The sequence below is a fragment of the Isoptericola sp. NPDC019571 genome, assembly GCF_044389385.1.
GTDB lineage: Bacteria > Actinomycetota > Actinomycetes > Actinomycetales > Cellulomonadaceae > Isoptericola > Isoptericola nanjingensis.
This window is the reverse complement of record NZ_JBIRXZ010000007.1, coordinates 171,235-228,905: the sequence shown is the minus strand read 5'-3', so window position 1 is coordinate 228,905 and position 57,671 is coordinate 171,235. Positions and strand designations below refer to the sequence as shown.

The window sequence follows — 57,671 nt, the reverse complement described above, 5'->3', positions numbered from 1 at the left end:
GTCCGCCGGGCTGAAGGCCCAGAGCGCCTGAGCACTCCCCCGGGGGCGCCACGGCGCCCCCGGGTCCGCACCACCTCCCGCCCGCACGACGAAGAACGGTGCCCACCTCGTGAGACCGGCCAAGATCACCGCCGAGCACAACCCCCTGCGCGACCCCCTCGACCTGCGGCTCCCCCGCATCGCCGGCCCCAGCGGCCTGGTGATCTTCGGGGTCACCGGCGACCTGTCCCGCAAGAAGCTCATGCCCGCCGTCTACGACCTGGCGAACCGCGGCCTGCTGCCGCCCGGCTTCGCGCTGACGGGCTTCGCCCGCCGCGACTGGGAGGACGAGGACTTCGCCCAGGTCGTGCACGACGCGGTCAAGGAGCACGCCCGCACGCCGTTCCGCGAGGCCACCTGGCGCCAGCTCGCCGAGGGCATCCGCTTCGTGCAGGGGTCGTTCGACGACGACGAGGCGTTCGAGCGTCTGCGCCAGACCGTCGAGCAGCTCGACGCCGAGCGCGGCACGGGCGGCAACCACGCGTTCTACCTGTCCGTGCCGCCCAGCGCGTTCCCGATCGTGTGCCGGCAGCTGTCCGAGTCGGGGCTCTCCAAGTCGTCCCCGGACGCGTGGCGCCGCGTCGTCATCGAGAAGCCGTTCGGTCACGACCTCGAGAGCGCGCGCGAGCTCGACGCCGTCGTCTCCCAGGTCTTCGACCCGGAGTCGGTCTTCCGCATCGACCACTACCTCGGCAAGGAGACGGTCCAGAACCTCCTCGCCCTGCGGTTCGCGAATCAGATGTTCGAGCCGCTGTGGAACAGCAACTACGTCGACCACGTCCAGATCACGATGGCCGAGGACATCGGCATCGGCGGGCGCGCGAGCTACTACGACGGCATCGGCGCCGCGCGCGACGTGATCCAGAACCACCTGCTGCAGCTCCTGGCGCTCGTCGCCATGGAGGAGCCGGTCAACTTCGACGCCGAGGCCCTCCGCGCCGAGAAGATCAAGGCGCTCTCCTCGGTGCGGCTCCCCCGCGACCTCGGGCGCCACACCGCCCGCGGCCAGTACGCCTCCGGGTGGCAGGGCGGCGAGAAGGTCGTCGGGTTTCTCGAGGAGGAGGGCTTCAACCCCGACTCCACGACCGAGACGTTCGCCGCGGTGAAGCTCGAGATCGACAACCGGCGCTGGGCGGGCGTGCCCTTCTACCTGCGCACGGGCAAGCGCCTGGGCCGCCGCGTCACCGAGGTGGCGGTCGTCTTCAAGAAGGCGCCGCACCTGCCGTTCGAGTCCTCCCTCACGTCCGACCTGGGCAACAACGCTCTGGTCATCCGCGTGCAGCCCGACGAGGGCGTCACCCTCCGGTTCGGCGCGAAGGTGCCCGGCACCGCGATGGAGGTCCGCGACGTCACGATGGACTTCGGCTACGGCCACTCGTTCACCGAGTCGTCCCCCGAGGCCTACGAGCGCCTCATCCTCGACGTCCTCCTCGGCGACCCGCCGCTCTTCCCGACGCGCGAGGAGGTCGAGCTCTCCTGGAAGATCCTCGACCCGGTGACCGCGTACTGGGCGGGCAAGGGCAAGCCGGAGCAGTACGCCTCGGGCACCTGGGGGCCGGAGTCCGCCGACAAGATGATGGCCCGCGACGGCCGCTCGTGGCGGCGCCCGTGACGAGCGCCCCCACCCCGGACGACGCCCCCCGCGCCGCGGCGAGCCGGACTCACCCGTGCCGCATCCAGCCGTGCCGCTTCCACAGAGGAGAGCCCCGATGATCATCGACATGCCGGACACGACCACGAACGCGGTCGGCAAGCGGCTCGCCCACCTGCGCGACGAGGGCGGCGCGGTGGCGCTCGGCCGGGTGCTCACCCTCGTCGTCGTCGCGGAGGAGGCCGACATCGAGGACTCGGTGCGGGCGGCCAACCAGGCCAGCCACGAGCACCCGTGCCGGGTCGTCGTCGTCGCCCCGCTGGCGCAGCGCGACCGCTCCGCCCCCCGGCTCGACGCCGAGATCCGCGTCGGCGGCGACGCCGGCGCCTCGGAGGTCGTGGTGCTGCGCGCCGGCGGGCCCATGCTCGACCACCCCGACACGCTCGTCATGCCCCTGCTGCTGCCGGACGCCCCGATCGTCGTCTGGTGGCCCACCGGCGGCCCGGACGCCCCGTCCGCGGACCCGATGGGCGCGATGGCGCAGCGCCGCATCACCGACACGACGACGGCGGCCGACCCGGTCGCGATGCTGCACCGCCTGTCGGGCGCGTTCAGCCCCGGGGACACCGACCTCGCGTGGGCGCGCGTCACCCTGTGGCGCGGGCTCATCGCGGCGGCGGTGGAGCAGCCCCCGTTCGAGCCCGTCACCGCGGTGACCGTCGAGGGCCAGGAGCAGCACACGTCGCTCGACCTGCTCGCCGCCTGGCTCGGCCAGCGCCTGCGCTGCCCTGCCACGGTCGTGCGCACGGACAGCGACGACGCGATCACCCGCGTGACCCTGGAGCGCAAGAGCGGGCCGATCGTGCTCGACCGCCCCGACGGCCGCGTCGTGTCGATCACGCAGCCCGAGAAGCCGGAGCGCCGCATGGCGCTCCCGATCCGCGCGCTGAGCGAGGCCCTCATCGAGGAGCTCCGGCGCCTCGACCCCGACGAGCTCTACGGCGAGGTGCTCACCAAGGGCCTCGAGCGTGTCGAGACCGTCCGGGCGTCGGCGAAGGTCACGGCGTGAGCGCGCCGCTCGTCGTCGTCCACCCCGACCCCGCCGTCCTCGCGGAGGCCGCCGCGGCCCGGCTGCTCACCCGCCTGCTCGACGTCCAGTCGGTCCGCACCCCCGTGCACGCGGTGCTGACGGGCGGCACCGTGGGCATCAAGACGCTCGAGGCCGTGGCCGCGAGCCCGCTGCGCACGGCCGTGGACTGGTCCGGGGTGCACCTGTGGTGGGGCGACGAGCGGTTCCTGCCCGACGGCGACCCGGACCGCAACGAGACCCAGGCCCGCGCCGCCCTCGTGGACGCGCTGGTCGCGGGTTCCGGCCTGCCCGCCGACCACGTGCACGCCATGCCGGCGCGCGGCTCGGTGGTCGACGGCGACCCCGTCGAGACGCCGGAGCAGGCGGCCGCGGCCTACGCGGCCGAGCTCGCGCCGTTCGCCCCGGCGCGCGCGTCCGACGCGGAGGAGGCGGCCGTCCCGGAGTTCGACGTGCTGCTGCTCGGCATGGGGCCGGACGGGCACGTCGCCTCGTTGTTCCCCGGGCACGACGGTCTCGAGGCACGCGGGGCGACGGTCGGGGTGCACGGCTCCCCCAAGCCGCCGCCGGAGCGCGTCTCGCTCACGTTCGACGCCCTGCGGCGGGCGCGCGAGGTGTGGGTGGTCGCGGCCGGAGCGGAGAAGGCGGCCCAGGCCGCCGCCGCCCTCGCGGGCGGAGCGGTGACCGACGTCCCGGCGGCCGGGGCCCGCGGCACCGAGCGCACGCTGTGGCTGCTCGACGCGGCCGCGGCTAGCCCGGCCGCCTGACCTGCTAGCTCGCCGACCGGTGCCGGTCGGCGAGCAGGCGGGCGGGCGTCTCGTCGTCGAACTCGGCGAAGAACTCCCCCACCCGCTCGGTGAGCTCGCTCATCCCGTCGCACGCGAACAGGGTGGGCTGGTAGTGCGAGATGTCGTACTCCACGGTGCCCATCGAGTAGAAGTCGAGCGGCAGGATCGTGGCGCCGCGGAACTCCTCGATCTCGCCGTACGACGACAGCAGGCCCGCGCCGTACGCCCGCAGCTCGCCGTCCTCGTACATCACCCCGAACTCGATGGTGAACCAGAAGACGTCCGCCACGAACTGCAGGCCCTCGGCCGTCTCGCAACGCCGCGCGGCCTCGCCCGCCCGTCGCTTCACGTCGGCGATCGCCGGGTTCGCGAGCAGGTTCCCGTGCCCGACGACCTCGTGGATGATGTCCGGCTCGGGGGTGTACAAGGGCTGCGACCCGTGTCGCAGGTACTGCGTGGAGTGGAAGACGCCGTCGGCGAGCGAGCCGTAGAACTGGTCCAGCGGCACCAGTCCTGCGGCCGGGTGCAGGCGGAAGCCGCTGAGCGGCTCCAGGCCGGCGCTCACCTCGTCGAGCTGCGGCACCCGGTCGGTCGGCAGGCCCAGGGATTCCTTGCCCTCGAGGTATCCGCGGATCGCCAGGCGCTCGTGCTTGGGGGCGAGCTCGGCGCACACGGTGCGCCAGATCTCGTTCTCCCCGTCCGTGTACTCGACGCGGGGCACGGGGTCGCCCGGCGACCAGCGCAGCGCGGGGCCGGCGATGACCTCCCGGCGGCGCCGGTACTCCGGGTCGTTCGCGCCGGGGTGGTCGTCCGTGAGGTGCACCGTGACGCCGTGCTCGTCCTCGGTGACGGGGGCGTAGAGCTGTCCTTCCTCGAACATGCGGCCAGACTACGCCACCGTCTCGACAGGTGGACACCCCTCGGGTCGGAGCCCGACCCTGCTCCGTCAGCTCGCCCGGCGCAGCCCCGTCCGACGCGCTCGCAGCGTCGCGAGCGCCTCCTCGAGGAGCGCGGCGCCGTCCTCCTCGGAGCGCCGTTCCTTCACGTACGCGAGGTGCGTCTTGTACGGCTCGTTCCGCACCGGCTCCGGCGGGTTGGCCGCGTCCAGCCCGGCGGGGAAGCCGCAGCGCGGGCAGTCCCAGAACTCCGGAGGCTCGACGTCCTCGTTCGCCGAGAAGCTCGGCGTCGTCTCGTGCCCGTTCGCGCACCAGTACGAGACCCGCATCCGGGGTGCCGCCTCGCCGCGCTCGGACTCTCCCAGCGGACCCGCGCCGACGCGCGAGCCCCTGATCGCATGACCGGCAGTAGCCACGTCCTGTCGTCCTCACCTTCGACTCAGTGGGCGTACGCCCACGGACGATCTTCGTGAAACCGTCGGACCGGGCTCGGGCCCGGTCCTGGTGCCCCCCTCACCGGCCCGGGGCCGGCGACGGTCGCGGTCGTGCCGGCTCAGCTCACCTTCGTGATGAGGCCCAGCAGCACGATCACGACGAACCAGACGAGCGCGAAGCTCACCGTGATCCGGTTGAGGTTGCGCTCCGCGACGCCGGAGCTCCCGGCGGCGCTCGAGATGCCCCCGCCGAACATGTCGGACAGACCGCCGCCCTTGCCCTTGTGCATCAGGATGAGCAGGGTCAGGAAGGCGCTGGTGATCACCAGGAGAACCTGAAGGATGATCTGCAAAACGTCCACGGTGTCCTCGGCAGTCCTCGTTCGTCGTCCGTCCCGCGGGGCGGGCTTCTGTTCGTCACCCGACCAGGACGTCGTCCCGGCCGGGTCAAGAGTAAGTGACGGACGCCTCTCGAGGCGAACACCGATGTTTCCATCGGGTGACGATCCCGGGAGGCGTCCGTCGGGCGGGTCCGGGCCCGCCGTAGAGGTGTCGCGTCAGGCGACGTGCGACTGGTAGCGCGCGATCTTCGCGAACTCGACCGGGTCGAGGCTCGCGCCACCGACCAGCGCGCCGTCGACGTCGGGCTGGGCCATGATCTGCGCGACGTTGCCCGACTTCACCGACCCGCCGTACAGCACGCGCACGCCCGCGGCGAGCTCCGCGTCGTACAGCTCCGCGAGACGGCCACGGATCGCGCCGCAGACCTCCTGCGCGTCCTCCGGGGTCGCGACCTCGCCGGTGCCGATCGCCCACACGGGCTCGTAGGCGATGACGACCTGCGCGGCCTGCTCCGCCGGCACGTCGGCCAGCGCAGCGTCGACCTGCGCGAGGGTGTACGAGACCTGCTCGCCGGCCTTGCGCACGTCCAGGCCCTCCCCGACGCACAGGATGGGCACGAGGCCGTGCTCGAAGGCGGCGCGCACCTTGGCGTTCACCAGCGCGTCGTCCTCGGCGTGGTACTCGCGACGCTCGGAGTGACCGACCGCCACGTAGGTGCAGCCCAGGCGTGCCAGCATCGGGCCCGAGACCTCGCCCGTGTAGGCGCCCGACGCGTGCGTCGACAGGTCCTGCGCGCCGTAGCGCACGTCGAGCTTGTCGGCGTCCACGAGGGTCTGCACCGAGCGCAGGTCCGTGAACGGCGCCAGGACGGCGACCTCGACGGCCTCGTAGTCGTGCTTCGCGTCCTTGAGCGTCCACGCGAGCTTCTGCACCGCGGCGATCGCCTCGGTGTGGTCCAGGTTCATCTTCCAGTTGCCCGCCATCAGGGGCGTGCGGGTGGTGGCCACGATGGGCTCCTCGTTCTCTCGTGCTGGGTGGGAAGGATCGGTCGGCGTCCGGCGCCGCCGGTGCGTCAGTCGGCGAGGACCGCGAGGCCCGGGAGCTCCTTGCCCTCGAGCAGCTCCAGGCTGGCGCCACCGCCGGTGGAGATGTGGCTGAAGCCGTCCTCGTCGAAGCCGAGCACGCGCACCGCCGCGGCCGAGTCGCCGCCGCCCACGATCGAGAACGCGCCCGCCGCGGTCGCGTCGACGATGCCCTGCGCGAGCGCGCGGGTGCCCGCGGCGAACGCGTCGAACTCGAACACGCCCATCGGGCCGTTCCACACGACCGTCTTCGCGTCCGCCAGCCGCGCCGCGAACAGCGCGCCGGAGTCCGGGCCGATGTCGAGGCCCATGGTGCCGTCGGGGATCTGGTCGGCAGGCACGGTGCGGTGCGGCGCGTCGGCGGCGAACGAGTCCGCTGCGACGATGTCGGTGGGCAGCACGATCTCCACGCCCGACTCGGCGGCCTGGGCGAGGTAGCCCTTGACGGTGTCCACCTGGTCGGCCTCGAGCAGCGACGAGCCCACGGAGTGGCCCTGCGCGGCGAGGAAGGTGAAGACCATGCCGCCGCCGATGAGCAGGCGGTCGGCCTTCGTCAGGAGGTTCTCGATGACGCCGAGCTTGTCGGAGACCTTCGAGCCGCCCAGGACGACGGCGTACGGGCGCTGCGGGTCCGTCGTGGCACGCGAGAGCGCCTCGACCTCCTTGAGGACGAGGTCGCCGGCCGCGGCCGGGAGCAGCTTCGCGACGTCGTAGACCGACGCCTGCTTGCGGTGCACGACGCCGAAGCCGTCGGAGACGAAGGCGTCGGCCAGCGCGGCGAGCTCGCCCGCCAGCTCCTCGCGCTCCGCGTCGACCTTGGAGGTCTCACGGGCGTCGAACCGGACGTTCTCCAGGAGGGCGACCTGGCCGTCGGTCAGGGCGGCGACGGTCTCCCGGGCCGACGGGCCGGTCAGGTCGCCCGCCAGGGCCACGTCCTGGCCCAGCAGCTCGCCGAGGCGCGCAGCCACGGGCGCCAGGGAGTAGGCGGGGTTCGGCTCGCCCTTGGGGCGGCCGAGGTGGGCGGTCACGACGACGCGCGCGCCGGCGTCCGTGAGGCGCTTCAGCGTGGGCAGCGCGGCCTTGATCCGGCCGTCGTCCGTGATGGTGGTGCCGTCGAGCGGCACGTTGAAGTCCGAGCGGACGAGGACGCGCTTGCCGCGCAGCTCGCCCAGGGTGTCGATGGTCTTCATGGGGCACACCTGTCCGTCAGGGCCCGGTGCGTGCGGCGCGACCCTCTGCGTCCGCACGTCCCGGACCGGGGTGATCTGGTCCGTACATGACGACGTCCGCGTGCGCGGCCGGGGATCGGCGCGCGCACGCGGACGTCGTGACTCACGCTCGAGCGATGTCGGGCGCCGGAGTCGTCAGAGCTTCTCGCCGACGTGGACGGTCAGCGCGACGAGCGAGTTGGAGTAGCCCCACTCGTTGTCGTACCACGAGACGACCTTGACCTGGTTGCCGATCACCTTGGTCAGCTTCGAGTCGAAGATGCTCGTGTGCGGGTTGGTGACGATGTCCGACGACACGATCTCGTCGTCCACGTACTCCAGCGTGCCCTTGAGCGGGCCCTCGGCGGCGGCCTTGACCGCGGCGTTGACCTCCTCGACCGTGACCTCCTTCGGAGCCTCGAAGGTGAGGTCGGTGGCCGAGCCGGTGATGACCGGGACGCGCAGGGCGTAGCCGTCCAGCTTGCCCTTCAGCTCCGGGAGCACCAGGGCGACGGCCTTGGCCGCACCCGTGGTGGTCGGCACGATGTTCTGCGCGGCGGCGCGGGCGCGGCGGAGGTCCTTGTGCGGGCCGTCCTGCAGGTTCTGGTCGCCGGTGTACGCGTGGATCGTCGTCATGAGGCCACGCTCGATGCCGATCGAGTCGTTGAGGGCCTTGGCGAGCGGCGCGAGGCAGTTCGTGGTGCACGACGCGTTCGAGATGATGTGGTGCGCGGCCGGGTCGTACTGGTCGTTGTTCACACCCATGACGAAGGTCGCGTCCTCGTTCTTCGCCGGGGCGGAGATGATGACCTTCTTGGCACCGGCGTCGATGTGCGCCTTGGCCTTGGTGGCGTCGGTGAAGAAGCCGGTGGACTCGATGACGATGTCCGCGCCCAGCTCGCCCCAGGGGAGGTTCGCGGGGTCGCGCTCGGCGAGCGCACGGATCTTCTGGCCGTCGACGATGATGTTCTCGTCGTCGAAGTCGACCGACTTCGGGAAGCGGCCCAGCACCGTGTCGTACTTGAGCAGGTGGGCCAGAGTCTTGTTGTCGGTCAGGTCGTTGACGCCGACGACCTCGATGTCCGCACCCGACTCCACGAGAGCGCGGTAGAAGTTCCGTCCGATCCGACCGAAGCCGTTGATCCCGACGCGGATGGTCACGATTGCCCTCCTCAGGGCGCGCCGGTGAGATCCCGACGCACACGGTTGATGCCGACTTCCGCACGCCGCGAGGGGCGTGCTGATGATTCACGTCGTGACCCCGGAACCACCCGACGTTCTTCCACCGGGCGGTCAGCCTCGGGTCACGTCGTCGTCACCTGACGGATTGAGCCTATACCCGAAACCGAGGTGCCGCTGACCCTCGACGGCCTCGTGAGACATGTGGTCTGACCATATGGACGCCGTGGCTCGAGCGCCCCGTCCGCCGCCCGTCGGACGGCGTCAGAGGTCGAGCAGCTCCGGGCTCAGGCCGGCCTCGGTGTCCGGGATCCCGACGTCGATGGCCCGCTTGTCCGCCGTCGACAGGAGGCGCCGGATCCGGCCCGCGACCGCGTCCTTGGACAGCGGCGGGTCGGCCAGCTGCCCGAGCTCCTCCAGCGACGCCTGCTTGTGCGCCAGGCGCAGCTCCCCCGCCTGCCGCAGGTGCTCGGGCACGTCCTCGCCCAGGATCTCGAAGGCGCGCTGCACCCGCGCGCCCGCCGCGACGGCGGCGCGCGCCGACCGGCGCAGGTTCGCGTCGTCGAAGTTCGCGAGCCGGTTGGCGGTGCCGCGCACCTCGCGGCGCGCGCGCCGCTCCTCCCAGATCTCGCGGGTGCGCACCGCGCCCATCCGGCGCAGGATCTCCCCGATCGCCTCGCCGTCGCGCACCACGACGCGGTCCACGCCCCGCACCTCTCGCGACTTCGCCTGCACGCCCAGGCGCCGCGCGGCGCCGACCAGCGCGAGCGCCGCCTCGGGCCCGGGGCACGTGACCTCCAGCGCCATGGAACGGCCCGGCTCCGTGAGCGACCCGTGCGCGAGGAACGCACCACGCCACACCGCCTCGGCCTCCGCGACGCCCGCCGACACAACCTCAGGGGCGAGACCGCGCACCGGCCGCCCCCGGGAGTCCAGCAGGCCCGTCTGGCGGGCGAGCGACTCGCCGTCGCGCACCACGCGGACCACGTACCGGTTGTTCTTGCGCAGCCCCCCGGCCTGCACCACGATCAGGTCGCTCGTGTGCCCGTAGAGCTCCGTGATCGACTGCCGCAGCCTCGCCGCGGCCGCCTCGTCGTCCAGCTCCGCCTCGATCACTACCCGGCCCGAGATGATGTGCAGCCCGCCGGAGAACCGCAGCGTCGCCGAGACCTCCGCCTTGCGGCACGACGTCCGGGTCACCTTGATCCGCGCGAGCTCGTCCTTCACCTCTGCCGTCAGCGCCATGGCGTCATCCTGCCACGCGAGGCAAGCACCCTGAGCCGTCGGCGGGGTGCCACCCGGGGCCGGTCACACGTCCCCGTAGACGCCCTCGAACACGTCGCGATAGGCCGCCGCCAGGCGCAGCGGGTCGTGGCGCGCCGTCCCGTCGCCGCGACGGACCTGCCGCATGAGCAGCCGCGCACCCATCGCCTGGGCAGCGTCGGCGAGCTCGTCGACGTCCTCGACGGCGGACGGGTCGGCCAGCACCGCGTCCACGCGCAGCCCGGGCGCGTGCCGGGACAACGCCTCGAGGTGGTCCGTCGCGGTGAGCCCCTGGGTCTCGCCACGCTCGGCGGCCAGGTTGAGCGTCACGCACACCCGCGCGTCGGTCTCGAGCAGAGCCCTCGCGAGCTCCGGCACCAGCAGGTGCACCAGCACCGACGAGTACCAGGATCCCGGGCCCAGCACGACCCAGTCCGCGGTGCGGACCGCCTCCACCGCCTCCGGGCACGCCGGCGGGTCCGCCGGCACCAGCCGCAGCTGCTCGATCCGCCCCTCGGACACGGCGACACGGCTCTGCCCGACGACGGTGTCGAGGGTCGCGACGCCGTCGCGACGCACGTCCGCCTCCACCACGAGAGGCACGGACGCCATGGGCAGCACGCGCCCCCGCGCGCCGAGCAGCCGGCCGACCCAGTCCAGCCCCGTCACCGTGTCGCCGAGCAGCTCCCACAGCGCGACGATCAGGAGGTTGCCCATGGCGTGCTTGTCCAGGCTGCCGCCCGAGACGAACCGGTGCTGCAGCAGGTCGCTCCAGGTGCGGCCCCACTCGGAGTCGTCGCACAGCGCCGCGAGCGCCATCCGGAGGTCGCCGGGCGGGAGCACGTCGAGCTCGTCACGCAGGCGCCCCGACGACCCCCCGTCGTCCGCGACCGTCACGACGGCGGTGAGCCGGTCGGACATCAGCCGCAGTGCGGACAGGCTCGCGAACAGGCCGTGCCCTCCCCCGAGCGCCGTCACCGCCGGCGCCCCAGGGCTCGCGACCGGCGTCGTCACTCCTTCCCCAGGTCGCGGGCCGTGAGGGAGACCCGCTGGCCCGCCTCCCGCAGCCGCTGGGCGATCTCGCCCGCGATCGCGACCGAGCGGTGCTTCCCCCCGGTGCACCCGACGGCGATCGTCACGTACCGCTTCTCCTCGGCCAGGTAGCCGGCGAGGACGGGTTCGAGCGCGGCCACGTACCGGTCCACGAAGTCCCGTGCGCCGGGCCGGGCGAGCACGTACTCCCGCACCGGGGCGTCGCGGCCCGTGAGGTGACGCAGCTCGGTGATCCAGTACGGGTTCGCCAGGAAGCGGACGTCCACGACGTGGTCGGCGTCGAGGGGGATGCCGTACTTGAAGCCGAACGCGAGCACGTTCACGCGCAACGCGTCGGGGGCGCCGTCCGCGATGGCGGCGCGCACCTCGCGCGCGAGGTCGTGCACCGACAGCTCCGACGTGTCGATGACCACGTCGGCGCGCTCCGCGATCGACGCGAGCGCGCGGCGCTCCTCGCCGATGCCGTCGAGGATCCGGCCCTCGCCCTGGAGGGGGTGCGGACGGCGGACGCTCTCGTAGCGCCGCACCAGGGTCTCGTCGCGCGCGTCGAGGAACAGGATCCGGTAGTTCACCCCGGCGTCGCGCAGGTGCTGCAGCACCCGGGTGAGCTCGGCGAAGTACTCCCGCCCGCGCACGTCGACCACGACCGCGAGCCGCTCCACGGACGAGCCCGCCCGGGTCATGAGGTCGACGAGCGGCACGATCATCATCGGCGGCAGGTTGTCGACCACGAACCAGTCGAGGTCCTCGAGAACGCCCGCGGCACGCGAGCGGCCGGCGCCCGACATGCCGGTGATGATCAGCACCTCCGGCTCGGACTGCTCCGGTGCGGGGGTCGCGGCCTCGATCTCGGGGATGCCCTGCGGGACGGTGATGGGGTCCGGCTCGCTCATGCGCCCAGCATGCCAGGAGCCGCACCGTCGTGGCTGGTCGGCGCGCTGCCCGCGTCCGGCGTCACGGCCGGGGAGGTCGCTCCGGAGGTCGTGTCCGGTGCGCCGCCGTCACCGCCGAGCGCGGCGACGACCGCCTCGGCGGTCCGCCGGCCCATGCCGCGCACACCGGCGATCTCCTCCACGCTGGCCGCGCGCAGGCGCTTGACCGAGCCGAAGGTGCTCAGCAGCGCCTTGCGGCGTGTCGGCCCGAGGCCCGGTACGTCGTCCAGGACGGACGCCGTCATGCCCTTGCTCCGGCGACGCCGGTGCTGCGTGATGGCGAACCGGTGGGCCTCGTCGCGCACGCGCTGCAGCAGGTAGAGGCCTTCCGAGGAGCGCTGCAGGATCACCGGGTAGTCCTCGCCGGGGACCCACACCTCCTCGAGCCGCTTCGCGAGCCCGCACAGCGCGACGTCGGTGACGCCCAGCTCGTCGAGCGCGCGCTGCGCCGCCGCCACCTGCGGCGGTCCGCCGTCGACGACCACGAGGTTCGGCGGGTACGCGAACCGCTTGCGCTCCCCCGGCTCCTCGGCGGGCACCTCGCCCGAGCGCGGACGGGCGCGCGCGCCGGCACCGTCGCGGCTGACGTCGCTGTCGTCGAGCTCCACGTCGCCCGACGCCAGCCGGTCGGCCAGGTAGCGCCGGAACCGGCGGGTGATCACCTCGTGCATCGCCGCCGTGTCGTCCCGCGCCCCGTCGCCCTCGGGCCCGCGCACCGAGAAGGTGCGGTACTCGCTCTTGCGCGGCAGCCCGTCCTCGAAGACCACCATCGACGCCGACTGGTACGTGCCCTGCGTGTGCGAGATGTCGTAGCACTCGATGCGCAGCGGGGCCGACTCCAGCCCCAGCGCCTCCTGGATCTCCCGGAGCGCCTGGCTCCGTGTGGTGAGGTCGCCCGCCCGGCGCGTCCGGTGCAGGGCGAGGGCGTGCTCCGCGTTCGCCTTCACGGTGGCGGCGAGCTCGCGCTTGTCCCCGCGCTGCGGCACCCGCAGCTCCACCCGGGCTCCGCGCAGACCGGTCAGCCAGGCCGACATCTGCCCGGGATCCGGGGGCAGCACGGGGACCAGCACCTCGCGCGGGACGGCGTCGCGCGTCTCGCGCCGGGACGCGGCCCGGCCGTCGGCGTCGAGGTCCGTCTCCTCCGCCGCCGCGCGCGCGTCCTCGACGGCGCCGTACACCTGCTGCAGCAGGTGCTCCACGAGTTCCGCGTCCGTGACGTCCTCGACCTTCTCCACGACCCAGCCGCGCTGCCCGCGGATGCGTCCGCCGCGCACGTGGAACACCTGGACGGCGGCCTCGAGCTCGTCGCCCGCGAGCGCGAAGACGTCGGCGTCGGTCGCGTCGGGGAGCACGACGGCGTTCTTCTCCGTGGCCCGGCGCAGCGCCTGGATGTCGTCGCGCAGCCGGGCGGCCTGCTCGTACTCCATGGACGCGGCGGCCTCGTTCATCCGCGCGGTGAGGCGCCGCTCGAACCGCTGCGTGTCGCCGGCCATGAAGTCGCAGAAGTCCTGCGCCAGCTGCTTGTGGTCGTCGACGGTGATCCGACCGACGCAGGGCGCCGAGCACTTGTCGATGTAGCCCAGCAGGCACGGTCGGCCGGTCTGGTGGGCGCGGCGGTACACGCCGGCCGAGCAGGTGCGGATCGGGAAGACCCGCAGCAGGAGGTCGAGGGTCTCGCGGATCGCCCAGGCGTGGCCGTACGGCCCGAAGTACCGGGTCCCGGGGCGCTTGGCCCCGCGCATCACCTGGGCGCGCGGCACCTCCTCGGCCATGGTCACCGCGAGGTACGGGTACGACTTGTCGTCGCGGTACTTCACGTTGAACCGCGGGTCGTACTCCTTGATCCACGAGTACTCGAGCGCCAGGGCCTCGACCTCGGTGCCCACCACCGTCCACTCCACCGACGCCGCCGTGGTCACCATGCTCTGCGTGCGGTGGTGCAGGTGCGCGACGTCCTGGAAGTAGTTCGACAGCCGCGCCCGGAGGTTCTTCGCCTTGCCCACGTAGATCACGCGGCCGTGCGCGTCGCGGAACCGGTAGACGCCGGGCGACGTGGGGATCTCCCCCGGCTTCGGGCGGTAGGTCGCTGGGTCGGCCATGCCGTCAGCCTAGGTCAGGCCACCGACGCCCCCGGCGCCGCGGTGGGCGGACCGGGGGCCGGCGGCCGCTACTTCATCGTCCCCGCCGTGACGGACCCCTGGAGCTGGCGCTGGAAGATCAGGTAGGCGATGAGCACCGGCACGATCGTCACGACCACCGCCGCGAACATCGCGCCGAAGTCCACGGCGTACCCCGCCGACGACACGAACGCGGCCAGCCGCTGCGACAGCACGTAGTTCTGCTGCTCGGGGTTCAGCGCGATCGGCAGGATGAACTGGTTCCACAGGCCCAGGAAGTTGAAGATCGCCACCGACGCCATGCCGGGCCTCGCCATGGGCAGCATCACCTGGAAGAAGGTCCGCCAGTTGCCCGCCCCGTCGATCGCCGCGGCCTCGGCGATGTCGTCCGGGAGCCCGCGGAAGAACGCGTAGAGGAAGAACACCGTGAACGGCAGCGCGAACGCCACGTACACCACGATCAGCCCCGGCAACGTGCCGAGCAGGGCGGCGTTCTGGAGCACGAAGAACAGCGGGACGATCGCGAGGAAGACCGGGAACGTCAGGCCCGCCAGCATGAGGTAGTAGATGGCCCGCCGCCCGGGGAACTCGAACCGGGCGAGCACGTAGGCGCACATCGCCCCCAGGAGCATCACGAGCACCAGCGCGGACCCCACCACGATGATCGTGTTCACGAAGGCCCGGCCGATCTGGGCGTCGACCCACGCGTTCTCGTAGTTCGTGAACGACCAGTGCTCCGGCAACGAGAACGGCGACGCGAAGATCTCCGCGCTCGTCTTGAAGGAGCCGATGAGCACCCAGATCATCGGAGCGATGACGAGGATGCACCAGATCACGAGGACGGTGTGCGAGACCCCGGCGGCGAGGCGGTCGCCGCCCGCCGCGCGGGCGGTGCGGGTCCGTGGGACGGCGCGTGCCGCGCGCGGCACCGCCTCGGCGTGGGCGGTCATCCCCGGCCCCTCTCGCTACGACCGCCGGCGAGGCGGTTCACGGTGAACACCAGCGCGGCGAACACCAGGGTCACGATCGCCATCGCCACGCCCATCGCGCTGGCGTAGCCGAACTTCCCCTCCGTGAACGCCGTGCGGAACAGCTGCTGGGACATCACGAGCGTCGAGTTGTCGGGGCCGCCCTGCGGGTTGAGCGCCTGCACGTACACGAACAGGTCGAGCGCGATGATCCCCAGGTAGATGTAGGCGGTCTGCACGTTGTCCCGGATGAGCGGCAGCGTGATGGACCACGAGGTCCGCCACCGCCCGGCGCCGTCGATCCGCGCCGCCTCGTAGATCTCCGACGGGACGCCCTTGATCGCCGCGATGAAGAGCAGCATGTAGAAGCCGACGAAGCCCCACACGACCACGAACATCGTCACCGGCATCGCCGTGCCCACGTTCCCCAGCCACGCGAACGACTGGAACCGGTCGAGCCCCAGCCCCGTGAGGATGCCGTTGACCAGACCGTTGCTCGGGTCGAGGATGAGGCGCCACATGATGCCGACGGCGATCGCCGGGATCACGTACGGGAAGAGGGACACGACCCGGTAGAAGCCCGACCCTCGGACGCCCCGGATCTGTCCCCTCCCCGCTCCGCCCACCGTGATGAGGATCGCGAACGTCAGCGCGATGACGATGGTGATGAGCGGGATGAACAGTCCGAACATCACGCTGTTCCCGACGGCGTTGACGAACCGCGGGTCCTGCAGCAGCGTCGTGAAGTTCGCCAGGCCCACGACGTCGAACTCGGTCGTGAAGCCCGACCAGTTGGTGAGGGCGTAGAACGCGGCCTGGACGAACGGCCAGATCACGAAGACCAGGAAGAGCGCGAGCGGGAGCCCGAGGAAGACGACGAAGAAGCTCACGGTGTCGAACGACCACCCGCCCAGCCGCCCCCTGCGGGGCCCGCGCCCGGGCCCCGCAGGAGCTCCCTCGCCGGCGGGCAGGACCTGCCCGGCGCCGGGGATGGCGGTCATGACACCTCGATCTTGTCGATCGTGTCGTCGTTCGCGATGCGGTCCGTGATCGCCTGCAGCTCCTTGGTGAGGTCCGCCACCGACTTCTTGCCGTCGAGGAAGGAGTTCCAGATCGGGAGCTGCTCCTGGTTCATGCCGTAGGTGTTGACGAAGTTGAACGTGAAGATGTCGGTCCCGGCCGCGCTGAGCATCTCGGTCTGCGACACCAGTGCCGTCGACCCGAACCCGTCGGCGGGGACGATGTCCTTCACGATCGTCGGGGCCAGCTTCGTCTTGGAGAAGTTCGTCGCGGCCTCCTTCGAGAGCATGACCCGCAGCAGCTCCTTGCCGCCGGCGACGCTCTTGGCCTGCGACGGCACGATGAACGGCTCACCGGCGGTCGAGTGCAGCGCCGTCGCCGGCATCGCCGGGCTCGCGGTGACCGAGAAGCTCGGGACGCCCTTCATCTGGAAGTCGGACGCCGTCTGGTCCTTCATCTCGTTCTCGATCCAGGAGCCCGACGGGTAGAGCAGGGCCTCCTGCTTGTTGCTCCACTGCGCCTGGGCCGCGGTGAACTGCGTGCCCGACCCGCCGGGCTTGAAGTACCCGGCGTCGATGATCTCCTTCATGATCGTGAAGGTCGCCTGGAGCGAGTCGTTGGACCAGCAGTCCGGCTTGAGGTTCTCGAGCGCCAGCCGGACCTCGTCGCCGCCCTCCTTGATGGCCGACTCGATCGCGAGGGTCTGGTAGTACGTCGCGGCCTCGGTGCCCCACAGGAAGAGGTACTTGCCGGCCTTCTTCGCCTCCGCGCCGAGGGCCTTGGCCTCCTCCCACGTGGCGGGCGGCGTCCAGCCGTTCTTGTCGAAGAGGCTGCCCGAGTACCAGACGCCGTAGACGGTGAGCACGTAGTTGAGCGCCGCGAACTTGTCCCCGTAGGTGCCCGGGGCGAGGACGCCCTCGTACAGGGTGTCGCGGATGGTCGTGCCCTCGACGTTGGGCGCGTCGATGATGTCGGTGAGGTCCTCGAGCTGGTCGAGGATCGTGTTGAACCCGATCGACTGGGCGCCCGAGTTGTCCACCAGGTCGGGCGGGTTGCCGCCGACGAAACGCGGCTGCAGCTCCGTGGCGATCTGCGTCGAGGGCGAGACCTTGACGGTCGATCCGGCGTGCAGGCCGGCGAGGACCGTGCCGGCGAACTCGACGTAGTCGACGCCGTAGCCGCCGTCGAAGATCACCGCGTCGACCGTGGTGTTCTCGGCCATGCCGAACGGGTTCTTCGCGTCCATCTCGCCACCGGGGGCGGCGCTGGTGGCCTCCTCGCCTCCTCCCCCGCCCGTGGCGCACGCCGCGAGCGGGAGGCCGAACGGGACGGCGGCGGCCGTGTACATCACGGCACGGAGCACCGACCGACGGGAGGGCTGGGGGGTGATGTTGCTCTGGTCAGTGGTGAAGTTGCTGGTCATCGTCGTTGATGCCCTTCGTGTCAGGGTGCGTCGCGGGACGCCCCGTCAGCCGTGCTGCTCTGCCCCGCCCGGGGCCCTGCGCCGACCTCCTCGTCTCGCGCCACGGTGAGCCGTTGCGGCGGGTTCCGCACCGCTCACGGAAATAACTCCCATCCACCACGGGGATGGAGTGGAAAATATTCACGCACGGCCGCCACGTCAACAGCCGACACGACAGTGTGACCGGACTGGTATAGATCACCCGCTCGGGTGCGGGTGGCCCCTTACGAGGCGGGCGCCGCGAGCCGCACGGGCGCAGGCTCGACGAGGACCGCGAAGTTGACCGACCGCGCGATGAAGCACAGGGCGTGCGCGCGGTGGTGGAGCTCCGCCACCGCCTCGTCCGTCGCCTGCGGGCCCGCGTCGACGGTCACCCTCGGTCGCAGCGTGACGTCCGTGAACTGCCCCTCGCCCCGAGACTCCACCCGCATCGTGCCGGTCGTGTCGTCCACGTACTCGCGGACCACCAGGCCGTGCTCGGCGGCCAGGTGGAGGAACCACAGCATGTGGCACTGCGCGAGGCTCGCGACGAACAGCTCCTCCGGGTTGTGGCGCGCCGGGTCACCGCGGAACGCCGGGTCGGCGCTCCCGAGCAGCGGCGGCTTGCCCGAGACCAGGACCGTGTGGTCCCGGGAGTACGACGTGTAGGACGTCGTGCCCGGCCCGCCACCGGGGTCGGAGGCCCCGGCCTCGGCAGCATCGGGCCAGGCGACGGTCACGGCGTAGTTGTGGTGCGCTCCCATGGCCACACGCTAGGACGTCAGGCCGCGCTGCGCTTACCGGGACGCTTCGACGCGGTCTTCCCCTTCGTCGTCGCCTTCCCCGAACCCTTCGTCGTGCCCGTCGCCGAGCCCTTCGCCGAGCTCCGCGCCCGCGGCGCCGACGACGCCGAGGTCGCGGCGGCCGACCTCGCCCGGCCTGCAGGGGTCGCCGTCGGCACGGGCGGGTGCTCCTGGAGGATCGGCGCGAGGAACTGGCCCGTGTGGCTCGCCTCGACCTGCGCCACGTCCTCAGGCGTGCCCTCCGCCACCACCGTCCCGCCGCCGGAGCCGCCCTCCGGCCCCATGTCGACGATCCAGTCGGCGCTCTTGATGACGTCGAGGTTGTGCTCGATGACGAGGACGGTGTTGCCCTTCTCCACCAGCGACTGCAGCACGCCGAGCAGCTTGCGGATGTCCTCGAAGTGCAGGCCCGTGGTCGGCTCGTCGAGGACGTAGATCGTGCGGCCCGTGGAGCGCTTCTGCAGCTCGCTCGCGAGCTTGACCCGCTGCGCCTCGCCACCCGAGAGCGTCGGCGCCGGCTGCCCGAGGCGGACATAGCCGAGACCCACCTCGACCAGCGTGGTGAGGTAGCGCGAGATCGCGGGGAACGCGGCGAAGAACTCCGCGGCCTCCTCGATCGGCATGTCCAGCACGTCCGCGACCGTCTTGCCCTTGAAGTGCACCTCGAGGGTCTCGCGGTTGTACCGCGCCCCGTGGCACACCTCGCACGGCACGTAGACGTCGGGCAGGAAGTTCATCTCGATCTTCAGCGTGCCGTCGCCCGCGCACGCCTCGCAGCGGCCGCCCTTGACGTTGAAGGAGAAGCGACCCGGGCCGTAGCCCCGGACCTTCGCCTCCTCCGTCTCCGCAAAGATCTTGCGGATCCGGTCCCACACGCCCGTGTAGGTGGCCGGGTTGGACCGCGGCGTGCGCCCGATCGGCCCCTGGTCGACGTGCACCACCTTGTCGAGCTGGTCCACGCCCGTGACCCGGGTGTGCCGGCCCGCCACCTGGCGCGCGCCGTTGAGCTCGTTCGCGAGCACGGTGTGCAGGATCGAGTTGACCAGCGTCGACTTGCCGGACCCCGAGACGCCCGTGACCGCCGTGAGCACGCCGAGCGGGAACGACACGTCGATCCCCCGCAGGTTGTTCTCCCGGGCGCCGACGACCGTGACCTTCCGGCCGGGGTCGGTCGCGCGACGCTCCGCGGGCAGCGCGATGCTGCGCCGGCCGGAGAGGTAGGCGCCGGTCATCGAGCCCTCGGCCTCGAGGAGCCCGGCGTAGTCGCCCGAGTGCACGACGCGGCCGCCGTGCTCGCCCGCGCCCGGGCCGACGTCGACGATCCAGTCCGCCGCGCGGATGGTGTCCTCGTCGTGCTCGACGACGATCAGCGTGTTGCCGAGGTCTCGCAGGCGGGTCAGCGTCTCGATGAGGCGGCGGTTGTCGCGCTGGTGCAGCCCGATCGACGGCTCGTCGAGCACGTACAGCACGCCGACGAGGCCCGAGCCGATCTGGGTCGCGAGCCGGATGCGCTGGGCCTCGCCACCCGACAGGGTGCCCGCCGGACGCTCGAGCGACAGGTAGTGCAGGCCCACGTCGACGAGGAAGCCGAGCCGGGCGTGGATCTCCTTGAGGACCTCGGCCGCGATGGCGCGCTCGCGCTCGCCCAGCTCGAGCCCGTCGAGGAAGGTCTTGGCCTGGTCGATCGGCAGCCGGCACACGTCCCAGATCGACTTGCCGCCGACGGTGACCGCGAGGACCTCGGGCTTGAGCCGTGCCCCCGAGCACACGGGACACGGGACCTCCCGCATGTAGGCCTCGTACTTCTCCTTCGACCAGTCGGACTCGGTCTCCCGGTGCCGGCGCTCCAGGAAGGTCACCGCGCCCTCGAAGCCGGTGGAGTACTGCCGCTCGCGGCCCCAGCGGTTCTTGTACCGCACGTGCACCTGGTGGTTGCGGCCGAACAGGATCGCGTCACGGGCGCGCTGCGGCAGCGCGCGCCACGGCACGTCCATGGAGAAGCTCATCTCCTCCGCCAGCGCGGTGAGCACCCGCTCGAAGTACTCCGACGACGTCTGCGCCCACGGCACCACGGCACCGTCGCGCAGGGTCCTCTCCTCGTCCGGCACGACGAGGTCGGCGTCGACCTCGAGGCGGAAGCCGATGCCGGTGCACTCCGGGCACGCGCCGTACGGGGCGTTGAAGGAGAACGTGCGGGGCTCGATCTCGTCGAGCGCGAGCGGGTGGTCGTTGGGGCACGCCCGCTTCTCCGAGAACTTGCGCACCCGGTCGAGGTCGTCGATGTCGGCGTCGACGAGCTCGACCATGACCAGGCCGCCCGCGAGCCGCAGCGCGGTCTCCACCGAGTCGGTGAGCCGGCGCTGGACGCCGTCGCGTGACACGAGACGGTCGACGACGACCTCGATGTCGTGCTTGAGCTTCTTCTCGAGCGTGGGCGGGCTGGTCAGCTGCACCACCTCGCCGTCGACCCGCGCGCGGGCGAAGCCCTGCGTCTGCAGCTCGGCGAACAGGTCGGCGTACTCGCCCTTGCGCCCGCGCACGACGGGTGCGAGCACCTGGTACCGGGTGCCCTCCGGCAGCTCGAGGAGCTTGTCGACGATCTGCTGCGGCGTCTGCGAGCGGACCGGCTCGCCGCACACGGGGCAGTGCTGCGTCCCCGCGCGGGCGAAGAGCAGGCGCAGGTAGTCGTAGACCTCGGTGATCGTGCCGACCGTCGACCGCGGGTTGCGGTTGGTCGACTTCTGGTCGATCGACACCGCGGGCGACAGGCCCTCGATGAAGTCGACGTCGGGCTTGTCCATCTGACCGAGGAACTGGCGGGCGTACGCGGAGAGCGACTCCACGTAGCGGCGCTGCCCCTCGGCGAAGATCGTGTCGAACGCCAGGGAGGACTTCCCCGAGCCCGACAGCCCGGTGAAGACGATCAGCCCGTCGCGCGGGAGATCGAGCTCGATGTTGCGCAGATTGTGCTCGCGGGCGCCGGAGATGACGAGGCGGTTGCTCACCCGGGCATCCTACGTCGGCGCGCCGACATTCGTACAGGCGTTCTATACCTTTCGGGGTCTTTTCGCGTGCCTGACCGGTCACACCCGGTCTCCCGACCCGCTCCTGGACGTCCCGGGCTCGCGACCGCGCGGGGTGCTTGGATGCGGCCATGTCCGTCTACGCCGTCACGTACGTCTACGTCACCGACCCCGACCGCCTCGCGGAGGTCCGTCCGGAGCACCGGGAGTTCCTCCGCGGCCTGCACGAGAGCGGCACGCTGCGCGTGTCCGGCCCGCTGCCCGCGACGCCGGACGGCGAGCCCGGCGGCGCGCTCCTGGTCGTCGAGGCCGACGACGCGACCGGCGCGCTCGAGCTGCTCGCGGCCGACCCCATGCGGCGCGAGGGTCTGGTGGCGCACCGCGCGGCGCGGGAGTTCGTGCCCGTGATCGGCGGCTTCGCCGCCTGACGCCGGACGCGCGCGGGCCCCGGACGGCGTGCCGTCCGGGGCCCGTGCGCTCGTGTCGTCAGCGGCCCGAGGACTCCGGCCCGGAGGACGCGGGAGCGGTGCCGGGCTCCGACGCCACGTCCTGCGCCTCCGGTGCCGGCGTCGTCGACGACGCCGCACCCGCGGCGTCGGCCGCGCCCGCCGGCGCCGCGTCCTTCGCGGCGACCGCGGCGGTCCGCCGCGTCTTCGCCAGGCTCGCGACCGTCGCGATCGCGATCGAGCCGAGGATCACGGCGAGGGACAGCCAGATCGGGATCTCGGGTGCCCAGGCGACGTGCTCGCCCCCGTTGATGAACGGGAGCGTGTTGGTGTGCAGCGCCTCGAGGATGAGCTTGACGCCGATGAACCCGAGGATGACCGCCAGGGCGATCGGCAGGTACACCAGCCGCTCGAGCAGGCCGCCGAGCAGGAAGTAGAGCTGCCGCAGGCCCATGAGGGCGAAGATGTTCGCGGTGAAGACGATGAACGGATCCTTCGTCAGCCCGAAGATCGCGGGGATCGAGTCGAGCGCGAACAGCAGGTCCGTCGAGCCGATCGCGACGAACACCACGAGCATCGGGGTGAACAGCTTCTTGCCGTCGACCACCGTGCGCACCTTCGCGCCGTCGTACTCCTGGCTCACCGGCAGCACGCGGCGGAGCAGGCGGATCGCCACGTTCTCCTTGAACTCCTCCTCGTCGTCGCCTCCCGCCACGAGCTTGACCGCCGTGTAGATGAGGAACGCGCCGAAGAGGTAGAACACCCACACGAACTGCTCGAGGATCGCCGCCCCCGCGAGGATGAACGCCCCGCGCAGCACCAGCGCGATGATGATGCCGACCATCAGCACCATCTGCTGGTGCCGCTTCGGCACCGCGAACCGCGACATGATGATGACGAAGACGAACAGGTTGTCCACGCTCAGGGAGTACTCCGTGAGCCACCCGGCGTAGAACTCCCCGGCGGGGGCGGTGCCGCCCACCGCCAGCACGATCAGCCCGAACACCAGCGCCAGCGCCACGTAGAAGCCGACCCACAGGCCGCTCTCCTTCATGCTCGGCACGTGCGGGCGCCTGCCGACGATGGCGAGGTCGACGGCGAGCAGGAGGATCAGCGCCGCGAGCGACGCCCACTCGAACCAGACCGGCAGCTCGTGGATCATGCGTCTCCTTCGGAGGTGGGTGTCGGCGCGGCGACGGCACGGGCCCGACGGTCACGCCGGTCGCGCGCCAGGGAGGCGATCGTCGTGACGGCGAGCACCACCACGATGAAGCTGAGGGACAGCGTCGTCGAGATCTCGGGGATCGCCTCGACGTGGTTCCCGCCGTTGATGAACGGCAGCTCGTTGGTGTGCAGGGCGTGGATCACCAGCTTGACACCGATGAAGCCGAGGATCGCCGCGAGGCCGTAGTTGAGGTAGACGAGGCGGTCCAGGAGACCGTCCACGAGGAAGTAGAGCTGCCGCAGCCCGAGGAGGGAGAACGCGTTGGCCGCGAAGACGAGGTACGTCTCCTGCGTGAGACCGAAGATGGCGGGGATCGAGTCGACGGCGAACAGCAGGTCCGCGCTGCCGATCGCGACCATGACGATGAGCATCGGCGTGATGAACCGCTTGCCGTCGATCTTCGCGGTCATCTTGTCGCCGACGTACGTGTCCGTCGTCGGGAAGAGGCGGCGGGTCAGCCGCAGGACGCCGTTCTCGTTCCACTCCTCGTCGTGCCCCGTGCCCGAGCGGGCCTGGGCGATCGCGGTCCAGATGAGGAACGCGCCGAAGATGTAGAAGACCCAGGCGAAGTTCGCGATGATCGCGGCGCCGGCGATGATGAACACCGTGCGCAGCACCAGCGCGATCGTGATGCCGATGAGGAGCACGCGCTGCTGGTACTCGCGGGGCACCCGGAAGCTCGTCATGATCAGGACGAAGACGAACAGGTTGTCGACGCTGAGCGACTTCTCCGTGATGTACCCGGCGAAGTACTCCCCGCCGTACGTCCCGCCCCACACGACCCAGACGATCACGCCGAACACGACCGCGACCGCGACGTAGGCCAGGGACCACGTGGCCGACTCGCGCAGCGTGGGGGCGTGCGGGGTGCGCACGTGGCCGACGTAGTCGACCGCGAGCATCGCGAGGATCACGCCGACGGTGACGATCCAGACCCAGACGGGCACATCCATGAAAACTCCTCCGGTACGTAGCACTGAGCACCGGAGGTCTTCCCCACCCGGAGCGGCTGCGAGCCTGGCGTCCGGGCCGACGAGGCCGGTCCGGCATCCGTGCCGGACGTGATGACGACCTCACCGTGGGCGGGGTACTCCCCTCCAACCCGCACACCCTACATGAGACCCCGGACCCGCCATCCGCGCATGTCACGACGGGATCTCCCGCCCCGCTCAGGCCGTCGCGGCCTGCATCTGCCGCAGCTCCTTCTTCAGCCCGCCGATCTCGTCGCGGAGGCGGGCCGCGACCTCGAACTGCAGCTCCGCGGCGGCGGCGTGCATCTGGTCGCTGAGCTCCTGGATGAGCTCCGCGAGCTCGCCCGCAGCGGCCCCGGCGAGCCGGTTGCCGGTGGTGGCGCCCTCCTTCGGCGAGCCCGGCACGGGCGCGCGCCCCTTGCCCTGCGCGGACGCGGGGTCCTTGCGGTACCCGCCGGACAGCAGCTCCTGCGTGTCGATGTCCTCGCGGGCGAGCATGTCGGTGACGTCCGCGATCCTCTTGCGCAGCGGCTGCGGGTCGATCCCGTGCTCCTCGTTGTACGCCACCTGCTTCGCGCGACGGCGGTCCGTCTCGTCGAGGGCGTACCGCATGGCCGGCGTGATCTTGTCCGCGTACATGTGCACCTGGCCGGTGACGTTGCGCGCCGCGCGCCCGATCGTCTGGATGAGCGACCGCTCGGAGCGCAGGAAGCCCTCCTTGTCGGCGTCGAGGATCGCCACCAGGGACACCTCCGGCAGGTCCAGGCCCTCGCGCAGGAGGTTGATGCCGACCAGCACGTCGTACTCCCCCAGCCGCAGCTCGCGCAGCAGCTCGACGCGGCGCAGCGTGTCGACCTCGGAGTGCAGGTATCGCACCCGCACGTCCTTCTCGAGGAAGTAGTCGGTGAGGTCCTCGGCCATCTTCTTGGTGAGGGTCGTCACGAGCACCCGCTCGTCCTTCTCGACGCGCTCGCGGATCTCGTGCAGCAGGTCGTCGATCTGGCCGGTGGTCGGCTTGACGACCACCTGCGGGTCCACCAGACCGGTGGGCCGGATGACCTGCTCCACCACGCCGTCGGACATGGAGAGCTCGTAGTCGCCCGGGGTCGCGGACAGGTAGACCGTCTGCCCGATCCGCTCGACGAACTCCTCCCAGCGCAGCGGCCGGTTGTCCATCGCGCTCGGCAGGCGGAACCCGTGCTCCACGAGCGACCGCTTGCGGGACATGTCCCCCTCGAACATCGCGCCGATCTGGGGCACGGTCTGGTGCGACTCGTCGATGACGAGCAGGAAGTCCTCGGGGAAGTAGTCGAGCAGGGTGTTCGGCGGCGACCCCTGCTCGCGGCCGTCGATGTGCCGCGAGTAGTTCTCGATGCCGCTGCACGTGCCGATCTGGCGCATCATCTCGATGTCGTACGTGGTGCGCATCCGCAGCCGCTGCGCCTCCAGCAGCTTGTTCTGCCGCTCGAGGTCCGCCAGCCGTTCCGCGAGCTCGGCCTCGATGCCGCCGATCGCCCGCTCCATCCGCTCCGGGCCCGCGACGTAGTGCGTGGCCGGGAAGAGGTAGACGCTCTGCTCGTTGCGGAGGACCTCGCCCGTGAGCGGGTGCAGCGTCTGGATCGACTCGATCTCGTCGCCGAACATCTCGATGCGGACGGCGAGCTCCTCGTACACGGGGATGATCTCCACCGTGTCGCCGCGCACGCGGAACGTGCCGCGCGTGAACGCCATGTCGTTGCGCGTGTACTGCATCTGCACGAAGCGGCGGAGCATGTCGTCGCGGTCGACCACGTCCCCGACGTCGAGCCGCACCATCCGGTCCACGTACTCCTGCGGGGTACCCAGGCCGTAGATGCAGGACACCGACGCCACGACCACGACGTCGCGCCGGGTCAGCAGCGACGACGTCGCCGAGTGCCGCAGCCGCTCCACCTCGTCGTTGATCGACGAGTCCTTCTCGATGTAGGTGTCCGTCTGCGCGATGTACGCCTCGGGCTGGTAGTAGTCGTAGTACGAGACGAAGTACTCGACGGCGTTGTTCGGCAGCAGCTCGCGGAACTCCGTGGCCAGCTGCGCGGCGAGCGTCTTGTTGGGTGCCATGACGAGGGTGGGCCGCTGCAGCTTCTCGATGAGCCACGCGGTCGTCGCGCTCTTGCCGGTGCCGGTCGCGCCGAGCAGGACGACGTCCTTCTCCCCCGCCTGCACGCGGGACGTGAGGTCTGCGATGGCGGTGGGCTGGTCTCCCGAGGGCTCGTAGTCGGACACCACCTCGAAGGGGGCCACCGCACGCTGCAGGTCGGTCACGGGTCGCATGGCACCACCGTACGGCGCGCCTCCGACACCCACCGGTGAGCCCGCCGGTGCGACGGCCGAGGGCGCGCCGCCGCGGCGTCAGGCCTCGGACGCGGCGGCGGACTCCTCGTCCACCTCCGCGCGCAGACGCTGCCAGAGCGTGTCGACCTGCGCGCGCAGCCCGTCCTCCGTGCCCGTGCCGTCCAGCACGACGTCCGCGACGGCGGACCGCTCGTCGTCCGTCGCCTGCGCGCCGACGCGCGCCCGCGCGGCCGCGTCGTCGAGGCCGCGCCCGCCCACGAGCCGCGCGACCCGCTGGTCCGCCGGGGCGTGCACGACCACCAGCAGGTGGAAGTGGTCCGCCTGGCCCGTCTCGACGAGCAGGGGGATGTCGTGGACCACGACGGCCCGGTCGTCCGCCGCGCCGGCGAGCGCCTCGCGCTCGGCCGCGAGACGGCGGATCTCCGGGTGCAGGATGCCCTCGAGGCGCGCCCGTGCCGCCGCGTCGTCGAAGACGAGCCGCCCGAGCGCGGGCCGGTCGAGGGAGCCGTCCGCCGCGAGGACGCCGTCGCCGAAGGCGGCGACGACCTCCTCGAGCCCGACCGTCCCGGGCTCCACCACCTCCCGGGCGAGGACGTCATGATCGATCACGACGGCGCCCAGCTCGGCGAGGCGGCGCGTGACGACGGACTTCCCTGCGGCGATGCCGCCCGTGAGGCCGATGCGAAGCATGGGCCCATCCTGCCCCCGGCGTAGGCTTCCCGCCATGAGCGCCCAGCGGCACCGGGCCGGGGCGGGGCGGGCCGGGAGGTGCCATGGCGGGCGGACCCATGATGCGGTCGTACCTGAACGACGCGACGGTGAAGCACCGCCGGCTCGCGGGCCCGACGCTCCGACGCATCCTCGGCTTCGCCCGCCCGTACCGGGCGCAGCTCGCGGCGTTCGTCGGGCTGCTGGTGCTCAGCGCGGCCGCCGGCGCCGTCACACCGCTGCTGTTCCGCCGTCTCATCGACGACGGCATCGCGACCGGCGACCGCGGGCTCGTGCTCGCCATGGCCGCCGCCGCGGCGTCGATCGCGATCGTCACGGCCGCGCTCGCGGTGGCGGAGCGCTGGTTGTCGTCGCGCGTGGGCGAGGGCCTGATCCTGGACCTGCGGTCCGCCGTCTTCGACCACGTCCAGACGATGCCCCTCGCGTTCTTCGCCCGCGCGCGCACCGGCGCGCTCGTGCAGCGGCTCAACGGCGACGTGCTCGGCGCGCAGCAGGCCTTCACCTCGACGCTGCAGACCGTCGTCTCCAACGGGCTGACGATCGCGTTCACCCTCGCCGCGATGCTCGCCATGTCGTGGCGGCTCACCCTGGTGTCCCTGGTGCTCGTCCCCGCATTCGTGCTGCCCGCCCGCTTGTTCGGGCGCCGCCTCGCCGGGCTGGCGCGCACCGGGTACGACCTCAACGCGGACGCCGGGCAGATGATGAACGAACGGTTCAACGTCGCCGGCGCCCACCTGGTCAAGGTGTTCGGCGACCCGGAGGCGGAGAGCGCGCGGTACGCGGCCCAGGTGCGCCGGCTGCGCGACCTCGGTGTCCGCACGGCGCTGCTCGGCACGTGGTTCCGCGTCGGCCTGACGACGCTCGCGTCCCTGGCCATCGCCGTCGTCTACGGCCTGGGCGGGCTGCAGGCGATCGCGGGCGAGCTCACCGTCGGCACCGTCGTCGCGCTCACCGCCTACCTCGGTCGCCTCTACGGGCCGCTCACCGCGATGTCGAACGTGCAGGTCGACGTGATGACCGCCCTGGTCAGCTTCGAGCGGGTGCTCGAGGTGCTCGACCTCGAGCCGGCGCTCGCCGAGAAGCCCGGCGCCGCCGACCTGCGCGCGGCGGTGGCCTCCCGGGGTGCCTCCGTCGAGCTGGACCGCGTGACCTTCCGGTACCCGCGGGCCGACGAGGTCTCGCTCGCGTCCCTCGAGTCGGTCGCGACCCTGCGCTCCGACCCCACCGGGGACACGCTGCGCGACGTGTCGTTCTCCGTGCCCGCCGGCGCGATGGTCGCACTGGTAGGGCCCTCCGGGGCCGGCAAGACGACCGTCTCCCAGCTCGTCTCGCGCCTGTACGACCCCACCTCCGGAACGGTCCGAATCGCCGGAGCGGACCTCCGCGACGTCACCGCCGCGTCGCTGCGCGGCACTGTCGGCGTCGTCGCCCAGGAGGCGCACCTCTTCCACGACACCGTGGCCGCGAACCTCCGCTTCGCGCGGCCCGACGCGACCGACGAGGACCTCGAGCGGGCGCTGCGGCAGGCCCGCATCTGGGACCTGGTGGCCCGGCTGCCCGAGGGCGTCGACACCGTGGTCGGCGACCGCGGCTATCGCCTCTCCGGCGGGGAGCGGCAGCGGCTGGCCATCGCGCGCCTGCTGCTCAAGGCGCCCGACGTCGTCGTGCTCGACGAGGCGACCGCCCACCTGGACTCGGAGTCCGAGGCCGCCGTCCAGGCGGCGCTCGACCAGGCGCTGTCGGGCCGCACGTCCCTCGTCATCGCGCACCGGCTGTCGACCGTCCGGGCGGCGGACAGGATCGTCGTCCTCGCCGAGGGCCGCGTGGTGGAGACCGGCACGCACGCCGAGCTGCTCGCCGCGGGCGGCCTCTACGCCGAGCTCTACGCGACGCAGTTCGCGGACGCCGGCGCGACGCCCGCCGAGTAGGCGCGCACCCTCCGGCCACGCACGACGGCGGCCCGCCACCCCGAGGGGTGACGGGCCGCCGTGGGCTACCGGTAGGTCGCGGACGACCCGGTGTCAGTCGCCGATCAGTTGCCCGTGAGCTTCTCGCGGAGCGCGGCGAGCGCCTCGTCCGAGGCGAGCGTGCCCGCGGCCTCCTGCGCCGGCGGGGCCGACGAGTAGGACGAGGACGAGCTGCTCGAGCTGCCGCTGGGGACAGCGTCGTTGACGGCCGCGTCGGCGTCCGCCGCGATGGCCGCACGGACCTGCTCGCGGTGCGACTCCCAGCGGGCGTGCGCCTTGGCGTACTCCGCCTCCCAGGCCTCGCGCTGCGTCTCGAAGCCCTCGAGCCACTCGTTGGTCTCCGGGTCGAAGCCCTCGGGGTACTTGTACTCGCCGTTCTCGTCGTACTCGGCAGCCATGCCGTAGAGCGCGGGGTCGAAGTCCTCGGACTCCGGGTCCATGCCCTCGTTGGCCTGCTTGAGCGACAGCGAGATGCGGCGACGCTCGAGGTCGATGTCGATGACCTTGACGAACACCTCGGCACCGACGCTGACGACCTGCTCGGGCAGCTCGACGTGGCGGACGGCCAGCTCGGAGATGTGCACCAGGCCCTCGATGCCGTCCTCGACGCGGACGAACGCACCGAACGGCACGAGCTTCGTGACCTTGCCGGGCACGACCTGGCCGATGGCGTGCGTGCGGGCGAAGGTCTGCCACGGGTCCTCCTGCGTCGCCTTCAGCGACAGGGAGACGCGCTCGCGGTCGTGGTCGACGTCGAGCACCTCGACGGTGACCTCCTGGCCCACCTCGACGACCTCGGACGGGTGGTCGATGTGCTTCCAGGACAGCTCGGAGACGTGCACCAGGCCGTCGACGCCGCCCAGGTCCACGAACGCACCGAAGTTGACGATCGAGGAGACGACACCGGGGCGCACCTGGCCCTTCTGCAGCGTCTGCAGGAAGGTGGAGCGGACCTCGGACTGCGTCTGCTCGAGCCAGGCACGGCGCGACAGGACCACGTTGTTGCGGTTCTTGTCGAGCTCGATGATCTTGGCCTCGATCTCCTTGCCGACGTACGGCGCGAGGTCGCGGACGCGACGCATCTCCACGAGGGAGGCGGGGAGGAAGCCACGAAGACCGATGTCGAGGATGAGGCCGCCCTTGACGACCTCGATGACGGTGCCGGTGACGACGCCGTCCTCCTCCTTGATCTTCTCGATCGTGCCCCAGGCGCGCTCGTACTGGGCGCGCTTCTTGGACAGGATCAGGCGACCCTCCTTGTCCTCCTTCTGGAGGACGAGAGCCTCGACGGCGTCGCCCACGGCGACGACCTCGCCCGGGTCCACGTCGTGCTTGATGGAGAGCTCCCGGGACGGGATCACGCCCTCCGTCTTGTAACCGATGTCAAGAAGGACCTCGTCGCGGTCGACCTTGACGATCGTGCCTTCCACGATGTCACCATCGTTGAAGTACTTGATGGTGGCGTCGACGGCGGCAAGGAAGTCCTCTTCGGTGCCGATGTCGTTGACGGCAACCTGCGGGGCGGACTTCGTGGTGGAGATGGTCATTGAGTAGATGCTCCGATGCGGACAGGACGTAGTGCGGACAGGGTCTGTGGCGCGAGCACCCGGGCATCGACGCGGGGACCGGTCCGCACGACGGCGGTCCGAACCCCGAGACGTCCTCAGGCGCACTGCACCGCCGACAATCTTATCGATCGTGCGGCGAGGGGTCAACGCGGCCCCCGTGCCACGATGGCCGGGTGAGCCACCATCCTCCCGCGCCCCGTCCCGTCACGCACGCGGGGTACGACGACGTCCCCGACGAGGCGGGGAACGCGGCCGCGCGGGGGTGGTGGGACGAGAACGCCGACGAGTACCTCGCCGAGCACGGCCCGTTCCTCGGCGACGCGGGCTTCCGCTGGGGCCCGGAGGGGCTCACCGAGGCGGAGGCCGGCCTGCTCGGCGACGTCGACGGCGCGCGGGTCGTCGAGATCGGCGCCGGGGCGGCGCACTGCTCGCGCTGGCTGGTCGGCCGCGGGGCCCGGGTCGTGGCCACCGACGTCTCGGCGCGGATGCTGGCCGGCGCGGCACGGCTCAACGACGCCACGGCCACGCCGGTGCCGCTGGTGCAGGCCGACGCCCGGTCCCTCCCCTTCGCCTCCGGGTCCGTGGACGTCGTGTTCACCTCGTACGGAGCCATCCCGTTCGTCGCGGACGCGGAGCGCGTGCACGCCGAGGCGGCCCGCGTGCTGCGGCCGGGCGGCCGGTGGGTGTTCTCCGTGACGCACCCCGTGCGCTGGGCGTTCCCCGACGACCCCACCACCCGGGGCCTCACCGTGCACCGCTCCTACTTCGACCGCCGTCCGTACGTCGAGACCGACGACCTGGGCGACGTGCGCTACGCCGAGTACCACCGCACGGTCGGCGACCACGTGCGCGACGTCGCCGCCGCCGGCCTCCGCCTGCGCGACGTGGTCGAGCCCGAGTGGCCGGAGTGGAACACCGCCACCTGGGGCGGGTGGAGCCCCGAGCGCGGCGCCGTGCTGCCCGGCACCGCGGTCTTCGTCACGACCAAGGACTGACCCGAGGGGCCCGACCGGTCGTCGGCGGTGACGAAGACGGACGCGGCCCAGGTGCCGTCATGGTCGCGGGACCGAGATCCATCGCCGTCCTCCCCGTCAGTGCCCGGCGTCGTGCCAGGTCGCCCCCGCGCCGACGGAGACGTCCAGCGGCACGTCCAGCTCCACCGCGGAACCCATCTGCGAGCGCAGCACGTCCTCCGCCGCCTCGCGCTCCCCCGGCGCCACCTCGACCACCAGCTCGTCGTGCACCTGGAGCAGCAGCCGCGACGCGAGGCCCCGCTCGTCCAGCTCGCGCTGCACGCCGAGCATCGCGACCTTGATGATGTCGGCGGCGCTGCCCTGGATCGGGGCGTTGAGCGCCATGCGCTCGGCCATCTGCCGCCGCTGCCGGTTGTCACTCGTGAGGTCGGGCAGGTAGCGCCGGCGCCCCAGGATCGTCGCGGTGTACCCCGTGGCGCGGGCCTCCTCGACCACCCCCGTGAGGTAGTCGCGCACCCCGCCGAAGCGGGTGAAGTAGTCGTCCATCAGCGACTGCGCCTCGCCGGTCGGGATCGTGAGCTGCTGCGACAGCCCGAAGGCGCTCAGCCCGTACGCGAGCCCGTAGCTCATCGCCTTGATCTTCGAGCGCATCTCGGCCGTGACGTCCTCGGGCGCCACCTCGAACACCCGGGACCCCACGTACCGGTGCAGGTCCTCGCCGGACCGGAAGGCCTCGATCAGCCCCTCGTCGCCGGACAGGTGCGCCATGATCCGCATCTCGATCTGGCTGTAGTCCGCGGTGAGCAGCGTCTCGTAGCCCTCGCCGACCCGGAACGCGCGGCGGATGCGGCGGCCTTCCTCGGTGCGGATCGGGATGTTCTGCAAGTTCGGGTCCGTGGAGCTCAGCCGGCCCGTGGCCGCGATCGTCTGCTGGAACGTCGTATGGATCCGCCCGTCGGGCGCCACCGACTTGAGCAGGCCCTCGACCGTGGAGCGCAGCCGGGTCGCGTCACGGTGCGCCAGCAGGTGCTCCAGGAACGGGTGCTCCGTCTTGACGTACAGGTCCTGCAGGGACGCGGCGTCGGTGGTGTAGCCCGTCTTGATCTTCTTGGTCTTGGGCATGCCGAGCTGGTCGAACAGCACCTCCTGCAGCTGCTTCGGGCTGCCGAGGTTCACCTGCCGGCCGATCACGTCGTACGCGTCGGCCGCGGCGTCCGCCACCATCGACGCGAACTGCTTCTCGAGCTCCGTGAGGTACTCGACGTCCGCCGCTATGCCCGTGGCCTCCATCCGTCCCAGCACGGCCGTGAGCGGCAGCTCCAGGTCCGTGAGCAGCCCCGCGGCGCCGCGGTCCCCGAGCTGCCCGGACAGCGCCTGCGCCAGGTCGACCACCGCCGCCGCCCGCACGGCCGCCTGCCGCGCCCGCGGGTCCTCGTCGCCGCCGTCGAGCGCGAGGTCGAGGGCGCCCTGCCCGGCTGCGTCGGGCGCCTCCCCCGCGGACAGCTCCCGCCCGAGCAGGCGCACCGTGAGGTCGGCGAGGTCGTAGCCGCGCTGGTCGGGGTAGCAGAGGTAGGCCGCGAGCTCGGTGTCGAACGAGACGCCCCGCAGGTCGAGACCGCGCCCGGCCAGCTCGTGCCCGGCGGTCTTGGCGCCGTGCACGACCTTCGGCGCCGCCGGGTCGGCGAGCCACGTCGCGAGCGCGCGCTCGTCCTCGGGCGTCACGTCGGCCAGCTCGACGACCGTCGCGGTGGTCTCCCCGTCGTGGTCGTCGGCGAGCGCGACGTCCCACGCGTCCCCGGCCCCCGGCGTCGGCGTCCCCGTGACCTCGAGCCCGAGGGGGCGGCCGGAGCGCGCGGCCAGCCAGCCGCCCAGCCCGCCGGGCTCGAGCGCAGCGAGCGCGACCTGCACGCCCTCCGCCTCGACCGCCTCGGCCGGCTCCGCGGACGGGTCCGCCGCGAGCAGGCGGTCGCGCAGCGCGCCGAACTGCAGGGTGTCGGACACCCGGTGCACGGCCTCCCGGTCGAAACCGGCGAGCCCCAGCTGGTCCACCGACAGGGGGAGCTCGACGTCGTCCAGCAGCCGGTTCAGCTCACGGTTCAGGCGTACCTGCTCGACCGCCTCCCGCAGGTTGCCCGCGGCCTTGCCCTTCAGCTCGTCGACGTGCTCGAGCAGCGGCTCGAGGCCGCCGTAGGTCGTGACCCACTTGGCCGCGGTCTTGGGGCCGACGCCGGGCACCCCGGGCAGGTTGTCGCTGGACTCCCCCACGAGGGCCGCGAGGTCGGGGTACTGCTGCGGGGGCACGCCGTACTTCTCGGCGACAGCCTCCGGGGTCATGCGCGCCAGGTCGGACACGCCGCGCTTCGGGTACAGCACGGTGACGTCCTCGGTGACGAGCTGCAACGAGTCCCGGTCGCCGGAGCAGACGAGGACGTCGAAGCCCGCCTCGCGGCCCTCGCGGGCGAGCGTGGCGAGGATGTCGTCGGCCTCGATGCCCTCCCGCTGCAGCGCGGGGACGCGCAGCGCCTCGAGGACCTCCTTGATGAGCGGCACCTGCCCGCGGAAGACCTCGGGGGTCGCGTCACGGTTGCCCTTGTACTCGGGGAACCGCTCGGTGCGGAACGTCACGCGACCGGCGTCGAACGCGACGGCGGCGTGCGTCGGCTGCTCGTCGCGCAGCAGGTTCGTCAGCATCGAGGTGAAGCCGTAGACGGCGTTCGTCACCTGGCCGCTGGACGTCACCAGCGTGTCCGGCAGCGCGAAGAACGCTCGGTACGCCATGGAGTGGCCGTCGATCAGCAGGAGGCGTGGGCGGGTCCCGGTTCGCGCGGAGGTCGTCACGGGTGCCAACCTATCGCCCATGTCTGACACCACCGCCGACGCGCCCCGCTTCCCTCGCACCCTCGAGGAGTGGAGCGCCGCCGCGCGGGGCACGCTCATCGAACGCCTCGGGATCCGGCTCACGGAGGTGGCCGCCGAGCGCACCGCCGGCACCATGCCGGTGGCCGGGAACACCCAGCCGGCAGGGTTGCTGCACGGCGGCGCGACGGCGTCGCTCGCGGAGACGCTCGCCTCCGTCGCCGCGCAGCAGCACGCGGGACCGGCACGCGCCGCGGTCGGCCTGGAGCTCAACGCGACCCACCACCGCGGTACGCGGTCCGGGAGCGTGCACGGGGTGGCCACGGCCCTGCACCTGGGGCGGTCGACCGCCGCCTACGAGATCGTCGTCACCGACGACGACGGCCGGCGCGTCTGCACCGCGCGGCTCACCTGCATGATCCTCGACGCCCGCTGAGAGCGGGCGGGCACCGCGCGGGCCGCGGAGCCCGACGGACCGGTCAGGAGGGGACGGACTCGCTCGCCGGGTCGTGCCGCGTCGCGACACCCAGGGAGGTCACGCCGTCCGGGCCCTCCACGCCCTCGCCGCGGTCGGCGGCACGCTCGGCGGCCGCGCGCAGCGCGGCGTCCCGCTCGGCCTGGAAGGCGCGCAGGTCGACCGGGCCGGTGGGCAGCCCCGCGGCCCGCGCCCGGCGACGGCGGGCGACGAGATCCTCGATCGCCGCGCGGGTCGCGTCGCGGCGCCCCGCCCGGGCCGCCGTCCGCGTCCCGCGGGGGTTCTCCTGGACCAGCCGGCGCTGCAGCGTCGCCGTGGCGACCACGCGGTGCCCCGACGTGGGGGCGAAGCCCAGCCGGGCGAGGAAGCGGTGCATGCCGCGGGCGCCCGGGGCGGGCGCGCAGTAGACGTTCTCGGCGCCCCGCTCCCCCGCCACGGCGGCCGCGGCCGCGAGGAGCGCGTGCCCGACGCCGCGGCGGCGGGCGGACGGGCTGACGAAGACGGCGTCGACGTACAGGCTCGTGGTCGTCGCGAACAGCAGCGGGTCGATGACGCGCAGCACGGCGAACCCGCAGATCTCGCCCTCGTGGCTCGCGACGAGCACCTGCCCGCCCGCACCCAGCAGCACGCTCAGGTGCTCCAGGAGGCGAGAGGCGTCCGAGGGGGTCCCCTGCGCGGCCGACGGCGACTCCTCGACGGCGCGCTCCGCAAGGCGCGCGACGTCGACCATGTCGTCCTGCTCGACCGGCCGGACCTCGACCGCTGCACGCATCGGCACCTCCTCGACGAATGACCGTCCCGTCCCGGGGCGCGGTGGGAGCCTTCCCACCCCGACTCCGATGGCCACCCCGGCAGCCCCGGGGTCACGGTCGTTGAAGCATGAATATCACAGATTGGTCACGACACCCAGGCGACGATAGCGACCCCGTCGCCCTCGCACAATGGGCAGTGGCCCGGTCCCAGGACTCCTCCTGCGACCGGGCCACCGTGGTGCGGATCAGGCTCCGCCGACCTGCTCGATGACGGCGTCCGCGACCTCGCGCATCGTGAGGCGGCGGTCCATCGACGTCTTCTGGATCCAGCGGAAGGACTCCGGCTCGCTCAGACCCATCTTGGTCATGAGGAGGCCCTTCGCGCGGTCCACGCGCTTGCGGGTCTCGAACCGCTCGGTGAGGTCGGCGACCTCCGCCTCGAGCGCCCCGATCTGCTGGTAGCGGGAGATCGCGATCTCCACCGCCGGGAGCAGGTCCGCCGGCGTGAAGGGCTTGACGACGTAGGCCATCGCGCCGGCGTCGCGCGCCCGCTCGACGAGCTCGGTCTGGGAGAACGCGGTGAGCAGGACGACCGGGGCGGCGTGCGCCTTGCCGATCCGCTCGGCCGCCGAGATGCCGTCCAGCTCGGGCATCTTGACGTCCATCACGACGACGTCGGGCTTGAGCTCGGTGGCGAGCCGCACCGCGGTCTCGCCGTCGCCCGCCTCGCCGACGACGTCGAAGCCCGCCTCGCGGAGCGTCTCGACGACGTCCATCCGGATGAGCGCCTCGTCCTCGACGACGACCGCGCGACGCGCGGGTCGCTCCGGCGTCCTCGGGGCCTCGGGCTCCTGGTCGATCAGGGGCGGCAGGTCGAGCGGCACCGTCGCCTCGGGCTTCGCGTCGTGGGGCTTCTCGTCGGTCACCCGTCCATCCTAGTGGTCGCGCGGGGGCGCCGCGTCCCGTGCCGGGTGTGACGAGTGCGACGGCTCGGCCCGCCGACCGGCCGTCGGACGGTTCGGTCGCCGCCCCGCGCGCGTGGTTGGATGGGCCGCGCGCCCCGGTAGCCCAACCGGCAGAGGCAATCGGCTCAAACCCGATCCAGTGTGGGTTCGAATCCCACCCGGGGCACCTCCGCGTCCGCACGACGCCCCCACGACACCCCCTCGACCCGGACCCGGCGCGAGCCCTTGCCGCCGTCCCGCCGTGTCGGTAACTTTCAGGATCAAGCCCTTTCGGGGCAACCCTTGACCGCTCCGCACGTGTCCGGCGTCGCCGCTCCCCCGCAACGAGGCGAGGGCCCGGCGACCCCATCGCGACGGCGACGACGCCGGCGCCACCTGGCAGGACGACCGGCCACGGCCACCGACCGCGACGAGGCGGTCCGCGAGTCGCCCTGCAGCAGCACGAGGCAGGAAGGACCACCTGACGATGCGCGACGACCACACCGCCGTCGGACCCACCGCCCCACGGGAATCGCGGGGACCACGGTTCGACCGGCGCCACCTCCTCACCGGCACGCTCCTGGGCGCGGCGAGCGTCCCGTTCGCGGCGGCCGCCGCGCAGGCGGCACCCCGCCGCGCCGCGGCCCCGGCGTCCGCCGGGCGCCCCGCCCGCCCCGTCGTCCCCGGCGCCGACCGCGCGCACGCCGACGGCTGGTCGGCCCTCAGGGGCGACCGGGTCGGCGTGATCACCAACCCCACCGGCGTGCTGCGCAGCCTGCGCAACGTCGTCGACGAGATGCACGAGTCCGGCGCCGTCGACCTCGTCGGAGTCTTCGGGCCCGAGCACGGCTTCCGCGGGACGGCCCAGGCCGGCGGCTCGGAGGGCACCTTCGTCGACGAGCGCACCGGACTGACCGTCTACGACGCCTACGGGGCCGGCGTCACGACGATGACCGAGATGTTCCGGGCCGCGGAGGTGGAGACCGTCGTCTTCGACATCCAGGACGTCGGCGCCCGCTTCTACACGTACATCTGGACGATGTGGACGGCGATGCAGGCCGCCGTCGCGACGGGCTCCCGCTTCGTCGTGCTCGACCGGCCCAACCCGGTGGGTGGCACGGCACGCGGCCCGATGATGACCGCCGGGTTCACGTCGGGCGTCGGGGCCAAGGAGATCGTGCAGGCCCACGGCATGACCGTCGGGGAGCTCGCCCGGTTCTTCGACGGCGAGTTCCTGCCCGACGTCGCCGGCGCGCGCCTGGACCGGCTCGACGTCGTCGAGGTCGCCGGCTGGCGGCGCGACGTGACCTTCGCGGGCACCGGGCTCGACTTCGTCATGCCCAGCCCGAACATGCCGACCCCCGACACGGCCCTCGCCTACCCCGGGACCTGCATGTTCGAGGGCACGAACCTGTCCGAGGGGCGCGGCACCACCCGCCCCTTCGAACTGATCGGCGCGCCGTACGTCGACCACCGCTGGGCGGCGGCCCTCACGGACGCCGGCCTGCCGGGCGTCCTGTTCCGGGAGGCCTACTTCAACCCGACCTTCAGCAAGCACGCCGGCACCGTGTGCGGAGGCGTCCAGGTCACCGTCGACGACCCGGCCCGGTTCGACCCGGTGCGCACCGGGGTCGCGATGCTCGTGGCGGCGGCGTCCCTCTACCCCGAGTTCGCCTGGCGCGAGGACGCGTGGGACCCCGAGCGGCCCTTCTGGATCGACAAGCTCACCGGCTCGCCGCGCCTGCGGCAGCAGATCGACGCCGGGGCCACCACCGACGACGTCGTCGGCGCCTGGCACGACGAGCTGGCGGACTTCGACAGGCGTCGTCAGCAGTACCTGATCTACCGCGGGCCGCGGGCGTGAGCGCCGCCCTGCGGCGCGGGCCGCGCCAGGGCCGCGTGGCGACGGCGGCCGTGCTCGCGGCCGGCCTGGTCGCGGTCCCGCTCGTCCACGCCACCTCGGCGGCCGCCGACCAGCGCGGGCCCGCGGTGGGCTTCATGCCGCCGTCGACCACGCTCGCCGCGGCCGACCCGGCGGACGTCGGGCTCGACCCGGCGCCGATCGAGGAGGCCGTCGCGCAGGTCCGCGCGCACGAGGTGCCGGTGGGCTCGGCGGCCTACCCGCTCTACCCGGGGGCCGTCGGCCTCATGGGGTACCAGGGGAAGGTCGTGCGCACCGACGCCAGCGGCTGGGCCGTCGCCTACGGCGACGAGGGCGTCGCCCTGCCCGCCGACGAGCGCGTGCCGATGCGTGAGGACACCATCGTCGACCTCGCCTCGGTGTCGAAGCTGTTCACCTCGATCGCGGTCGTCCAGCTGGTCCAGGAGGGCCGCGTCGCGCTCGACGAGCCGCTCGCCACCTACGTCCCCGAGTTCGCCGCCGGCGGCAAGGGGGAGGTGACCGTGCGACAGCTGCTCACCCACACCTCGGGCCTCGTGTCGTGGCTGCCGCTGTGGAGCGCCTACCCCGACCCGGAGTCCCGGATCGCCGCGGTGATGGCGCAGCCCCTCGACGCGCCGCCGGGGACGCGCTACCTGTACAGCGACCTCAACCTCATCAGCCTCGGCGTGCTCGTCGAGCGCCTCCGGGGCGCGCCGCTCGACCAGGTCGTGGCCGACCGGATCACCGGCCCGCTCGGGATGACGGACACCGGGTACAACCCGACCGCCGTGGAACGTACGGCGGCGACGGAGTACCAGGCCAGCCCACCGCGCGGCGTCGTCCGGGGCGAGGTGCACGACGAGAACGCCTGGTCCCTGGGCGGGGTCGCCGGGCACGCCGGTGTGTTCTCGACGGCCGGCGACCTGGCGATCCTGTCCCAGGCCCTGCTCAACGGCGGCCGGTACGGCACGGCCCGCATCCTGTCCCCCGCGTCGGTGCGGCTCATGGTCACCGACCTCAACGGCGCCTTCCCCGGGGACGCCCACGGGCTCGGCTTCGAGCTCGACCAGCGGTGGTACATGGACGCCATGTCGGGGCCGCGCACGGCCGGGCACACCGGGTACACGGGCACGTCGATCGTCATCGACTTCGACACGCACTCGTTCGCGATCCTGCTGACCAACCGCGTGCACCCGTCGCGCGACTCGGGCAGCATCAACCCCGCGCGGCGGGAGTGGGCGAGCGGTCTGGCCCACGCCCAGGGGATCGAGCCCCGGCGCGGCACGGACGCCTGGTTCTCGGGCGACGAGAACGCCACGACGTCGACGCTCACCACCTCGCTCGACGTGCCCGCGAGCGGGGGCCGCCTGGCGTTCGACCTCTACCTCGACACGGAGGAGACCGACCTGCTGCACCTGGAGACCTCCGCCGACGGCGGGACGACCTGGGCGCCGCTGCCGTTCACCGTGCGGGACCGCGGCCCGGCCGAGCATCCCGACGGCACGGCGTCGGGCTCGGGCACGCGGCGCTGGGCACAGGCCCGGGCACAGCTGCCACCGGGCGACCTGGAGCTGCGCTGGCGCGTCGTCACCGACCCGCTGTACCTCGGCCGCGGCGTCCTGGTCGACGACGTCGTCGCCCGCGCCCCCGGCTCCCTCCTGCTGGACGGGGAGGCGACGCCCGAGGCGTTCCGAGCCGACGGCTGGCGCCTCGTGAGCCGCTAGGTCCCGCCCGGGAACGCCGGGTACGACGACGCCGGGGGCGTGCGGCAGGCTCGGCCTGCCGCACGCCCCCGGCGTGCCGGCGCGAGGCGGAGCCGCCTCGCGCAGGTGCGATCAGACGTCGGAGTGGCTGCCGACCTGGTGCACGAGGATCGAGTTCGTCGTGCCGGGCACGCCCACCGGGGCGCCGGAGACGATCACGACGCGGTCGCCGGGCTCGGCGAGCCCGTTGGCGCGGAGCGTGGAGTCCACCTGGCCGACCATGGCGTCGACGCTGTCGACCTTCGGCACCTGGTAGGTGGTGGTGCCCCAGGTGAGCGCGAGGACGTTGCGCACGCTCTCCTCCGGCGTGAAGGCCAGCAGCGGGATGCCCGAGCGCAGGCGCGACATGCGCTTGGCCGAGTCGCCCGACTGCGTGAACGTCACGAGGTACTTCACGCCGAGCGTCTCGCCGATCTCGGCGGCCGCACGGGTGATGACGCCGCCGCGGGTGTGCGGCGAGGAGCCCAGGGGGGCGATGCGCTCGCGACCCATCTCCTCGGTCGCCTCGATGATCCGGGCCATCGTCTGGACCGTGATGATCGGGTAGTCGCCCACGCTGGTCTCGCCCGAGAGCATGACCGCGTCGGCGCCGTCGAGCACCGCGTTGGCGCAGTCGGAGGCCTCGGCGCGCGTCGGCGTCGGGCTGGTGGTCATCGACTCCAGCACCTGCGTGGCGACGATGACGGGCTTCGCGTTGCGGCGGGCCAGCTCGACGATGCGCTTCTGCACCAGCGGGACCTGCTCCAGCGGCATCTCCACGGCGAGGTCGCCGCGCGCCACCATGAAGCCGTCGAAGGCCGCGACGACCTCCTCCAGGTTCTCCACCGCCTGCGGCTTCTCGATCTTGGCGACGACGGGGACCGTGCGGCCCTCCTCGGCCATGATCGCCGCGACGTCGTCGTAGTCCTTGGCGGACCGCACGAACGACAGCGCGATGATGTCCGCGCCCATGCGCAGCGCCCAGCGCAGGTCGTCGGTGTCCTTCTCCGACAGCGCCGGCACAGAGACCGCGACGCCGGGGAGGTTGATGCCCTTGTTGTTCGAGACCGGGCCGGCGACCTCGACGGTCGTGACGACGCGCGGGCCCTCGACGGCGGTGACGCGCACGCGCACCTTGCCGTCGTCGATGAGGAGCGGGTCGCCGACGCGGGCGTCGCCCGCCAGACCCTTGTGGGTCGTCGAGACGAGCTCCTTGGTGCCCTCCACGTCCTCGGTGGTGATGGTGAACGTGTCACCCTCGTTGAGGTAGTGCTTCTGGTCGCCCGCGAACCGGCCGAGCCGGATCTTCGGGCCCTGGAGGTCGACGAGGACTGCGACGTTGCGGCCGGACTCCTTCGCCGCCTCTCGGACACCGTGGTAGACGGCCTCGTGCTCCGCCTGCTCTCCGTGGCTCCGGTTGATCCGGGCCACGTCCATGCCCGCGTCGACCAGCTCACGGAGCTTGGTCGGGGACGCCGTCGCGGGTCCGATGGTGCACACGATCTTCGCTCTGCGCATGTCTCCAGCCTCGTCGTCGATCCGCCCCGGCGCGAGCCGGGGCGGGGCCCGGGTGCCCGAACGGCACCCCGGTACTGCTTCGTCGTTGTTTTTCTTATCCTCGCAGCGCGACCGTCCGCGGGCCGACCGGCGCGGGCAGCTCGGAGCTGCCCTGCAGGTAGGCGTCCACGGCGGCCGCCGTCGCGCGGCCCTCGGCGATCGCCCAGACGATCAGCGACTGCCCGCGGCCCGCGTCACCCGTCGCGTACACGCCGGGCAGGCTGGTGGCGTAGTCGTCGCCGCGCCGCACCAGCCCGCGCGTCGTGAGCTCCGCGCCGGTCTGGGCCACCAGCTCGTCGGTCTCCGGGCCGGTGAACCCCATCGCGATCAGGACCAGGTCCGCCGGGATCTCCCGCTCGGTGCCCTGCTTGGGCACCCGCCGGCCGTCCGGCAGGTACTCGGTCTCGGCGACCTTCAGGGCCCGGACGTTCCCGTCCTCGCCTCCCACGAACTCTACCGTCGAGGCCAGGTAGCTGCGCTCCCCGCCCTCCTCGTGGGACGTCGAGACCTCGAAGACGATCGGGTCGGTCGGCCACGGCTGGCTCGCCGACCGCTCGAGCGGCGGCTTCTTGCCGATCGCCAGGGTCGTGACGCTGGCCGCGCCCTGCCGCAGCGACGTGCCGAGGCAGTCCGAGCCGGTGTCGCCGCCGCCGATGATCACGACGTGCTTGCCCGCGGCCGACGGCGCGCCGTCGACGGGGTTCCCCGCCGCGGCCTTGTTCGCCGGGGTGAGGAAGTCCATCGCGAAGTGCACGCCGCCGAGGTCGCGGCCGGGCATCGCGAGCTCGCGCGGCACGGTGGCGCCGGTAGCCAGGACCACGGCGTCGAACCGGCGGCGCAGCGCGTCCCAGGTGATGTCGCGGCCGATGGCGACGCCCGGGCGGAAGCGGGTGCCCTCGGCCTCCATCTGCTCGAGCCGCCGGTCGATGTGCAGCTTCTCGAGCTTGAAGTCGGGGATGCCGTAGCGCAGCAGCCCGCCGATCGCGTCGTCGCGCTCGTACACGACGACCGTGTGGCCGGCGCGCGTGAGCTGCTGGGCGGCGGCCAGGCCCGCCGGGCCCGACCCGACGACGGCCACCGTCGAGCCCGTGAGCCGCTGGGGCACCTGCGGCGTCACCAGGCCGCGCTCGAACGCCTCGTCGATGATCGAGACCTCGACGTTCTTGATCGTCACGGCGGGCTGGTTGATGCCCAGCACGCAGCTCGTCTCGCACGGTGCCGGGCAGACGCGCCCGGTGAACTCCGGGAAGTTGTTGGTCGCGTGCAGGCGCTCGATCGCGTCGGCCCACTGGTCGCGCCACACCAGGTCGTTCCACTCGGGGATGAGGTTCCCCAGCGGGCAGCCCTGGTGGCAGAACGGGATGCCGCAGTCCATGCAGCGGCCCGCCTGCTCCTTGAGGAACGGCTGGCCCTCCTCGCGGTGGGCGTGCGTGTCCTTCCAGTCACGCAGCCGCACCTCGACGGGGCGGTTCGGCGGGAGCTCGCGCTCCCGCACCTTCAGGAATCCGCGGGGGTCAGCCACGCGCCACCTCCATGATCTGCTCCCACATCGCCGGGTCGAAGTCGTCGCCCTCGCCCAGCGTCTTCCCGGCGGCCTCGGCGTCGGCCAGCGCGGCGCGCACGCGGGCCCAGCCCGCGGGCAGGACCCGCGAGAAGCGGGCCCGGGCGCCGTCGTCCTCGAGGAGCTCGGCCGCCACGGGCGAGCCGGTCTCCGCCAGGTGCCGTTCCAGCAGACCGCGCACGCGGTCCCAGTCGGCGTCGTCCAGCGCACCCACCTCGAGTTCGCCGCTCTTCACCGCCTGGATGTTCATCGCGACGTCGCGCAGGTTGAGCACGTACGCCACGCCGCCCGACATGCCGGCGCCGAAATTGCGGCCCGTGGGGCCGAGCACCAGCACCGTCCCGCCGGTCATGTACTCGCAGCCGTGGTCGCCCACGCCCTCGGTCACCAGCGTCGCGCCGGAGTTGCGCACGGCGAAGCGCTCGCCCACGCGGCCCCGGAGCAGGATCTCGCCCGACGTCGCGCCGTAGCCGATGACGTTGCCCGCCACGACGTTCGCGGCGCCCTCGAGCACCGCCGACCGGTCGGGGCGCACGACGATCCGGCCGCCCGACAGACCCTTGCCGACGTAGTCGTTGGCGTCGCCGTACAGGCGCAGCGTGACGCCGCGCGGCAGGAACGCCCCGAGCGACTGGCCGGCGGAGCCCGTGAGGGTCACGTCGATCGTGTCGTCGGGCAGCCCGGCACCGCGGTACCGCTTGGTCACCTCGTGGCCGAGCATCGTGCCGACCGTGCGGTTGACGTTGCGGACCGGCGCCTCGATCCGTACGGGGAGAGCGTCCTCGAGGGCGGGGCGCGCCTTCTCGATCAGCTGGTTGTCCAGCGCCTTGGCCAGGCCGTGGTCCTGGGTGGCCACCTGGTGCAGCGCGGTGCCCGGCGCCGCCTCGGGCGCGGCGAGCACCGGCGCGAGGTCCAGGCCCTGCGCCTTCCAGTGGTCGACGGCCTTGCGCGTGTCGAGGGCCTCGACGTGCCCGACGGCCTCCTCGATCGAGCGGAAGCCGAGCGAGGCGAGGTGCTCGCGCACCTCCTGCGCGATGAACTCGAAGAAGTTCACGACGAACTCCGGCTTGCCCGTGAACCGCTTGCGCAGCTCCGGATTCTGCGTGGCCACGCCCACCGGGCAGGTGTCCAGGTGGCAGACCCGCATCATGACGCAGCCCGAGACGACCATCGGCGCCGTGGCGAAGCCGAACTCCTCGGCCCCGAGCAGCGCCGCCACGACGACGTCGCGACCGGTCTTCATCTGCCCGTCCACCTGCACGACGATGCGGTCGCGCAGGTTGTTGAGCACGAGCGTCTGCTGGGTCTCGGCGAGACCGATCTCCCAGGGCGTGCCCGCGTGCTTGAGCGACGTCAGCGGGCTCGCGCCCGTGCCGCCGTCGTGCCCGGAGATGAGCACCACGTCCGCGTGCGCCTTGGACACGCCCGTCGCCACGGTGCCGACGCCGAACTCGGAGACGAGCTTGACGTGCACGCGCGCCGCCGGGTTGGCGTTCTTGGCGTCGTGGATGAGCTGCGCGAGGTCCTCGATCGAGTAGATGTCGTGGTGCGGCGGCGGCGAGATGAGGCCCACGCCGGGCGTCGAGTGCCGGGTCTTGGCGACCCACGGGTACACCTTGGGCCCGGGCAGCTGGCCGCCCTCGCCCGGCTTGGCGCCCTGGGCGAGCTTGATCTGGATGTCGTCGGCGTTCGTGAGGTACTCGCTCGTCACGCCGAACCGGCCGGACGCGATCTGCTTGACCCGCGAGCGGCGCTCCGGGTCGTACAGGCGCTCCGGGTCCTCGCCGCCCTCGCCGGTGTTGGACCGGCCGCCGAGGCGGTTCATCGCGATCGCGAGCGTCTCGTGCGCCTCCGCGGAGATCGACCCGTACGACATCGCGCCGGTGTTGAACCGCTTGACGATCTCCTCGACCGGCTCGACCTCGTCGATCGGCACCGGCTCGCGGTCCGGGGTGAAGCGCAGCAGGCCGCGGAGCGTCATAAGCCGACGGGACTGCTCGTCCACGCGACGCGTGTACTGGCGGAAGATGTCCATCCGCCCGGTGCGGGTGGCGTGCTGCAGCCGGAAGACGGTCTCGGGGTCGAAGAGGTGCTCCTCCCCGTCCCGGCGCCACTGGTACTCGCCGCCACTGGTCAGCCGCTGGTGGGCCGCGTGGTTGCCCGACGCCGGGTACGCCTCCGCGTGCCGCGCCGCGACCTCGGCCGCGATGACGTCCAGGCCGATGCCGGCCAGGCGGCTCGTCGTGCCGGTGAAGTAGTCCTCGACCAGCTCGTGCGAGAGCCCGACGGCCTCGAAGATCTGCGCGCCGCGGTAGGACATGATCGTGGAGATGCCCATCTTGCTCATCACCTTGAGCACGCCCTTGCCGAGCGCGGTGATGAGGTTGGCGACGGCCGCCTCCGGCGTGACGGCGAGGTAGCCGCGCAGCGCGAGGTCCTCCACCGTCTCCATGGCGAGGTACGGGTTCACCGCGGCCGCGCCGTAGCCGATGAGGAGCGCGACGTGGTGCACCTCGCGCACGTCGCCGGCCTCCACGACCAGCGAGATCCGGGTGCGCGTGCCCTGCCGCAGGAGGTGGTGGTGCACGGCGCTGGTCAGCAGCAGCGACGGGATCGGCGCGAGCTCCGAGTCGGAGTCGCGGTCGGACAGCACGACGTGCGTCACGCCCGCCGCGATGTCGGCGTCGACCTGGGCGAAGATCTCCTCGAGCCGGGCCTGCAGCGCCTTGCCGCCGCCGGACACCTCGTAGAGGCCGCGCACGATGCCGGCGCGGAACTCGCCCTCCAGCCGCGGGTCGCGGTCGATGCGCACGATCTTGGCGAGCTCGTCGTTGTCGAGCACCGGGAACGGCAGGTCGAGCTTGCGGGCGTGGCTCGCGACCTCCTCCAGGAGGTTCGGCTCCGGGCCGATCGTGCTGTCGATCGCGGTGACGAGCTGCTCACGGATCGAGTCCAGCGGCGGGTTCGTCACCTGGGCGAACATCTGCGTGAAGTAGTCGAACAGCAGCCGCGGCCGGCTCGACAGGACGGCGATCGGCGTGTCCGAGCCCATGGCCCCGAGCGCCTCCGCGGCGGTGTCGGCCATCGGCGCGAGGAGGATCTTCAGCTCCTCGGTGGTGTACCCGAAGGCGCGCTGCCGCCGCTGGACGGACGCGGGCGAGTGCGCGACGTGCTCGCGCTCCGGCAGCGAGTCCAGGGTGATCGTGTTGCCGGCGATCCACTCGCCGTACGGCCGCTGGGCGGCGAGCTGCGACTTGAGCTCGTCGTCCTCCACGATCCGTCCCTGCGCCGTGTCGACGAGGAACATGCGCCCCGGCTCGAGGCGCCCCTTGCGCACGATCGTCGCGGGGTCGAGGTCCAGGACACCGGCCTCCGACGCGAGCACGACGAGGCCGTCCTCCGTGACCCAGTAGCGGCCCGGCCGCAGGCCGTTGCGGTCGAGGACCGCGCCGATGAGGGTGCCGTCGGTGAACGTGAGGCAGGCGGGCCCGTCCCACGGCTCCATGAGGTTCGCGTGGTACTGGTAGAACGCCCGCCGGGCCGGGTCCATCTCGGCGTGGTTCTCCCACGCCTCCGGGATCATCATCAGCACGGCGTGCGGCAGCGAGCGGCCGGACAGGTGCAGCAGCTCCAGCACCTCGTCGAAGCTGGCGGAGTCGCTCGACCCCTCCGTGCACACGGGCAGCAGCGGGGTCAGGTCGCCGAGCACCTCGCTGGCCATGGTGCTCTCGCGGGCGGCCATCCAGTTGCGGTTGCCGCGCACCGTGTTGATCTCGCCGTTGTGCGCCACGAGCCGGAACGGCTGCGCCAGCGGCCACGACGGGAAGGTGTTCGTGGAGAACCGCGAGTGGACCAGCGCGATCTCCGACGCGTAGCGCGGGTCGCTCAGGTCCGGGAAGAACGGCTCGAGCTGCGCCGTCGTGAGCATGCCCTTGTACGTCAGGGTGCGGCTCGACAGCGAGGCGAGGAACAGGTCGAGCTCGTTCTGCGCGCGCTTGCGCAGGCGGTAGGTGCGACGGTCGAGCTCGAGCCCCGACAGCTCGCGCGACGGGTCCGCCACGACGACCTGCCGGAACAGGGGCATCGAGGCGCGCGCCGTCGGCCCGACGAGGTCGGCCGTGACCGGCACGTCGCGCCAGGCGAGGACGTCGAGCTTCTCCTCCGCGGCGATCGCCTCGAACCGGCGCGCGGCCGCGTCGGCCTCCGCGACGGCCTGGGGCAGGAACGCCATGCCGATCGCGTAGTGCCCGGCGGGCGGGAGCTCGGCGGCGACGACGTCACGGACGAAGGCGTCCGGGATCTGCGTGAGGATCCCGGCCCCGTCCCCGCTGTTCTCCTCCGCGCCGACCGCTCCGCGGTGGTCGAGGTTCAACAGGGCGGTCAGGCCCGCGTCCACGATGTCGCGGCCGGGCGTCCCGCGCAGGGTCGCGACGAACGCGACACCGCACGCGTCGTGCTCGGACGCGGGGTCGTAGAGGCCCTGGGCCGAGGGCCGCGCGACCCGATGCTGCGGCGTGGTCATCAACACCGTCCTCCTGCACGCCCGCACGCGGGCGCGTCATGCTCAAAGGTGGTCGGGACATCGTCGGCCCGTCGGAAACATAGGCGGCCCCGCCCGGGTGGTGTCCCGGTGGGAGTCGCCTCAGGCGCGGTCGGCCGGTCCCTGGTCGGGACCGGGACCTCCCGCGTCCGCACGGTGCGGTCCGCCGCCGCTGTCGCGGCCGTCGTCCCGGCCGGAGGCGCCTGCGGCGGCCCCGGCGTGCGCGGTGCTCATGGTGTCAAGCTCAGTGTCGGACTCGGTGTCAGGCTCGGTGTCCTGCCGGTCGCGGCTGCGGCCGGGCAGCTCCACCCCGTCCTCACGTTCCGGGTGGCGCCTGCCGATGACGACGAAGGCGACGAGGGCACCCAGGCCCACGACGATCGACGTCCACACGTTCAGACGCAGCCCGAGCACGTGCTCGGCGGTGTCGATGCGGAGCATCTCGATCCACACCCTGCCCAGAGTGTAGAGCGCGACGTAGGCCCAGAATACCCGCCCATGACCGAGCCTGTACCGGCGGTCGAGCCAGACGAGAAGGGCGGCCGCCCCGAGGTTCCAGAGCAGCTCGTACAGGAACGTGGGGTGGAACAGGGTGCCCGCCGCGAACGCCGTGCCGGTGTCCGCGTTGAGCCGCTCGATCACCCCCGGGGAGACCTCGAGCCCCCAGGGCAGCGTCGTGGGCGCCCCGAACAGCTCCTGGTTGAACCAGTTGCCCAGGCGCCCCACCGCCTGCGCGACGAGCAGGCCGGGGGCCAGCGCGTCCGCGAACGAGCTCAGGCGCACCCCCTTGCGGCGGCAGCCGATCCAGGCGCCGACGGCGCCGAGCGCCACCGCACCCCAGATCCCGAGACCGCCCTCCCAGACGTACAGGGCGCGCACGGGGTCGCCGCCCTCGCCCCAGTACGGCTCGGGCGTGCTGATCACGTGGTACAGCCTGCCGCCGACGATGCCGAACGGCACCGCCCAGAAGGCGATGTCCAGGACGTCGTCCGGGTCCCCGCCCCGGGCGACCCAGCGCTTGGTGGTGATCCAGATCGCGACGGCGATGCCGGCCAGGATGGCCAGCGCGTAGGCGCGGACAGGTACGGGGCCGAGGTACCACGTGTGCTGCGACGGGCTCGGGATCGCCGCCTGCACCGACGCGGCAGACGCCAGGAGGGTCACGCTCACGTGCCCGCCCCCGGCCCCCCGCGGGCACGGCGCACGCCGTCGGCGAGGTCCGCCACGGTCGCCCGCAGCGCGTCGAGCCGGTCGGCCCAGGGACGGTCGGCCAGCAGCGGGCGCACGAGCGCGGAGCCGACGATGACACCGTCGGCGAACCGGCCCACCTCGGCGGCCTGGGCGCCCGACGAGACGCCGAGCCCGACGCACACGTGGTCGGCGCCCGCCGCGCGGGTGTCGGCGACGAGCTGCTCGGCCCGGTCGCCGACCTGGTCGCGGGTGCCGGTCACACCCATGGTGGACGCCGCGTAGACGAAGCCGCGCGACGCGCGGGCCGTGAGCGCCAGCCGCTCGGGCGTGGTGCTCGGCGCGACGAGGAAGACGCGGTCGAGGCCGTGCTCCTGCGACGCCGCGATCCAGTCGCCCCCCTCGTCGGGGATGAGGTCGGGGGTGATGAGGCCGGCTCCCCCGGCGGCGGCGAGGTCGCGCGCGAACGCGTCCACCCCGTACCGCAGCACCGGGTTCCAGTACGTCATCACGAGGGCGGGCACGCGCCCGCCGGAGTGCTCGGCGACGGCCTCGACGACGCGCAGCACGTCGCGGACCCGGGTGCCGGCGGCGAGCGCAGCCTCCGCGGCGCGCTGGATCACCGGGCCGTCCATCACCGGATCGGTGTACGGCACGCCGATCTCGACGACGTCGGCGCCCGCGTCCACGGCCGCGAGGACGGCCTCGATCGAGCGATCGACGTCGGGGAACCCGGCGGGCAGGTAGCCGACCAGGGCTGGTCGGCCCTCGGCCCGGAGGGCGTCGAGGCGTGCGCCGGTGGTGGACATCGCCGCGGGCGAGGTGTCGGTCGTGGTGCTCACTGGTCCCCCTCCGGCGTGGCGTCCGTCTGGTCCTCGTCGAGGAGCCCGAACCACCGCGCCGCGGTGGCCACGTCCTTGTCGCCGCGACCCGACAGGTTCACCAGGATCACCTGGCCGGTCCGCCCGGCCTCCGCGGCCTCGCGGCCGAGGCGCAGGGCGCCGGCGAGCGCGTGCGCGGACTCGATCGCGGGGATGATCCCCTCGGTGCGGCACAGGAGGCGGAACGCCTCCATGGCCTCGTCGTCCGTCACGGGCTCGTAGGTGGCCCGCCCGAGGTCGTGCAGCCAGGAGTGCGCGGGCCCGACGCTCGGGTAGTCCAGCCCCGCCGAGACGGAGTGGCTCGGCAGCGTCTGGCCGTCGTCGTCCTGCAGCAGGTAGGACCGGGCGCCGTGCAGCACGCCCGGGGCCCCGCCGGAGAAGCGGGCCGCGTGGCGGCCCGACTCGATGCCCTCTCCCCCGGCCTCGAAGCCGTGCAGGGAGACGCCCTCGTCGTCGAGGAAGGCGTTGAAGATGCCGAGCGCGTTGGACCCGCCGCCCACGCACGCCGCGACGGCGTCCGGCAGCCGGCCGGTGCGCTCGAGGATCTGCTCGCGCGCCTCCTCGCCGATGATGCGGTGGAACTCGCGCACCATCTCGGGGAACGGGTGCGGGCCCGTGACGGTGCCGAGCAGGTAGTGCGTGCTCTCGACGTTCGCGACCCAGTCGCGCAGCGCCTCGTTGATGGCGTCCTTGAGGGTGCGCGAGCCGATGGTCACGGGCACGACCTCGGCACCGAGCAGCCGCATCCGGGCGACGTTCAGGGCCTGGCGCTGCGTGTCCTCCTCGCCCATGTAGACGACGCACTCGAGGTCGAGCAGGGCGGCCGCGGTCGCCGTGGCGACGCCGTGCTGACCGGCGCCGGTCTCGGCGATCACGCGGGTCTTGCCCATGCGCTTCACCAGGAGCGCCTGGCCGAGGACGTTGTTGATCTTGTGCGAACCGGTGTGGTTGAGGTCCTCGCGCTTGAGGAACACCCGGTGGCCGGCCTCCGCGCCCCCGCAGTGCTCCGCGAACCGCGGCACCTCGGTGAGCGGCGACGGGCGACCCGTGTACTCGCGGTGCAGGCGCGCCAGCTCGTCGGTGAACGCCGGGTCGCCGAGGGCCTTGCGGTACTCGGTCTCGAGCTCGTCGAGCGCGGCGATGAGGGCCTCGGGCACGAAGCGGCCGCCGAACTCGCCGAAGTACGGGCCTTCGACGTCCGCGAGCCGCCCGAGCACCTGGTGCGCCAGGGTCTCGGTCAGGGCCTCCCGTACGGGCTGGTCGGGCACGGGTCCTCCGTCTCTCGTCGGCACCGCTCGGCGGACTGCACGAGGGGTCGTCAGAGGGTACCGGTCGCCCGGGCCTCCGCCGCCCGCCGTCCAGGACGCGTCGGGATGGTGTGCCGTGTGGTGTTGTGCCGTGGTCGTGTGACGTGCTGCGGTGGTTACGGCTGGGCCGCCGGCCGGACCGACCACAGCGCGGGGTGCTGCCCGGCCGCGACCAGGTCGGCCACCGACCGGCGCGGGGCCCCGTCGGTCACGAGCGCCTCGCCGACCAGCACGGCGTGCGCGCCGGACCGGGCGTAGTCGAGGACGTCGTGCGGGCCGCGGACGCCGGACTCGGCGACGCGGACGACGTCGTCGGGGATGAGCGGGGCGAGGCGCGCGAAGGTCGTGCGGTCCACCTCGAGCGTCTTGAGGTCGCGGGCGTTCACGCCCACCACGCGCGCGCCCGCGTCGAGGGCGCGACGCACCTCGTCGTCGGTGTGGGCCTCGACCAGCGCCGTCATGCCGAGCGAGTGCACCCGCTCGATCAGGGACGTCAGCACTGTCTGCTCCAGGGCCGCGACGATGAGCAGCACGAGGTCGGCCCCGTGGGCCCGCGCCTCCCACACCTGGTACGGCGTGACGACGAAGTCCTTGCGCAGCACCGGCACGTCCACCCGTGCGCGGACGGCGTCCAGGTCGGCGAGCGAGCCGCCGAACCGCCGCTGCTCCGTGAGCACCGAGATCGCGCTGGCCCCGCCGCTGGCGTACTCCTCGGCCAGGGCGGCCGGGTCGGAGATCGGTGCGAGGTCACCCTTGCTGGGGCTCGATCGCTTCACCTCGGCGATCACGGCGACGCGATCCTCCGAGAGCAGCCGGCCGCAGCACTCGAGCGCGCCCGGCACGCGGGCCGCGCGCTCCTTGAGCTCGTCGAGCGACGTCCGCGCCTGGCGTACCGCGAGGTCCTCACGGACCCCCGCGACGATGTCCTCCAGGACCGTCATGGTCTGCCTCCCCGTCCCCTGACGCCGCACCGACGTCTGCCTGCCATCGTAGGCCCGTCCGCGGACCGGCCCGGACACGTCTCCGAGCGTGAGACGACGACGGCGCGCCCCCTCGTCGGGAGCGCGCCGTCGTCGCGCCGGCCGGCGGTCGCAGCCGTCGCCGGGAGGGCTCAGTGGCCGGAGGAGGCCCGGCGCTGCGTCACGCCGTCCTTGGGCTGGCCGAGGCCCATGTTGCGCAGCACGAGGCCGAGCACGAGCGATGCGGCCACGATCACGGCGCCGACCCAGACCACCGCGTCCGGGACCGGGGGCAGCATCCCGACGGCGCCGACGGCCACGCCCAGCATGATGCCGATCATCGCCGTCCACGCGGCGGTCGTGTGGCCGTGGTTCGTGGGCGGGACGGCCGGGGGCAGATAGGCGACCTCGGCGTTGCGGTTGTCGGTCATTGGAATGTGATGCCCTTTCGTGACGTGGTGCGCGGTCCAGCCTAGCGGTCCGCGGACGGGTCCGTTCCCCGGGAGAGCGCGTCCCACGCGTCGTGGGGGTCGTGCTGACCAGGCCCGTCGGGGTCGTCCCCCGACGGCGCCGGCCCGGTGCGGGGGTCCGTGCCGTCCGCGCCTGGTTCGGCGTCGGCGCGCTCGTGACGCCCGGAGGCGGCTCCCCACGCGGGGGCGCCGGCCGCCGCCAGCGCCGCGACGAGCACGGCCGCGACGCCGAGCACCGCGGTCAGCCAGGGCCACACGGCGACGGCGACGGGCGACGTGAGGTCCGTCACGCCGGCGGTCGCCGACGCGCCCGACGTCGCGGCGGGGAGCGGGTCGAGCAGCACGGCCGCGGCCGAGGCGGTGGCCAGGGCGCCCGCGAGCGCGACCACGACCAGCGCGACCCAGCGCGCCACGCGGCCCGCGATGGCGAGGGCGACGCCGCCCGCCACCACGACGAGCGCGGCCGCGCCGACCGCCGGCGCCGCCGTCGTGCCGGTGACCGCGACGTCGACCGTGGGCTCGAGGGCCGTCGACACCGTCGTGCTCACCCAGGTCGGCGAGGCCGTCGCGAGCGTGAGCCCGCCGACCGCCACCACCGACCACACCGCCCGCGACCGTGCGCGCAGCGGCCCGCGACCCGGCGGGCGAGCGCCGCGGCTCTCGTGCGTGGTGCGTGCTGCGTCGTCCATGTCTGCCTGTCCGTCCGTCGTGCTGGTCCGTGCCGCGCTCAGAGCGCCCGGAACCGTGCGGCCAGCTGCACCGCGCGTACCGCCGCGGCGGCCTTGTTGCGCGACTCCTCGTACTCGAGCGCGGGCACCGAGTCGGCGACGATGCCGCCGCCGGCCTGCACCCACGCCCGGCCGTCGCGGATGCACGCGGTGCGGATCGCGATGGCCATGTCCATGTTGCCGCCGAAGTCGAAGTAGCCCACGGTGCCGCCGTAGATCCCGCGGGAGGCGGGCTCCAGCTCGTCGATCAGCGCGATGGCCCGCGGCTTGGGCGCCCCCGAGAGGGTGCCTGCGGGGAACGTCGCGCGCAGGGTGTCGAGCGCCGTCGCGCCCGCCCGCAGCCGTCCGACGACGGTGGAGCACAGGTGCATGATGTGGCTGAACCGTCGGGTGGCCATGAACTCGACCACCTCGACCGACGTCGGCTCGCAGACCTTGACGAGGTCGTTGCGCGACAGGTCGACGAGCATGAGGTGCTCGGCGCGCTCCTTGGGGTCGGCGAGCAGCTCCTCGCCGAGCGCCACGTCCTCCTCGACGGTCGCCCCGCGCGGGCGCGACCCGGCGATCGGGTACGTGGTCACGTGCCCGTCGGTCACCTTCACCAGCGTCTCGGGGCTGGAGCCGACGACCGAGAACTCGCGCCCGTCGGGGCCGGTGAGCCGGAAGTAGTACATGTACGGGCTCGGGTTGATGGTGCGCAGCGCGCGGTACACGTCCAGCGGCGCGGCCGGGCAGTCCAGGCCGAGGCGCTGGGACAGCACGACCTGGAACACCTCGCCGTCGCGGATCGCCTCCTGCCCGGTGCGGACGGCGGACTCGAACTCCTCGCGCGTGGAGCGGAACTCCAGGGCGGGCTCGGCCACCTCGTCCGCGCTGCGCAGCACGGTGGGCTGCGGCGGCGCGGGCGTCGCGAGCCGCGCCTGCATCGCGTCGAGCCGGGCGACGGCGTCGGCGTGGGCCTCGTCGACCCGCTCGTCCGTGCCGTCGCCGTTGATGGCGTTGGCGATGAGCCACGCGCAGCCCGTGTGGTGGTCGACCGCCACGAGGTCGGTCGCGAGGCTCAGGGCCACCTCCGGCACGCCGAGCTCGTCGGGGGCGTTCGCGGGGAGCGTCGGCTCCCAGTGCCGCACGACGTCCCAGCCGAGCGCGCCCGTGAGCCCGCCGGTCAGCGGGGGCAGCCCCTCGATCGGCGGCGTGCGCAGCCCCTCGAGCGCCGCGCCGAGCACGTCGACGACGTCGCCCTCGCGCGGGATGCCCGCCGGGACGTCGCCGTGCCAGACGGCGCGGCCGTCCCGCGCGGTGAGCGTGGCGCGCGAGTCGACGCCCACGAACGACCAGCGCGACCAGCCGCCGGACGACTCCGCCGACTCGAGCACGAAGGTGCCCGGGCGGTCCTGGGCGAGCGTCCGGTACAGGCCGACGGGGGTGACGTCGTCCGCCAGCACGCGCCGCACCACGGGGATCACGCGGCGGTCGGCGGCCAGTGCGCGGAACGTGCCGAGACCCGGCCACGTCGCGCCCCACGCCAGGTCCTGCTCCGACGGGCCCGCCACGGGGGCGGGGCGCGGGGCGGGGTGGGGCTGCGCGACGGTGGGCGTGGTCACCGGTCCTCCTGAGGATCGTCGGGCTGGTCGGGGCTGGTCGGGGTGTACTGCTGGGCTGGGTGCGTCGTCGGTGCCGGCGGCAGGGACGAGGGGCGGGATCAGGCGGCCGGCGCGTCGGGGCCGACGACGGCGCCCAGGTCGCCGCCCGCCTCGAAGCAGGTGCGGGTGCCGGTGTGGCACGCGGCGCCGACCTGGTGGACGCGCACGAGCAGGGCGTCGCCGTCGCAGTCCAGCGCGACGGAGCGGACGAGCTGCACGTGCCCGGACGTGTCGCCCTTGCGCCAGTACTCCTCGCGCGACCGGCTCCAGAACGTCACGCGGCCCTCGGTGAGCGTGCGGCGCAGCGCCTCGTCGTCCATCCAGCCGAGCATGAGGACCTCGCCCGTGTCGTGCTGCTGGACGATCGCGGCGACGAGGCCGTGCTCGTCGCGCTTGAGCCGGTCGGCGACCGCCGGGTCGAGCGCGGGCACGGGGGCATCGGTCAGGTCGGGCACCCGTGCATCTTCCCACGCCCGGCGGGGCCGCGGGGCTCCCGTCCGGCAACCCCGCACCGGCCCGGACGCTCAGCGGGTCTGCGCCACCCAGCTCGCGTGCATCCGCGCGTAGACGCCGCCCGCGGCGGCCAGCTCGGCATGCCCGCCGACCTCGACCACGCGCCCGTCGTCGACGACGACCACGAGGTCGCTGGCCTCCGCCGTCGAGAGCCGGTGGGCGATCGTGATCGTGGACCGGCCGGAGGTGAGCGAGTCCAGCGCCCGGGCGATCCGCACCTCGGCGGCGGGGTCGACGGCCGACGTGGCCTCGTCCAGCACCAGCAGGTCGGGCGCCGCGAGGTAGGCGCGAGCGATGGCGACGAGCTGCCGCTCCCCCGCGCTCAGCGCCTCGCCGCGCTGGCCGACGGGCGTGCCGAGGCCCTGCGGCAGCCCGGCCACCCAGTCGGTGAGGCCGAGCGCGTCCATGGCCCCGGTGACGCGCGCCCTGGTCTCGGCGGGGTCGGACGGCGGGTCCGGGCGCAGCCCGTAGGCGACGTTCTGCTCCACCGTCCCGTCGAAGAGGAAGCCCTCCTGCGGCACGAGCACCACGCGCTCGCGCAACGAGGCGAGCGTCAGCCGGCGCAGGTCGACGCCGTCGAGCAGCACCTCCCCGGCCGTGGGGTCCATGAGGCGGGCGACCAGCTTGGCGACGGTGGTCTTGCCCGAGCCCGTCCGCCCGACCACGGCGACCTTGCGGCGGGCGGGCAGCTCCAGGTCCACCCCGTGCAGCACCTCGGGCCCGTCGGGGTAGGCGTACCGCACCCCGCGCAGCGTCACCGCCGCCGGGCCGCGAGGGCTCGCCGTGGCGTGGTCGGCGTCCGCGACGTCGAGGGGCGTCTCGAGCACCGCGAGCACGCGCCGCCAGCCCGCGACGGCGTTCTGCAGCTCGTTGAGGATCTCCGTGGCCTGCTGCACGGGGCCGGTGAAGAGCTGCACCAGGAACAGGAACGCGACCACCTGGCCCGCCGTCAGTCCGCCGCCGACGCCGAGCAGCGTGCCCACCACCACGACGACGGCGAGCACCAGGTTGGCGACCAGCACCCCGCTCGAGAACACCGACGAGACGAGGAGCTGGGCGCGGGCCTGCGTGGCGCGGGTGTGCTCGACGGCCGCGTCGACGCGGCGTCCGGTCCGCGCCGCCACGCCGTACGCGCGCACCGTCTCCGCGCCCACGACCGCCTCCGAGATCGCGCCGAGCATCGCGCCGACGGCCTGCCGCACCGCCGCGTACGCGCGGTTCACCGTGCCCTGCGCGCGGCGCAGCACCAGGAACAGCGGCAGGAAGCACGCCCAGACCACCAGGGTGAGCTGCCACGAGTACACGGCCATGAGGGCGGTGGCCACGAGCACCTGCAGCGTCGACACGAGGAGCTGGATCCCGCCCCACTGGACGAACAGCGAGATCGTGTCGACGTCGGAGGTGACGCGGGACACGAGCGCGCCGCGACGCTCGGTGCCCTGCGCGAGGGTGGACAGGTCGTGCACGTGCCGGAACGCCTGCACCCGCAGCGCGGCGAGCCCGGCCTCCGTCCGGCGGAACAGACGGACGTTGACCACCGCGGTGCACAGCCCCGCGACGACGACCGCGCCCGCGGCGAGACCGGTCAGGAGCGCCACCCGCCCGGCGTCTGGCCCGCCGCCGGCGAGGATGCCGTCGTCGATCGTGCGCTGCACCGCGACCGGCACGACGACGCGCCCCGCGGCCGCCAGCACGGCGAGCGCGAGGGTGAGCCACAGGCCGTCGACGATCTGGGGCGAGATCTGCACGCCCCGGCGGAGCGTGGCGAGGACGCCCAGCTCGCTGGCGGCGGCGATGCGCGTCGTGCTCACGGTGTCCCCTCCCGCTGCGCGTCCCCCGGCAGGAGCTCCCCGGCGGCCGCCTCGTCCGCGAGCTCGCGCGCCCGGCGCTCCGTCTCCTGCTCGTACGCGGTCGCGAGCGCGCGGTACCCGGGGTCCCGGGCCAGCAGGTCGGCGTGCGGCCCGACGTCGACGACGCGGCCCCCCTCGAGGTGCACGACGACGTCCGCGAGCGCCACCGACGACATGCGGTAGGCGACCATGACGACGGTCGTGCCCGGTGCGTCGCCCCCGCCGCCGCGCGCCGACGCGAGGGAGCCGAGGATCTCGGCCTCGACGCGCGGGTCGACCGCGGACGTGGCGTCGTCGAGCACGAGCAGCCGTGGCCTGCGGACCAGCGCCCGCGCGACGGCGA

At 72.9% G+C, this 57,671-nt stretch carries 46 protein-coding genes and 1 tRNA gene (2 of these 47 only partly in view); 11 read left to right on the top strand and 36 right to left on the bottom strand.

The window, feature by feature from the left end; all coding sequences use genetic code 11:
- The 4 genes from tal to pgl form a co-directional block, all read left to right on the top strand.
- A protein-coding gene (tal, locus tag ACH443_RS14320; protein ID WP_429763414.1) for a transaldolase crosses the window boundary here: on the top strand, positions 1 to 31 show its end. Its footprint begins 1,088 nt before the window's first position; 31 of the gene's 1,119 nt are visible here — the last part of the coding sequence; the start codon falls outside the window, past its left edge; it ends in the stop codon at positions 29 to 31.
- A 78-nt stretch (positions 32 to 109) separates the two neighbouring features.
- Positions 110 to 1,651 carry a glucose-6-phosphate dehydrogenase gene (gene zwf, locus ACH443_RS14315; RefSeq protein ID WP_429763413.1) on the top strand — a complete coding sequence of 514 codons (1,542 nt, stop codon included), beginning with the start codon at positions 110 to 112 and terminating at the stop codon, positions 1,649 to 1,651.
- A gap of 97 nt (positions 1,652 to 1,748) precedes the next feature.
- Positions 1,749 to 2,699: a glucose-6-phosphate dehydrogenase assembly protein OpcA gene (opcA, locus tag ACH443_RS14310; protein ID WP_430556173.1), complete on the top strand. Its 951-nt coding sequence runs from the start codon at positions 1,749 to 1,751 to the stop codon at positions 2,697 to 2,699.
- A complete protein-coding gene (gene pgl / locus ACH443_RS14305; protein ID WP_430590680.1) occupies positions 2,696 to 3,484 on the top strand; it encodes a 6-phosphogluconolactonase in 789 nt (262 codons plus the stop codon). The genes opcA and pgl overlap by 4 nt, the downstream gene beginning before the upstream one ends.
- A gap of 4 nt (positions 3,485 to 3,488) precedes the next feature.
- Here pgl and ACH443_RS14300 read toward each other — a convergent pair whose 3' ends face one another.
- The 15 genes from ACH443_RS14300 to uvrA all read right to left on the bottom strand — a co-directional run bounded on the left by ACH443_RS14300 (position 3,489) and on the right by uvrA (position 21,248).
- Positions 3,489 to 4,385: a phenylalanine 4-monooxygenase gene (locus tag ACH443_RS14300; RefSeq protein WP_430556171.1), complete on the bottom strand. Its 897-nt coding sequence runs from the start codon at positions 4,383 to 4,385 to the stop codon at positions 3,489 to 3,491.
- A gap of 66 nt (positions 4,386 to 4,451) precedes the next feature.
- A complete protein-coding gene (locus ACH443_RS14295; protein WP_429763408.1) occupies positions 4,452 to 4,817 on the bottom strand; it encodes an RNA polymerase-binding protein RbpA in 366 nt (121 codons plus the stop codon).
- A 137-nt stretch (positions 4,818 to 4,954) separates the two neighbouring features.
- Positions 4,955 to 5,197, bottom strand: a complete 243-nt coding sequence (gene secG / locus ACH443_RS14290; protein WP_380326827.1) for a preprotein translocase subunit SecG — start codon at positions 5,195 to 5,197, stop codon at positions 4,955 to 4,957.
- Positions 5,198 to 5,392: 195 nt separating this feature from the next.
- Positions 5,393 to 6,160, bottom strand: coding sequence for a triose-phosphate isomerase (gene tpiA / locus ACH443_RS14285; protein WP_430590699.1), 768 nt, complete (start codon positions 6,158 to 6,160; stop codon positions 5,393 to 5,395).
- A gap of 89 nt (positions 6,161 to 6,249) precedes the next feature.
- A complete protein-coding gene (locus ACH443_RS14280) occupies positions 6,250 to 7,449 on the bottom strand; it encodes a phosphoglycerate kinase (protein WP_430590679.1) in 1,200 nt (399 codons plus the stop codon).
- A gap of 174 nt (positions 7,450 to 7,623) precedes the next feature.
- Positions 7,624 to 8,628 carry a type I glyceraldehyde-3-phosphate dehydrogenase gene (gap, locus tag ACH443_RS14275; RefSeq protein WP_429729141.1) on the bottom strand — a complete coding sequence of 335 codons (1,005 nt, stop codon included), beginning with the start codon at positions 8,626 to 8,628 and terminating at the stop codon, positions 7,624 to 7,626.
- A gap of 282 nt (positions 8,629 to 8,910) precedes the next feature.
- The gene (whiA, locus tag ACH443_RS14270; protein WP_429763406.1) at positions 8,911 to 9,891 is read right to left on the bottom strand and encodes a DNA-binding protein WhiA; all 981 of its coding nucleotides are present in this window, start codon (positions 9,889 to 9,891) and stop codon (positions 8,911 to 8,913) included.
- 63 nt (positions 9,892 to 9,954) lie between these two features.
- On the bottom strand, positions 9,955 to 10,923 hold the full coding sequence (gene yvcK / locus ACH443_RS14265) for a gluconeogenesis factor YvcK family protein (protein ID WP_429763405.1): 969 nt from the start codon (positions 10,921 to 10,923) through the stop codon (positions 9,955 to 9,957).
- Positions 10,920 to 11,855, bottom strand: coding sequence for an RNase adapter RapZ (gene rapZ / locus ACH443_RS14260; protein WP_430590678.1), 936 nt, complete (start codon positions 11,853 to 11,855; stop codon positions 10,920 to 10,922). Before rapZ ends, yvcK begins: the two co-directional genes overlap by 4 nt.
- A complete protein-coding gene (uvrC, locus tag ACH443_RS14255; RefSeq protein WP_430590677.1) occupies positions 11,852 to 13,993 on the bottom strand; it encodes an excinuclease ABC subunit UvrC in 2,142 nt (713 codons plus the stop codon). The genes rapZ and uvrC overlap by 4 nt, the downstream gene beginning before the upstream one ends.
- Positions 13,994 to 14,061: 68 nt before the next feature.
- Positions 14,062 to 14,961: a carbohydrate ABC transporter permease gene (locus ACH443_RS14250; RefSeq protein ID WP_429763401.1), complete on the bottom strand. Its 900-nt coding sequence runs from the start codon at positions 14,959 to 14,961 to the stop codon at positions 14,062 to 14,064.
- Positions 14,958 to 15,980: a carbohydrate ABC transporter permease gene (locus ACH443_RS14245; protein ID WP_430590676.1), complete on the bottom strand. Its 1,023-nt coding sequence runs from the start codon at positions 15,978 to 15,980 to the stop codon at positions 14,958 to 14,960. Before ACH443_RS14245 ends, ACH443_RS14250 begins: the two co-directional genes overlap by 4 nt.
- Positions 15,977 to 17,422 carry an N-acetylglucosamine/diacetylchitobiose ABC transporter substrate-binding protein gene (ngcE, locus tag ACH443_RS14240; protein WP_430590675.1) on the bottom strand — a complete coding sequence of 482 codons (1,446 nt, stop codon included), beginning with the start codon at positions 17,420 to 17,422 and terminating at the stop codon, positions 15,977 to 15,979. Before ngcE ends, ACH443_RS14245 begins: the two co-directional genes overlap by 4 nt.
- A gap of 263 nt (positions 17,423 to 17,685) precedes the next feature.
- Complete coding sequence (locus ACH443_RS14235; RefSeq protein ID WP_430590674.1) at positions 17,686 to 18,204, bottom strand: OsmC family protein; 519 nt, start codon at positions 18,202 to 18,204, stop codon at positions 17,686 to 17,688.
- Positions 18,205 to 18,221: 17 nt separating this feature from the next.
- The gene (uvrA, locus tag ACH443_RS14230) at positions 18,222 to 21,248 is read right to left on the bottom strand and encodes an excinuclease ABC subunit UvrA (RefSeq protein WP_430590673.1); all 3,027 of its coding nucleotides are present in this window, start codon (positions 21,246 to 21,248) and stop codon (positions 18,222 to 18,224) included.
- Between the two features lie 149 nt (positions 21,249 to 21,397).
- Here uvrA and ACH443_RS14225 point away from each other — a divergent pair, with 149 nt between their 5' ends.
- The gene (locus tag ACH443_RS14225) at positions 21,398 to 21,694 is read left to right on the top strand and encodes a YciI family protein (protein WP_429763395.1); all 297 of its coding nucleotides are present in this window, start codon (positions 21,398 to 21,400) and stop codon (positions 21,692 to 21,694) included.
- A 58-nt stretch (positions 21,695 to 21,752) separates the two neighbouring features.
- Here the strand turns inward: ACH443_RS14225 and ACH443_RS14220 are convergent, their stop codons facing one another.
- From ACH443_RS14220 to coaE, 4 genes are all read right to left on the bottom strand, one after another.
- Positions 21,753 to 22,874 (bottom strand): TerC family protein, encoded by a 1,122-nt coding sequence (locus tag ACH443_RS14220; protein ID WP_429763394.1) that lies wholly within the window; start codon positions 22,872 to 22,874, stop codon positions 21,753 to 21,755.
- Positions 22,871 to 23,890: a TerC family protein gene (locus ACH443_RS14215; RefSeq protein WP_429763393.1), complete on the bottom strand. Its 1,020-nt coding sequence runs from the start codon at positions 23,888 to 23,890 to the stop codon at positions 22,871 to 22,873. The genes ACH443_RS14220 and ACH443_RS14215 overlap by 4 nt, the downstream gene beginning before the upstream one ends.
- 216 nt (positions 23,891 to 24,106) lie before the next feature.
- The gene (gene uvrB, locus ACH443_RS14210; protein WP_430590672.1) at positions 24,107 to 26,221 is read right to left on the bottom strand and encodes an excinuclease ABC subunit UvrB; all 2,115 of its coding nucleotides are present in this window, start codon (positions 26,219 to 26,221) and stop codon (positions 24,107 to 24,109) included.
- 78 nt (positions 26,222 to 26,299) lie between these two features.
- Positions 26,300 to 26,932, bottom strand: coding sequence for a dephospho-CoA kinase (gene coaE, locus ACH443_RS14205; protein ID WP_430590671.1), 633 nt, complete (start codon positions 26,930 to 26,932; stop codon positions 26,300 to 26,302).
- Positions 26,933 to 27,015: 83 nt separating this feature from the next.
- On the opposite strand from coaE, the gene ACH443_RS14200 reads away from it, so the two are divergent.
- The gene (locus ACH443_RS14200; RefSeq protein ID WP_430590670.1) at positions 27,016 to 28,899 is read left to right on the top strand and encodes an ABC transporter ATP-binding protein; all 1,884 of its coding nucleotides are present in this window, start codon (positions 27,016 to 27,018) and stop codon (positions 28,897 to 28,899) included.
- A gap of 104 nt (positions 28,900 to 29,003) precedes the next feature.
- On the opposite strand, the gene rpsA is transcribed toward ACH443_RS14200, so the two are convergent.
- Positions 29,004 to 30,485 (bottom strand): 30S ribosomal protein S1, encoded by a 1,482-nt coding sequence (rpsA, locus tag ACH443_RS14195; protein WP_429763389.1) that lies wholly within the window; start codon positions 30,483 to 30,485, stop codon positions 29,004 to 29,006.
- Positions 30,486 to 30,679: 194 nt separating this feature from the next.
- Here rpsA and ACH443_RS14190 point away from each other — a divergent pair, with 194 nt between their 5' ends.
- Positions 30,680 to 31,501, top strand: a complete 822-nt coding sequence (locus ACH443_RS14190; protein WP_429763388.1) for a class I SAM-dependent methyltransferase — start codon at positions 30,680 to 30,682, stop codon at positions 31,499 to 31,501.
- A 96-nt stretch (positions 31,502 to 31,597) separates the two neighbouring features.
- On the opposite strand, the gene polA is transcribed toward ACH443_RS14190, so the two are convergent.
- A complete protein-coding gene (gene polA, locus ACH443_RS14185; RefSeq protein ID WP_429763387.1) occupies positions 31,598 to 34,339 on the bottom strand; it encodes a DNA polymerase I in 2,742 nt (913 codons plus the stop codon).
- On the opposite strand from polA, the gene ACH443_RS14180 reads away from it, so the two are divergent.
- Positions 34,338 to 34,772: a hotdog fold thioesterase gene (locus tag ACH443_RS14180; RefSeq protein ID WP_429763386.1), complete on the top strand. Its 435-nt coding sequence runs from the start codon at positions 34,338 to 34,340 to the stop codon at positions 34,770 to 34,772. The genes polA and ACH443_RS14180 overlap by 2 nt on opposite strands.
- 43 nt (positions 34,773 to 34,815) lie before the next feature.
- On the opposite strand, the gene ACH443_RS14175 is transcribed toward ACH443_RS14180, so the two are convergent.
- Together ACH443_RS14175 and ACH443_RS14170 are read right to left on the bottom strand one after the other, a co-directional pair.
- Positions 34,816 to 35,583 carry an N-acetyltransferase family protein gene (locus ACH443_RS14175; RefSeq protein ID WP_429763385.1) on the bottom strand — a complete coding sequence of 256 codons (768 nt, stop codon included), beginning with the start codon at positions 35,581 to 35,583 and terminating at the stop codon, positions 34,816 to 34,818.
- A 225-nt stretch (positions 35,584 to 35,808) separates the two neighbouring features.
- The gene (locus tag ACH443_RS14170) at positions 35,809 to 36,435 is read right to left on the bottom strand and encodes an ANTAR domain-containing response regulator (protein WP_430590698.1); all 627 of its coding nucleotides are present in this window, start codon (positions 36,433 to 36,435) and stop codon (positions 35,809 to 35,811) included.
- Between the two features lie 185 nt (positions 36,436 to 36,620).
- On the opposite strand from ACH443_RS14170, the gene ACH443_RS14165 reads away from it, so the two are divergent.
- The 3 genes from ACH443_RS14165 (at position 36,621) to ACH443_RS14155 (ending at position 40,113) form a co-directional block, all read left to right on the top strand.
- Positions 36,621 to 36,694: transfer RNA gene (locus ACH443_RS14165), tRNA-Leu, on the top strand.
- A gap of 300 nt (positions 36,695 to 36,994) precedes the next feature.
- On the top strand, positions 36,995 to 38,371 hold the full coding sequence (locus tag ACH443_RS14160) for an exo-beta-N-acetylmuramidase NamZ domain-containing protein (protein ID WP_430590669.1): 1,377 nt from the start codon (positions 36,995 to 36,997) through the stop codon (positions 38,369 to 38,371).
- Complete coding sequence (locus ACH443_RS14155) at positions 38,368 to 40,113, top strand: serine hydrolase (RefSeq protein ID WP_430590668.1); 1,746 nt, start codon at positions 38,368 to 38,370, stop codon at positions 40,111 to 40,113. The genes ACH443_RS14160 and ACH443_RS14155 overlap by 4 nt, the downstream gene beginning before the upstream one ends.
- Positions 40,114 to 40,224: 111 nt before the next feature.
- Here ACH443_RS14155 and pyk read toward each other — a convergent pair whose 3' ends face one another.
- The 13 genes from pyk to ACH443_RS14090 form a co-directional block, all read right to left on the bottom strand.
- The gene (gene pyk, locus ACH443_RS14150; protein WP_429763383.1) at positions 40,225 to 41,649 is read right to left on the bottom strand and encodes a pyruvate kinase; all 1,425 of its coding nucleotides are present in this window, start codon (positions 41,647 to 41,649) and stop codon (positions 40,225 to 40,227) included.
- A gap of 94 nt (positions 41,650 to 41,743) precedes the next feature.
- Positions 41,744 to 43,210 (bottom strand): glutamate synthase subunit beta, encoded by a 1,467-nt coding sequence (locus tag ACH443_RS14145; protein ID WP_430590667.1) that lies wholly within the window; start codon positions 43,208 to 43,210, stop codon positions 41,744 to 41,746.
- Positions 43,203 to 47,771 (bottom strand): glutamate synthase large subunit, encoded by a 4,569-nt coding sequence (gltB, locus tag ACH443_RS14140; protein WP_429763381.1) that lies wholly within the window; start codon positions 47,769 to 47,771, stop codon positions 43,203 to 43,205. Before gltB ends, ACH443_RS14145 begins: the two co-directional genes overlap by 8 nt.
- A 120-nt stretch (positions 47,772 to 47,891) precedes the next feature.
- Positions 47,892 to 48,953: a prolipoprotein diacylglyceryl transferase gene (gene lgt / locus ACH443_RS14135; protein ID WP_430590697.1), complete on the bottom strand. Its 1,062-nt coding sequence runs from the start codon at positions 48,951 to 48,953 to the stop codon at positions 47,892 to 47,894.
- A 2-nt stretch (positions 48,954 to 48,955) separates the two neighbouring features.
- Positions 48,956 to 49,786, bottom strand: a complete 831-nt coding sequence (gene trpA / locus ACH443_RS14130) for a tryptophan synthase subunit alpha (RefSeq protein WP_430590696.1) — start codon at positions 49,784 to 49,786, stop codon at positions 48,956 to 48,958.
- Between the two features lie 29 nt (positions 49,787 to 49,815).
- The gene (trpB, locus tag ACH443_RS14125) at positions 49,816 to 51,126 is read right to left on the bottom strand and encodes a tryptophan synthase subunit beta (RefSeq protein WP_429763380.1); all 1,311 of its coding nucleotides are present in this window, start codon (positions 51,124 to 51,126) and stop codon (positions 49,816 to 49,818) included.
- Positions 51,127 to 51,281: 155 nt separating this feature from the next.
- Positions 51,282 to 52,106 carry an indole-3-glycerol phosphate synthase TrpC gene (gene trpC, locus ACH443_RS14120; RefSeq protein WP_429763379.1) on the bottom strand — a complete coding sequence of 275 codons (825 nt, stop codon included), beginning with the start codon at positions 52,104 to 52,106 and terminating at the stop codon, positions 51,282 to 51,284.
- 170 nt (positions 52,107 to 52,276) lie between these two features.
- The gene (locus ACH443_RS14115; protein ID WP_429763378.1) at positions 52,277 to 52,555 is read right to left on the bottom strand and encodes an HGxxPAAW family protein; all 279 of its coding nucleotides are present in this window, start codon (positions 52,553 to 52,555) and stop codon (positions 52,277 to 52,279) included.
- A gap of 41 nt (positions 52,556 to 52,596) precedes the next feature.
- Complete coding sequence (locus tag ACH443_RS14110) at positions 52,597 to 53,283, bottom strand: Trp biosynthesis-associated membrane protein (RefSeq protein ID WP_429763377.1); 687 nt, start codon at positions 53,281 to 53,283, stop codon at positions 52,597 to 52,599.
- A gap of 38 nt (positions 53,284 to 53,321) precedes the next feature.
- On the bottom strand, positions 53,322 to 54,875 hold the full coding sequence (locus ACH443_RS14105; protein ID WP_430590695.1) for an anthranilate synthase component I: 1,554 nt from the start codon (positions 54,873 to 54,875) through the stop codon (positions 53,322 to 53,324).
- A gap of 149 nt (positions 54,876 to 55,024) precedes the next feature.
- Complete coding sequence (gene hisI / locus ACH443_RS14100; RefSeq protein WP_429763376.1) at positions 55,025 to 55,420, bottom strand: phosphoribosyl-AMP cyclohydrolase; 396 nt, start codon at positions 55,418 to 55,420, stop codon at positions 55,025 to 55,027.
- Positions 55,421 to 55,489: 69 nt separating this feature from the next.
- Entirely contained in the window at positions 55,490 to 57,289 is a 1,800-nt protein-coding gene (locus ACH443_RS14095) for an ABC transporter ATP-binding protein (RefSeq protein WP_430590666.1), read from the bottom strand.
- Positions 57,286 to 57,671: the 3' portion of an ABC transporter ATP-binding protein gene (locus ACH443_RS14090; RefSeq protein ID WP_430590694.1), read on the bottom strand. Its footprint extends 1,444 nt past the window's final position; only the last 386 of its 1,830 coding nucleotides appear in the window; its start codon lies beyond the right edge, outside the window; it ends in the stop codon at positions 57,286 to 57,288. The genes ACH443_RS14095 and ACH443_RS14090 overlap by 4 nt, the downstream gene beginning before the upstream one ends.

Bases quoted from the DNA above. Each gene is read 5' to 3' on its own strand.
- opcA (WP_430556173.1), top strand. From the start codon at position 1,749: ATGATCATCGACATGCCGGACACGACCACGAACGCGGTCGGCAAGCGG.
- ACH443_RS14235 (WP_430590674.1), bottom strand. From the start codon at position 18,204: ATGGGAGCGCACCACAACTACGCCGTGACCGTCGCCTGGCCCGATGCT.
- uvrC (WP_430590677.1), bottom strand. From the start codon at position 13,993: ATGGCCGACCCAGCGACCTACCGCCCGAAGCCGGGGGAGATCCCCACG.
- rpsA (WP_429763389.1), bottom strand. From the start codon at position 30,485: ATGACCATCTCCACCACGAAGTCCGCCCCGCAGGTTGCCGTCAACGAC.
- ACH443_RS14110 (WP_429763377.1), bottom strand. From the start codon at position 53,283: ATGGACGACGCAGCACGCACCACGCACGAGAGCCGCGGCGCTCGCCCG.
- trpA (WP_430590696.1), bottom strand. From the start codon at position 49,786: ATGTCCACCACCGGCGCACGCCTCGACGCCCTCCGGGCCGAGGGCCGA.
- pyk (WP_429763383.1), bottom strand. From the start codon at position 41,649: ATGCGCAGAGCGAAGATCGTGTGCACCATCGGACCCGCGACGGCGTCC.
- ACH443_RS14180 (WP_429763386.1), top strand. From the start codon at position 34,338: ATGTCTGACACCACCGCCGACGCGCCCCGCTTCCCTCGCACCCTCGAG.
- ACH443_RS14225 (WP_429763395.1), top strand. From the start codon at position 21,398: ATGTCCGTCTACGCCGTCACGTACGTCTACGTCACCGACCCCGACCGC.
- tpiA (WP_430590699.1), bottom strand. From the start codon at position 6,160: ATGGCGGGCAACTGGAAGATGAACCTGGACCACACCGAGGCGATCGCC.
- rapZ (WP_430590678.1), bottom strand. From the start codon at position 11,855: ATGAGCGAGCCGGACCCCATCACCGTCCCGCAGGGCATCCCCGAGATC.
- ACH443_RS14250 (WP_429763401.1), bottom strand. From the start codon at position 14,961: ATGACCGCCCACGCCGAGGCGGTGCCGCGCGCGGCACGCGCCGTCCCA.
- ngcE (WP_430590675.1), bottom strand. From the start codon at position 17,422: ATGACCAGCAACTTCACCACTGACCAGAGCAACATCACCCCCCAGCCC.
- trpC (WP_429763379.1), bottom strand. From the start codon at position 52,106: ATGACGGTCCTGGAGGACATCGTCGCGGGGGTCCGTGAGGACCTCGCG.
- ACH443_RS14245 (WP_430590676.1), bottom strand. From the start codon at position 15,980: ATGACCGCCATCCCCGGCGCCGGGCAGGTCCTGCCCGCCGGCGAGGGA.
- uvrB (WP_430590672.1), bottom strand. From the start codon at position 26,221: ATGCGACCCGTGACCGACCTGCAGCGTGCGGTGGCCCCCTTCGAGGTG.
- coaE (WP_430590671.1), bottom strand. From the start codon at position 26,932: ATGCTTCGCATCGGCCTCACGGGCGGCATCGCCGCAGGGAAGTCCGTC.
- ACH443_RS14115 (WP_429763378.1), bottom strand. From the start codon at position 52,555: ATGACCGACAACCGCAACGCCGAGGTCGCCTATCTGCCCCCGGCCGTC.
- ACH443_RS14175 (WP_429763385.1), bottom strand. From the start codon at position 35,583: ATGCGTGCAGCGGTCGAGGTCCGGCCGGTCGAGCAGGACGACATGGTC.
- gltB (WP_429763381.1), bottom strand. From the start codon at position 47,771: ATGACCACGCCGCAGCATCGGGTCGCGCGGCCCTCGGCCCAGGGCCTC.
- ACH443_RS14200 (WP_430590670.1), top strand. From the start codon at position 27,016: ATGGCGGGCGGACCCATGATGCGGTCGTACCTGAACGACGCGACGGTG.
- ACH443_RS14220 (WP_429763394.1), bottom strand. From the start codon at position 22,874: ATGATCCACGAGCTGCCGGTCTGGTTCGAGTGGGCGTCGCTCGCGGCG.
- whiA (WP_429763406.1), bottom strand. From the start codon at position 9,891: ATGGCGCTGACGGCAGAGGTGAAGGACGAGCTCGCGCGGATCAAGGTG.
- ACH443_RS14160 (WP_430590669.1), top strand. From the start codon at position 36,995: ATGCGCGACGACCACACCGCCGTCGGACCCACCGCCCCACGGGAATCG.
- polA (WP_429763387.1), bottom strand. From the start codon at position 34,339: ATGGGCGATAGGTTGGCACCCGTGACGACCTCCGCGCGAACCGGGACC.
- ACH443_RS14300 (WP_430556171.1), bottom strand. From the start codon at position 4,385: ATGTTCGAGGAAGGACAGCTCTACGCCCCCGTCACCGAGGACGAGCAC.
- ACH443_RS14280 (WP_430590679.1), bottom strand. From the start codon at position 7,449: ATGAAGACCATCGACACCCTGGGCGAGCTGCGCGGCAAGCGCGTCCTC.
- ACH443_RS14215 (WP_429763393.1), bottom strand. From the start codon at position 23,890: ATGGATGTGCCCGTCTGGGTCTGGATCGTCACCGTCGGCGTGATCCTC.